The following is a 56,142-nucleotide window of genomic DNA, read 5'->3' as shown; positions in this document are numbered from 1 at the left end:
GCAACCAGGATGTGACGCAAGAAAGCCGCCGTGCCAAGGTGCGGCTGGACCTGCGCCAGCGCAAAGCCGAAGAGCAGTATGAAGACTGGGTTCGACAACTGCGCGACAAAGCCTATGTATCCATTCGACTGAAAGACGAATAAAACAGCCATCATGCCTGACCGACCTCGACCTACCCTGCCTGTTCTGGCCATCACGACCGGCGAGCCTGCCGGCGTGGGGCCGGAACTGGCCGCCCGACTTGTCTCCCGCCACAACCCCGCCCGCATTGTCCTGCTCGGCGACCGCACGCTGCTCACGGAACGTGCCAGGCTGATTGGCCTCACACTTGATCTGCCGGAATACGATCCCGACCAGCCCCTGCCCGTCTCGGTATTGCATATCCCACTGAACACAACCAGCCTGCCGGGTAGGCTCGAACCAGCCAATGCCGGCTATGTACTGGGCTTGCTTGATCGCGCTATCGACGGCTGCCTGCAGGGGGAATTTGACGCCTTGGTCACGGCACCGCTGCACAAGGGCGTGATCAACGATGCATTCCCGGATCGGTATTTTTCCGGTCATACCGAATACCTGGCAGAGCGCTGCCACACCGAACATGTCGTCATGATGCTGGCCGGTGGCGGCTTGCGCGTAGCACTTGCGACCACGCATTTACCGCTCAAGGATGTAGCCGAAGCACTCACGCCGGAAACTCTCGGCCGAACGCTGCGCATCCTGCATGCCGATCTGCGTGACAAATTCGGCCTGCCCGAGCCGCGCATCCTCGTGGCCGGACTGAACCCGCACGCAGGCGAAGCCGGCCACATGGGTCGTGAGGAAATCGACGTGATCATTCCGGTACTTGACCAACTGCGCAAGGAAGGCATGCATCTGATTGGGCCGCTGCCCGCCGATACGCTTTTCACGCCACATCAACTTGCGCGCGGGGATGCACAACTTGCCATGTACCACGACCAGGGCCTGCCGGTACTCAAGTTCGCCAGCTTTGGTGCGGGCGTAAACATCACGCTGGGATTGCCCATCATCCGCACTTCGGTGGATCACGGCACGGCACTCGATCTGGCAGGTACCGGCCATGCCGAGCCGGGCAGCATGTTCACGGCAACAGAATTGGCCATTGAATTGGCAGCAAGGAAACACTCATGAAATCACATATTCCACGCAAACGTTTTGGCCAGAATTTTCTGCATGATCAAGGCGTGATCGCGGATATCCTGAATGCAGTCAGTCCGCAAAATGGCGATACTTTTGTCGAAATCGGCCCGGGCCTGGCTGCACTGACCCGTCCCTTGCTGGAACGCATCGAGCATCTGCATGCGGTTGAAATCGATCGCGATATCGTGGCGTATCTGAACGAGCATTTTTCGGCCGAGCGCCTGACCATTCATAACACGGATGCCCTGGCTTTTGATTTCGGCGCCCTGGCTGAAAAAATTGCCCCGCAAAACCGCATCCGCCTGATCGGCAACCTGCCCTACAACATTTCGACCCCCCTGCTGTTTCATCTGGCGAAATTCAGCCCGGTGATCGATGACATGCATTTCATGCTGCAAAAAGAGGTCGTCGATCGCATGGTGGCAGAGCCGGGTACGCCCGATTACGGACGGCTCAGCATCATGTTGCAATACCGCTTCGTGATGGATCGCGTGCTGGATGTGCCTCCCACGGCATTCAACCCACCGCCGAAGGTCGATTCTGCAGTGGTGCGCATGATCCCATGGCCGCAGCTGCCGTATCTGGCGCAGGATGAATTGCTGCTGGAAGAGGTCGTACAGACCGCATTTGCCCAGCGCCGCAAAACGCTGCGCAACAATCTGAAAGGCATTGCCAGCGACGCCGAACTGGAAGCGCTCGGCATTGATCCAGGTTGCCGCGCCGAAAATGTCAGTGTCGCGCAATATGTCAGTCTTGCGAACTATCTGTACCAGCGCACCAATCACTGAACCATATTGGTGCACAACCAGCACCAGCAGGCATTCCTGGTGCATGCCTCGTGATGCCTGTGCCAGTTCGGGTAATATCAGGCATTGGCCGAACTGGTCACGCATCACGACTACGGGTAAATCCCGCTTGTCGAGCCTGGCGGGTTTACGCAAAATGCCCGCGTTCTGTCCGGGAGTAGGTAGCAAATGATCCGTTTTCAAAAGGTCAACAAATGGTTCGGCCGTGATCACCATGTCCTGAAAAACATCACCCTCGAAATCAAGCAAGGTGAAGTGGTTGTGGTGTGTGGCCCTTCCGGCTCGGGCAAATCCACCCTGATCCGCACCATCAATCAGCTGGAACCCATCAACGATGGTGAAATCATCGTGGACGGCATCGCCGTCACCGACCCCAGGACCAATATCAACAAGGTTCGGGAGGAAGTCGGTTTTGTCTTCCAGCATTTCAACCTCTACCCGCACCTGACCGTGCTGGAAAACATCACGCTCGCGCCGATCCAGGTACGCAAGATGGAAAAGGCTGCAGCCGATGAACTGGCTTGCGAGCTATTGCAACGCGTGGGTCTGCTCAACAAAAAAGATGCCTATCCCTCGCAATTGTCGGGTGGGCAGCAACAGCGCGTCGCGATCGCCCGCGGCTTGGCCATGCGCCCCAAGGTGATGCTGTTCGATGAGCCCACCTCGGCGCTTGATCCGGAAATGATTGGTGAAGTACTTAAGGTCATGCAGGACCTGGCCGAATCGGGCATGACCATGGTCGTGGTCACCCACGAAATGGGATTTGCGCGTGAAGTATCGGATCGCGTTATCTTCCTTGATCATGGCGAAATTCTCGAAGATGCCAAACCTGAAGACTTCTTCACCAATCCGCAACACGAGCGCGCTCGCCAGTTCCTGCGCCAGATCCTGGCACCAATGCACCAATAAGGTGCAATAAAACAGCGATTGGATCAGTCGGCCTGCAGAAAACAGGCCGCTTCTTTAGTCAGCCTGTATGGCTCGTACCGCAAGAAACAAATTCGGGATAAATTCTTTCCCGAAATCAACCCCATGCTTTCAGCATAAAAATAACACCGCCAGAACACTTGGGGATTTCCCTAACAAGCATCCAATATCAGTCTTACTGGCCTGATAATTGCTCTTTGTTGTTGGTTTTCTCACATCCATCCCCGGAGACTAGTCATGAAGAAGAATTTGATCATCGCTGTTGCCATCGCCAGCCTGTTCTCTGGCGCGCAAGCTGCGGAATTGACCGGCACCCTGAAAAAAATCAAGGACAGCGGCACCATTACGCTTGCCCACCGCGACTCGTCCATTCCTTTTTCCTACCTGAGCGGTGATGCCACCCCGATTGGTTTTTCGATGGATATTGCCAATGCCATCGTTGACGAAGTGAAGAAAGAACTCAAGCTGCCGAATATCAAGGTCAACTACACCTTGGTCACTTCGCAAACCCGCATCCCGCTGATTCAAAATGGTACGGCTGATCTGGAATGCGGCTCCACCACCAACAATCTGGAACGTCAGAAGCAGGTTGCCTTCACCAATGGCTTCTTCAAGGTTGCAACCCGCCTGCTGGCCAAGAAAAACTCCGGCATCAAGGATTTCGCTGATCTGGCTGGCAAGAATGTCGTGACCACCGCTGGCACCACTTCAGAGCGCCTGCTCAAGAAGCTCAATGAAGACAAACAGTTGGGCATGAAGATCATCAGCGACAAGGATCATGGCGAATCGTTCCTGATGCTCGAATCGAACCGTGCCGTGGCGTTCATGATGGATGATGTGCTGCTGGCAGGTGAAATGGCAAAAGCCAAGAACCCGGCTGACTGGACCATCGTCGGTACGCCGCAATCGTATGAAATCTATGGCTGCATGGTGCGCAAGGATGATCCGGCCTTCAAGGCCGTGGCAGATCGTGCGCTGGCCAATTTCTACAAGAGTGGTCGTGTCAACACTTCCTACAACAAGTGGTTCCAACAGCCGATTCCGCCCAAGGGCCTGAACATGAGCTTTGCGATGAGTGATGGCCTGAAGGAATTGATCACCAAGCCGACCGATAAGTCTGCCGAAGAAATGTAATCAGCCACACCAGACCGGGCAGGGGCTTCCCTGCCCGCTTAGCGGAGTCAATCTATGAACTACAACTGGGATTGGGGCGTTTTCTTCAAGTCCACCGGCATAGGCACGGAGGTCTACCTGGACTGGTTTATCGCCGGCCTGGGCTGGACCGTTGCCCTGTCACTATCCGGCTGGCTCATCGCCCTGATACTGGGATCGCTGCTCGGGGTCATGCGCACCTTGCCGCAGCGCAGCCTGGCCAGCATCAGCGCAACGTACGTCAACCTGTTTCGCAACGTGCCACTGCTGGTACAACTGTTTATCTGGTACTTCATCGTGCCGGACTATCTGCCGGAAAGTATCGAGATCTGGTTCAAGCAGGACCTGACGCCGGAAGTCTCGGCCTTTGTCAGCGTAGTGATCTGCCTGGGATTGTTTACCGCCGCACGCGTATGCGAGCAGGTGCGCACCGGCATTGAAGCCTTGCCCCGCGGCCAGGTCAATGCGGCCAAGGCACTTGGACTGACGCAATGGCAGGCCTATCGCCATGTCCTGCTGCCACAGGCGTTTCGCATCATCATCCCGCCACTCACATCCGAATTCCTGAACATCTTCAAGAATTCATCCGTCGCTTCGCTGATCGGCCTCATGGACTTGCTGGCCCAGACCAAACAGACCGCCGAGTTCACCGCCAACCTGTTTGAAGCCTTCACGCTGGCGACCATCATCTATTTCATTCTGAACATGAGCCTGATGCTGCTGATGCGCTGGCTGGAAAAGCGTGTACGTGTGCCGGGCCTGATCGCACTGGGAGGCAAATAATGGATTTTTCTAGCATTGTTACCGCGCTTCCCAGTTTGCTGCAGGGCATGTGGGTGACGCTGCAACTGCTGACATTCGCCGTGGTGGGAGGGGTCGTCCTGGGTACGCTGTTGGCCCTGGCACGTCTGTCGAGCAACCGCACGCTGTCTTTCCTGGCCGGTTTTTACGTCAATTATTTTCGCTCGATTCCCTTGCTGCTGGTCATCACCTGGTTCTACTTCATCGTGCCGTTCATGATTGGCTGGATGACCGGCAAGATGCAGCCCATCGGGGCGTTTACCTCGTCGATCATCGCTTTCATGATGTTCGAGGCGGCCTATTACTGCGAGATTGTACGTGCCGGCATCCAGTCGATCCCGAAGGGTCAGGTCAATGCCGCCTATGCGCTGGGCCTGGATTACCGCCAGACCATGCGCCTGGTGATCCTGCCGCAGGCATTTCGCAAGATGGCGCCGCTGTTGTTGCAACAGAGCATCATCCTGTTTCAGGATACGTCGCTGGTCTATGCGGTCGGCCTGATGGATTTCCTGAACACTGCCCGCTCGCGCGGCGATATTACCGGCCAGCTGCATGAATTCCTGATCTTTGCCGGCGTTGTGTATTTTGTATTCAGTTTCATTGCATCGCGGTTGGTCAATCGTCTGCAGTTGAAATTCGCCGTTGCCAAGTCGCATTGAGGATGAACCGAAATGATTGAAATCAAGAATGTTTCCAAATGGTATGGCAGCTTCCAGGTACTGACTGACTGCTCGACATCGGTCAAGAAGGGGGAGGTTGTCGTGGTCTGCGGCCCATCCGGCTCGGGCAAATCTACCCTGATCAAATGTGTCAACGCGCTGGAGCCTTTCCAGAAAGGCGAAATCATTGTCAACAACATCGCGGTGGGCAATCCGAAAACCAACCTGCCCAAACTGCGCAGCCGCGTGGGCATGGTGTTCCAGCACTTTGAGCTGTTTCCGCATCTTTCCATCGTCGACAACCTGTGCCTCGCCCAGGTTGAGGTTCTGGGGCGCGGTCGCGAGGAAGCCGTGGAAAAAGGCTTGGCACTACTTGATCGGGTGGGACTGAAAGCACATGCCGACAAGCATCCGGGCCAGCTCTCGGGCGGTCAGCAACAGCGTGTAGCCATAGCCCGGGCACTCGCCATGGATCCGATCTGCATGCTGTTTGACGAACCCACTTCGGCACTCGATCCGGAAATGATCAATGAGGTGCTCGATGTCATGGTCGAACTTGCCCGCGAAGGCATGACCATGATGGTGGTCACGCACGAAATGGGCTTTGCCCACCAGGTAGCCAACCGCGTGATTTTCATGGACCACGGCCAGATCATCGAAGACGCCAGCAAGGAAGAATTCTTCGGCGCCCCGCGCTCGGAACGCGCACAGCAGTTCCTGTCCAAGATCCTGCATCACTGCAATTGATTTGTACCGATCACTATACGTACCAACGGCCTCCTTGCGAGGCCGTTTTCATGCAGTCGGATCAATGGCTGCTCTTGGGCGTCACACCCAGTCGCAACATCAATTCAGCAACGGCGGCAGGCACCGGTTCACTGTAGTAGAAGCCCTGCATTCCGCGCACACCCATGCGCTGCAGGCACTGGGCAACTTCGCGGGTTTCGATGCCTTCTGCCACGATCTTGAGCTTCAGCAATTGTGCCAGCTGAACGATGGCATGCATGACCGCACGGCCATCCTCGGCATGCAGACGCTGCGCAAAGGCGCTGTCTATCTTGATGAACTGGATTGGCATCTCATGCAGCTGTGACAACGATGAGTAGCCGGTGCCGAAATCATCGATGGCAATCCGGAAACCCGCCTCGACCAACTGGCGCAGGTGCTTCATCTGGCGGGCATGATCGGTCAGTGCAACCGATTCGGTAATCTCAAGAATGATGTCATGCGGGCGCAGACCGAATCCGGACAAGCGCCCCAGCATGTCGGCCACAAAACTGGTGGAATAGAGTTGGCTGCGTGAAATATTCACCGTAATCGGTTGTGTGAGCCCGGCCTGGCGCCAGCAGGCCAGTTGGCCCAAACCGCGCTCCAGCACACGGCCGGACAACTCCTGAATCAGGCCATTTTTCTCCGCCAGCGGGATGAACAGCTCAGGGCTGATCCAGCCGCCCTTGCCATCCGGCCAGCGCGCGAGTGTCTCCAGCGCCAGCACGGCACCGGTTCCGGCATCGACGATGGGCTGGTAAAAAACCTGCAGGCTGTCATCCTGAATCGCTCCGGACAAGCGCGACTGCATGGCCATGTTCTCGCGCCCGAACACCTTGAAATGCACGATATCCGAGTAAAAACACACACTGTTGCGCCCGGCATTCTTGGCGTGGTACATGGTGTGGTCAGCCGCAGACAGCAACTCCTCTGCCGATGCGGCATTGTCGGGGTAGACGGCAAAACCGACACTGATGGTCGGATGTGCCTCCTGCCCCTCCAGCATCACCCCCTGCTGGGCAGCCTGGCGCAGGGATTCTGCCAACTCGCGCAGATTATCGGGCTCGGTCAGGCCCGGCACCAATGCCACGAACTCATCGCCCCCCCAGCGGGCGAGCATGCCCTTGCCCTGCAGCACGCGGGAAAGCCTGCTGGCCACATTGACCAGCAAATCATCCCCAGCCTTATGACCCAAGGCATCGTTCACTTGCTTGAAGTGATCGAGGTCGATAAATCCCAGCGCGACCTTACCCGCACATCGGCTGGCCTGGTCGATAACCTGGCGCAAGGAACTGTCCAGATGCGCCCGATTGGGCAAGCGTGTCAGAGTATCGTAATGCGCGAGCTGGCTGATGCGCTGCTCGCTCAAATAAGAAGCTGTGATATCGCGCAACACACCCCGCATACCTTGCACATTTCCGGTGGGGTCGTAGTGGGCAATCAGCTTGGCTTCCACCCATATCGGCTCTTGCTGATGGCGCAACAGTCTGAAACGTTGGTTACTGGCGGTTTCGGCATCAAGCAAACCTGCCAGAACCGCGCCAAGCCGCTCACGATCCGTGGCGTCCACCAATTCCAGCAGCGATTGCCCCAGGTCGCTCCGCTCCGCCCCATCAGGCAAACCACGCAAGCGTGCCCAAGCTGGTGTTGTGGCCAGCAAATCCGCACCAGGAGACAAATCGATGACGGCCTCTTCCAGCAGATTGAGCGTATCCAGCATGGTTTTGCGCTGCATCGCTTCCTGCATCATTTCCGATGCATCCTGCACCATGGCAACCGCATGCACCTGATCATCGGTCTGTACCGGGCTGAGCCGGACCTGCAAATACACCGGCGCCGTGGCGCCCTGGCATACCGTATTGACCTGCACGGTTCGCAGGTCTTGCAGCACCTGCGGCAACACGGCGGCGATTTCATTTGCCAGCGCCGCAGGCAGTGCCTTGCCAAAATGCATGCCCTCGATCTGCTCTGCAGCAGGCAGCGCCGGATGTTCAGACCAGACCTTGACGATCAAGCCTGCATCATTCAGCTCAAACACCATATCCTGTGTGGCACTGATCAATGCCAGTACCCGCTGCCGGCTGGCCTCGATTTCCTGTTCGGCGCGCTGCTTCAAGACAGCCTGAGCGAAAACATTGGCCAGCATGGACAGAAAATGCAGTTCGACCGAACCGCGCCTTACTTCTTTGCCGGCATCCAGCAGGGCAATGAATCCGAATGGCAAACCACGATTGAGCAAGGGCAGGCAAATGACGCGCGTAACCCCATAAGGGATCAGCATTTTTCTGGCAGGTGCCGACAAGGCCAACAAGGGCTGGTTCAGCACCATGCCGGCCTCCAGAATATCTGCTAGCGCCTGCAGATCTTCATATCGGATCAGCCGGAATGCACTTTCCGGGATAGTTGCACGGGATTGCGGATGCAGCCAGTGGCAGGCTAGCCTGGCCGTTTCCCGGCCAGGGGCATCAAGGTACAAGGCCCCGACCGAGCAATTGCAGGCATCAACGACCAGGGAGAGCGCTTCGCACAGCACATCGGAAGCGCCCGGCTCCATCAGGGTTGCCACGACCGCCTCGAACGCTTCGAAATAATGCTGGTGCAAGCCAAGAGGCTCGGCAGCCTGCTGCGTAGCACTTTCCAACAGGATCGGACGGGTCAGCATGGCGGCTATTTGGGTGCTGGTGGTTCGATCACTTCGCTATAGCCACATTCCTTTTGCGGGCATACCTTTTCCGTGCCACGACGCTTGGTGATCTTGATGGTCAGGACCGGCCAGCCACACTTCGGACACGTCTCAGAGATCGGGGGATTCCACGTGGCGTAGGTGCACTTCGGATAGGTATTGCACGAATAGAAAAGCTTGCCATAACGGCTCTTGCGCTCGATCAGGCTACCCTTGTGGCATTGCGGGCACTCGACTCCGGTATCTCGGGGCTTCTCCAGAGGTTCAATATGCTTGCACTTCGGATAGTTCGAGCAACCGATGAACTTGCCATAACGCCCGGATTTGATATGCAGGGCTGAACCGCACTCCGGGCAGGTTCTATCCGGCACGACTTCCGGTTCGACCGGCGCCGATTCAGCATCCTCGCCCAGATTGCGCGTGTAAGTGCATTCCGGATAACCCGTGCAGCTGATGAAGCGCCCGCGCTTGCCGAGCTTGATCGCCAGCTTCTTGCCGCATTTCGGACAATCCTCGTCGATTTCTTCCTGCGTCACTTCCTTGCGCGACAGCGTCAGCTTTTCTTCGCAGAGTTTGTGGAAACGTCCCCAGAATTCGTCGAGTACAGGAATCCATTCGCGCTCACCGGTCGACACTTCATCGAGCTTGTCTTCGAGTTTGGCGGTGAAGTTGTAATCGACGTACTGGGTGAAATGCTCCGTCAGGAATTTGTTGACTACTTCGCCAGTGTCGGTCGGCGTGAAACGCTTCTTGTCGAGGATGACGTATTCGCGATCTTTCAGCGTCGAGATGATCGAGGCATAAGTCGAAGGCCGGCCAATGCCGAACTCTTCGAGCGACTTGACCAGACTGGCTTCGGTATAGCGCGGCGGCGGCTGGGTGAAATGCTGTTCGCCGTAGAGCTTGTCTACCGGCAATTCATCGCCGACTTCCAGCACCGGCAGGCGGGCCTCATCGTTCTCATCGCCTTCGACGTCGTCGGCATCTTCCTGATACACCGCGATAAAACCGGGGAAGACCAGGGTCTGGCCCGTGGCACGGAATACTCCCTCGCCTACCTGGATATCCACGGCGACCGTATCGAATTTGGCCGGCGTCATCTGGCATGCCAGCGTGCGCTTCCAGATCATCTGGTAGAGCTTGAACTGATCCGGCGTCAGGAAGGCCTTGACCTTCTCCGGCGCATGGAAAATCGAGGTCGGACGGATGGCCTCGTGGGCTTCCTGAGCATTTTTCGATTTGTTGCGGTAGGTCACCGGCGAATTGGGCAGGTATTCCTTGTCGAAATTCTGACCGATGTAATCACGCAACTCGGCAATTGCTTCGTTGGCCAACGCTACCGAATCGGTACGCATATACGTGATCAAACCCACCGTGCCACTGCCGATATCGATACCTTCGTACAGTTGCTGTGCCGTACGCATCGCGCGGTCAGTCGTCATGCCGAGCTTGCGCACTGCTTCCTGCTGCAGGGTGGAGGTGGTAAAGGGGGCTGCCGCACTGCGCGACTTCTTTTTCTTCTCGACATTACGGACAGCAGCCGACTGTCCTTCCAGTGCTTTCAGTACATCGGCCTGGCTTGTTTCATTGGGCAAATCGAACTGCTCGAGCTTTTTACCCTGCCATTCATTGAGCTTGGCAGAAAACTTCTGGCGCCCCTTGTGGCTGTCCAGATGCAGTGTCCAGTACTCCTGCGCAGTAAAGGCGCGGATTTCGATTTCACGCTCACAGATCAGGCGCAAGGCCGGACTCTGCACGCGGCCCGCAGACAAACCCTGGCGCACCTTGCGCCACAAGAGCGGAGAAAGATTGAAACCAACCAGATAATCGAGCGCGCTGCGCGCCTGCTGGGCATTGACCAGATTGCTGTCGATATCGCGCGGGTTGGCCACAGCGTTGAGCACCGCCCCTTCGGTAATCTCGTGGAATACCACGCGCTTGAACGTACGGTCACCGCCGGTCAGTTTCTTGCCCTTCAGGATTTCCATGATATGCCAGGAAATCGCCTCGCCTTCACGGTCCGGGTCAGTCGCCAGATAAACATTCTGGGCACCCTTGACCGCATCGCAGATGGCATCGACATGCTTCTTGTTGCGATCGATGATCATGTACTTCATCTTGAAGTCATGGTCGACATCAACTGAACCATCCTTGCGTACCAGTCCGCGCACATGCCCGTAGGAAGCCAGGATCTGGAAATCCTTGCCCAGATATTTTTGCAGGGTTTTTGCCTTTGAAGGCGATTCAACAATCAGCAGGTTGGCTGGCATGGTCTGGTGTTACTTTGTTCCAAGAAGGTTGATAGATATCCGTCACCGCGCTTTATAGCGTAAAAAACCTGCTTGCGACAGAGGATCAGCATATACGCTGGTAACGACCACCCGGCAAGACAGCGATTTTTCCTGCCAATTCCAGCGATAGCAAAGTTGCCATCAGTGTGTCAGTGGCCATGCTGGCCCGCACGGCCAGCGTATCGGTATCGACCGGATCCCAGCCCATCTGCACTAGCAGGGCTGCATCCGGTGCGGTTGCCACATCCGTATCGGATACAGCAGACGAGGCAGGCACAAACAGCGAAGGCGAAGCGAGCTCGTCATGAATATCCTGCGCCGATTCAACCAGCTTGGCCCCATCCTTGATCAGCCGATGACAACCCTTGCTCTGCGGTGAATGGATAGACCCCGGAATGGCAAAGACCTCGCGCCCCAGCTCTGCCGCCTGCTTGGCGGTGATCAGCGAACCGCTGCCCAGCGTCGCCTCGACCACCAGGCAGCCAACGCCCAAGGCAGCGATCAGGCGATTACGCCGTGGAAAGTGTTCGGATTTGGGCGGGCTGCCCAACACGAACTCCGACACCAGCGCACCCTGCTGCGCGATCTGATGCGCCAATGCACGATTCGCGGCCGGATACACGCGATCAAGCCCTGTTCCTACCACGGCAACGGTTGAGCCGGTCCCGGTCAAACCACCCCGGTGTGCCGCAGCATCGATACCTGCCGCCAATCCGCTGACAATGGTATAGCCGGTGCGCGACAGGTCAGCCGCAAAGGCTTCGGCATTTCCCAGCCCCTGTGGCGTTGCCTGTCGACTGCCAACCAGAGCGATGGCGGAATGTGAAAGCCAGGCTGGATCACCTTTGACAAAAATGCATGTGGGGGCATCAGGCAAATCCAGCAAAGAACGCGGGTAATTGGCATCCGCCAGGGTAAGCAGATGATTGCCATCATCGGCCAGCCATTGCTGATGCAGCTGCAATTCCGGCCAAGTCTGGCGGGAAGCCGCATCATGCAGCAGTACAATTTGCGACGGCTCGAGAAAATCCTTCAAACTGATCGCCGATGCACCCAGCACTGCCTCGGGCGAACCATACTGACGCAACAGCTTCAGGCGCGTGCGGCATCCCAGCGGAACCAGCACGAACCGCAGCCAGTGCTCGGCATCAGCAACCAGCGGCAAGCCGCATTACTCCGTTGCGGCGCGACCGATTACCGAGTCGCCCACATTGACAGGCAAGGTACTGTCGAGCAAGAGCCCGTATGCGAGCTGGGGGAATATGCGATAAACAAACAGATTGGCATTCTTCACAGGTGGTGTTTTGCGTGCAGGCTCACCCTTTTCCGCAACAACGGGCACACCCTGCTTGTAGACAAACAGGACATTGCCTACCTCGAGGCCATCGTCTGCACCACGATTGATGACCACCGTGGTATAGCTGGCAGCATCTGCCACGGCACCATAGGTGGATATCACCTTGCCTTCCAGCGCACGCGCCGGCAGCCGGGGCATGTAGTTAATGAACATCTGCTCATTGGCACGTACCAGACGATTGCCGATCGCGATTTCTTCCTTGGCACGCAAGACCTTCAGTGTGGATACCTCTCCCACCCCATCCACGCGCACATCACCCAGATAATTGACCTCATGGCCAATCACTTTCTTGGTATCCGGATCAACCAAGGTTTTGCCATCGCGGAAAACCTGCCACACCTCACCCGGCTTTGCCTCCAGGTTGACGGCGTAAACCGTATCTCCAGCACTGAAGATGACACGGTTGTCATAGGCAGCGGCGATACGCGGTGCTTTGCGGAAGGTTTCGGGATCAAGCACCTGCGGCCGCTTCAGGAAAGGCTCGATGGCGGACGGCGATATGCTGGCAATCGCCTCGCCTTCAAGGCTTGATTCACGCACCCGCGGGGAAAGTCTTTGTTCGTCGCCAAGCTTGCCGGACCGCAGCAGCTTGAGCCGGGGCAAATCCCCGCTGCGATCAAGCACGATCACATCCCCGGGATAGATCCAGTGCGGGTCCTTGATTTCCGCCTTGTTGAGCTGCCAGATCTCGGGCCAGCGCCAGGGTTGTTTCAGAAAACGTCCGGAAATATCCCATAGCGTATCGCCCTTGACCACGACATAACGATCCGGCACGTTGTCCTGCAATTGAAGTACATCCGCCCAAGCGGCGCTCATACAACTTCCAGCAAAAATCAGCGATATAATTGACTTGCGCATGGTTGTACCCAATTCTGGTTCCTTAAGCGATCAGCTAAAAAAGCCACCCTTTTTTGTAATTCATTTAACGGGGCTGTGGCAAGAAATTCAATCGATTCTGCATACAAACCCCTGCACTGGCAAGAAAACACATGGCACTTCTAAACATTTTGCACTATCCGGACGAACGCCTGCACAAAATAGCCAAACCCGTACGGGAATTCGGGCCGGATTTACAACAACTTATCGATGACATGGCCGAAACCATGTATGCCGCCCCTGGAATCGGCCTGGCCGCCACCCAGGTGGATCAGCATATCCGGCTGTTGATCGTCGATCTTTCCGAAGAAAAGAATGCCCTGCAGGTATTCATCAACCCGGAAATCCTCAACAGGGAAGGTGAAGAAACCTGCGAGGAAGGCTGTCTGTCGGTACCCGGCATTTACGAGAAAGTGACACGCGCAGAGCAAATCACCTTGCGCGCGCTTGACCGGCAAGGCAAGCCGTTCGAATTGCATGCCGACGGCTTGCTCTCGGTCTGCCTGCAGCATGAAATCGACCATCTGGATGGTAAGGTATTCGTGGAAAAGCTCTCTCGCCTGAAACTGAACCGGATCGTCCAGAAACTGAAAAAAGAACAAAAAAAGAATATGTAAGCGCTTGTCCCAAGCCTGCTCTTTCGAACACACGGGTATTTAATTCTCGATGAAACTTATCTTTGCTGGCACTCCCGATTTCGCCGCCGAAGCGCTCAAGCAACTGATCGCGGCCGGACACGAAATCGTACTGGTGCTGACCCAGCCTGACCGCCCCTCCGGTCGCGGCATGAAGCTCACTCCGTCACCGGTCAAAATTGTGGCCCAAGCGCACGACATCCCCGTGTGGCAACCGGAAAAGCTGCGCACACCGGAACAACAGGCGCCCGTCGCGGCTGCGCAGGCCGACGTCATGGTGGTGGCGGCCTACGGCATCATCCTGCCACAAGCCGTGCTCGACATGCCGCGCCTGGGCTGCCTCAACATTCACGCATCCCTTTTGCCACGCTGGCGCGGCGCTGCCCCCATCCAGCGGGCGATCCTGGCGGGCGACACACAAACCGGCATCACCATCATGCAGATGGATGCCGGTCTTGATACGGGCGACATGCTGTCAGTCCACCCTGTTCCGATCACCCCGCACCTCAACGCTGCAGAACTGCATGATCAACTGGCAGAAGTCGGCGGGAAAGCCATCGCCGCCGCGCTGGAAAAACTGCCCGCCCTGCAAAGCCAGCGCAAACCGCAGCCACAAGACGGCATCACCTATGCAGAAAAATTGCGCAAGGAAGAAGCCACGATCGACTGGCATCAACCTGCCGCAGTTATCGATCGCATGGTGCGCGCGTTCAACCCGTTCCCATCCGCCCAAACCCAATTGGGAGACATGCCAATCAAGATCTGGCAGGCCAGTCCGGCAACGGGCCAGGGTGTACCCGGCGAAATCCTGGCAGCAGACCGTAATGGCATTCTGGTGGCCTGCGGCGAAGGTGCACTGTTAGTCAGCGAACTGCAAAAATCTGGCAGCAAACGCATGGATGCCAATGCATTTCTTGCCGGCAATCCATTGCCTGCGGGAACCATATTGGGCATACCGCAAGAAAAAGAGCGCGAATAAGGTTGACACCCTCTGCCGAATCAGGTTTAATGCGCACCTCTCGACGGCCAGTTAGCTCAGTTGGTAGAGCAGCGGATTGAAAATCCGCGTGTCCGTGGTTCGATTCCGCGACTGGCCACCAATAGATTCAAGCACTTAGCCCAGCCTTCCAGGTTGGGCTTTTTGCTTTTCTGACACTTTTCTGGCAAAGCACCGACGATGACCATGCTTTCCCGCCTGATTGCCTTGTTCCTTGCTCTAAGCTGCAGTGGCTGCGCCATTGTCGCGGTTGCCGATGCCGCCGTTTCGGTTGCCGCAACCACCGTCAAGATCGGCGCCAGTGTCGTCGGCACCACAGTTGAAATCGCCGCCGATGGCGTGAAAGCTGTTGTCTCGGATGACGAAGACGAAGAGGATTGATATCCACTTCTCGCCCAGCCAATTCGTGAATACCCCTGTACTGTCACATTGCCTACTACAATAGGGTTATCCCTTAGAACTGTGGTTCATGATCTTGCTGCGAAGCGGTGAACAGACTCTAAGTCGCAGGGAACAAACCCCAACTCGGTGGTTTTCATGAAAACAAACCGGTTATTGTCCAAGCGCTGGCTGCTGCACATCATCCCGTGGCTGATTCTTGCAATCGGACTGGGACTGACGTGGGTTTTGGCCTTGCGCATGCAGCGTGACGAGCTGGCGCATAACCGTGCCGAGTTTGAGATCCGTAGCAGCGAAGTGGTAAACGGCATCGAGCGGCGTCTGGTGACCAACGGACAGATCCTGCGCGGGGTGGTCGGGCTGTTCGCCAGCAGCGGCGATGTCACGCGACAGGAATTTCGCCAATACGTGTCCGGACTTCAATTGCCTGCCTATTTCCCCGGTATCCAGGCCATTGGTTTCGTACAACGCATATCCCCTCGGGGGTTAGCCAGCCATATTGCCCGCATGCGCGCTGATGGCATACCGGAATATCTAGTGTGGCCCGAAGGCAGGCGTGATGATTATTCTGCAGTTGTCTATGTCGAGCCATCGGATGTACGCAACCGCCGCGTGCTGGGTTATGACCTGCTGACCGATGCGGTTCGACGGCAAGCTGCGTTTGAGGCACGGGATGCGGGCTACCCGGTAATGACCGACAAGATCGACCTGCTGCAGGGTGCCAATGGCCAAAGTGCGACAGGCGCGTTGATCTTCATGCCAATCTACCGCCAGGGAGCCCCGCTGCAAACCGCGGAACAACGTCGATCAGCATTGCTGGGCTGGTCCTATACCGCACTGCACATCGATAAGCTAATTCAAAACTATCTAAGCATTGAATATACCCAGTTACGCAAACATATCGCGCTTCGCATCTATGAGGGCACGCAGCCTGACGCTGATAAGCTGATTTACACCAGCCATTCTGCGAATCTATCCCAGTCCATTTCTTCGAATTACCAAACCCAGCACGTGGTATTGGTGCATGATCGAACCTGGACCATACAGATCGATGCCCTACCAGGTTATCTGGAAAGCGAACCGGCCGACCATGCCCCAAAAATTTTACTGGTAACCGGCATCCTCTTATCCACCCTGCTCGCATTTGCCACTTTATTATTAACGCGTAGCCATGCTCACGCAGTTGCAGCATTGCAGACTGCCGATCTAGCGCATCGGGAACTATCCAGACAGCAGGCGCTATTGCGGGCCGTGCATGACAGCTCCAGCGTCGCTATTTTCCTGGTCGATATCGAGGGGGCCATTCTTCATGCCAACCAGCGCATGGCTAAAATGTTTCATTGCCCGCTTGGCATGCTGATGAACAAGCGTTTTACCGAGTTCCTGCCCAATGATGCACATGAAGGACTGCGCGAACGCCTGGCTCAATTGCTGTCCGGCAAGGCCAGCGCCTTTCATGCCGAACGTATTTTCTTGCGCAGCGATGGCACCGAGTTCTGGGGAAGGGTTAACGGACGGCTGGTCAAGGATTCCGGTCAGCAGACTATCGGTATCGTGGTGGTCATTGAAGATGTGACCAAGCGCAGACAGGCCGAGGCACGTATCCACCATCTGGCGCACCATGATTATCTGACTGGGCTACCCAACCGGGCACTGTTTATCGAGCACGCCAGCCTGGCATTGGAATTGGCCAAACGCCACCAGCGCAGGCTCGCCATCCTGTTTATCGATCTGGACCGCTTCAAGCCAATCAACGACCAGTATGGCCATGCCGCTGGCGATGCTGTGCTCAAGACCATCGCCGAAAGGCTGCGCGGCATGCTGCGGGCATCGGACACCATCTGCCGCCAAGGCGGCGATGAATTCGTGATCCTGCTGCCCGAATTTGACGAACCTGCCCATATCGAGAGACTTGCCCGGGGTCTGCGAGAGGCCATCCAGCAGCCGTGCGACGTGGATGACAGGCAGCTCAGCGTTTCCGCTGCAATCGGCATTGCCTGCTATCCCGAACATGGCAGCAGTGTGGATGAACTCGTCCGCCAAGCCGACAGTGCCATGTACGAGGCCAAAACCGATCCTGCACAACCGATCCGCTTTGCCACAGACATACCCGTCCAACCCGGTGCAACCTGATCGCAACACTGATCAGTCACCTTCCAGCAAAGAGTATGTGAATTTTTCACACCCTCGATCGATGCAGTACGCTACCGAAGGAAAAAACGAAATTAGTCCTGCAAACGGCATGATCCGTCCAGCCCGTTGCCCAAGGTATTCCAAATCCGAATGACCAGCCAAGCAAGCGACTCAACCCTATGATATGTAAGGAAAATACTTCAACCCACACAAATGGAAAGATTCGCATTGCCGTATGGTCGTCTCGTCGGGGTTTCCCCGGATATTGACAGGTCAAACACCTTGTGCAATTGACCATAAAGCGACCATAGTTATTATGCATGGCAACAAAAAAACGGCCGTGGTATACCAGTAGCTCGACTTTAATGGGAGCCTATCATGGCTGAGAAATGGCTGTATCACAGCAAGGACTACTGTGCCAAACACGGTAGCTATTCGATTGAAATTGACGGCAACTGGATCGAGTATTGCCAGGTAACACAGGAAAAACAGCTTGATCAACCGTTCGAGCTGGTAGCGCGGGTAAGCGAACAGACCTTCGCCTTTGCCGCACAGGGCAAGCGTATCCGCTTCAACCCGATCGACTAAGTTCTGCCAGTACTTCCTCAACCAGCCGCTCGATCCACACCGGATCGACCGGCTGGTTTTCTTTTCCCACCTCGATTCCCAGTACGATCAATCGCTGCGGCAGGCTGCCCAGCACTTTGGCCAACTGCAAGGCCGCCGCGACATCCATGCCGTGGGACGACACGCCCAGCCCGGATTGCGGCAGTTCCGCCAGCGCAAAACGCTGCAAACTGCCCGGCGTGAACCCACCTTGCAGTGCATCCAGCAAAATCGCCCGCGAACAACCTGCAAGCAGATTCGGCAATTCGGCCGGAAAGCGGCACGTCAACAGCTCGACGCTTGCCTGCATTGGCAGCCGCTGGCGCAGAACATCCAGCGCCAGCCATCCCAGTTGGTCGGCGCCAAACGGCGAGCCGATGCCGATCACGCGTGTTTCAGCCACGATGCACGGTCAGCTTCAGGAAATGGGTGGAGCACGACAGGCACGGATCGTAGTTGCGGATCACCTGCTCGCACAGATGGCGCAATTCGTCGTCCGTGTGGTGCAGGCCGTAACGTTCCATGGCGGAATGCAGGTTCTGTTCGATGCGGAACTGGTTCTGCGATGTCGGCGGAATCATCGTGGCAAAGCTGACCCGGCCCTCCTCGCTGATCTCGAAGCGGTGATAGATCATGCCGCGCGGCGCTTCGGTACAGTGGTGGCCAATGCCGGGCCGGGGTGAAACGTCGACGAAAGGCTTGGCCGGCAACTGGTATTCGCGCAGGATGCGCAGACTGTCTTCCACCGCCAGATAGCATTCCAGCGCACGTGCCACCACGTTCATGAACATGTTGTGCGACGGGAATCGGATACTGAGCTCCTGCGCGAGATTGCGCACGGCGTGCGGCAACTGGCTGAAATTGAGGTTCATGCGCGCGAGCGGCCCCAGGAAATACGAGCGGCCATCCATCAGCGAGTAGTACGCCGTCGAATGCGGCACCTGGTATTCGTTGAAATGCCGGGGGTAATCCTCGAACGCCACATCCAGACCGTGATCCGAAATCAATCGGCCTTCGCTGATCGCGTATTCGTCCGGATGGCTGACCGCCACGCTCACGAATTCCTGTTCATCCACCGGGTAGGGCAAGCCGGCAGCCCAGATCACGAACTGGCGCGCATCCTCGCGCGCGGCCAGCAGTTTATCGACCATGTCGGCCACTTCGTGACGCGGTGGCGCACGATGAAAACCACCCACCTTCATGCCGATCGGATGCACCGAGCGACCGCCAAGCAGGATCATCAGATCGTTGCCCAGCCCCTGCAAGCGCATACCGCGCCGCACTTCCTCCGGATACTTGGCCGCCATGCTGATCGCATCGGGGAACCCAAGAAAATCCGGCGCAGCGAACAGGTTCACGTGCAGCGTATGGCTTTGCAACCATTCGCCGTAATAGATTACGCGACGCATGGCATGAATCCACGGATCGGGCTGCACGCCGAAAATCTTTTCCATCGCCCGGATCGAGGTCATCTGGTAGGCGATCGGGCATACGCCGCACACACGCGCGGCAATCGTCGGCACCTCGGAATAATCCTGCCCTTCCAGGAATTTCTCGAACAGGCGTGGTGGCTCGTAGATGCGCAGATAGAGGTTTTCAACCTTGCCGTTACGCGCAGTAAATTCAAGCGAGCCCTCGCCCTCCACGCGGGTCAGCACCGGCACATGGATATCGATATCGCGTTTGGGATCAATGGCGGGATTCATGGCTGTTTGTCCCCTTCGCCGGCGAACAGGCGCGTGGCTTCGCTGAAGGCGGGCGCGGCATTGTTGATCGAGGCAAAACGGCGCGCCACCTGTTCCGGATGCAGGCCGAGCCCGATCAGGCGCTGGCCGAAACTCGCCACATTGATCGATTCGGCCGGGCCGTAACAGGTGTAGCACGGCGCACCGAACGACGGGCACAGTGCGCCGCAGCCGGTACGCGTCACCGGCCCCATGCACGGCTCGCCCCGTGAAACCAGGATGCAGACATTGCCACGCCGCTTGCATTCCTGGCAGACCTTTTCGCGCAATTCGACCGGCGGCACGCCATTGAGGAAGAAGCGCACGGCCGCATACATCTGCTTCGAGCTGACCGGGCAGCCCCACAGCTCGAAATCCACATTCACGTAGTTGGCAATGGCACCGGAGGTGGAAAGCGACTGGATGAATTCCGGCTTGGCATAGACCGAACGCATCCATTCACCGCTATCGGCATTGTTGCGCAGAGCCTGGATACCGCCCGAAGTGGCGCAGGCGCCGATCGTGATCAGGTAGTGGCTGTTGGTGCGGATTTTCAGCAGGCGATCGACATCGTGCGGCGTGGTGATCGAGCCTTCGATGAAGGCGATATCCACTTGCTGGTCTTCCGGCGCAATGCTGCCCACTTCGGCCATATGCACCAGATCGACCAGCTTCATCAGTTCGATCAGATCCTCGCCCATGTTGACGAAGGCAAGCTGACAGCCCGAGCAGGAAGCGAATTTATGGATGGCGACTTTCGGTTTATCAGTCATATCAGAAACCCTCCACCCCCATCAAACCCGCAACCTGCGGATACGGGAACACCGGGCCATCCTTGCACACGAATTTGCCGCCCATCTGGCAGTGGCCGCAATGCCCGACAGCGCATTGCATGTTGCGCTCCAGCGAGACAAACACACGTTCACCCGGCACCCCCATCGCGACCAGCGTTTTGGCGGTATCGTGCATCATCTGGTCTGGGCCGCACATCATCACATAGCAGTTGTTCTTGTCGTATTCGGCCTGATCAAGCAATACGCCGACACGGCCCAACTCCCACAGCGGCCAGCGCGTCTTGTCGCGCGAGGAAGTCAGCAGCACCTGGGTATCGGGCAGCTCGCGCCAGGCTGCGTATTGCGGCTCCCACAGCGCTTCATGGCGATAGCGCACCGATTGCATGATCACCAGCCGCCCGTAATCCCGGCGATTGGCCACCACATGGCGGATCGACGATACCACCGGCGCGCACCCCAGCCCGGCGGTCACGAACACGATATCGCGGCCGCGCGCATCTTCCAGCGGCCAGCCGCGTCCGAACGGGCCACGCACGCCAACGCGGCTTCCCTCGGGCAACTCCATCATTGCCCGTGTCACCCGGCCGACAGCGCGAATGGTATGCAGCAGATTAAGGCCATCGCCCGACATCACCGAGATCGCCACCTCGCCCACGCCAAACAGGTAAAGCATGTTGAACTGGCCATGCATGAAGCGGTAATTGCGCGCGATTTCCGGATCGGTGAAGCGCAAGCGCCAGGTGAAGATATCCGGCGTTTCCTGCACACGCTCGATGATTTCCGCTTCCCAAGGCAGATAGCAATTGGCTGAACGCATCATTGTTCGTTCTCCAGCACGGCGCGCGCCTGCGCCACGAAATCGATGCCAGCCGGGCACCAGGTAGTGCAGCGCCCGCACCCCACGCAACCGCTGCGCCCGTATTGCTCCTGCCAGCCCGCCAACTTGTGCGTCATCCACTGGCGATAGCGCAACTTGATATCCGCGCGCACCGGCCCACCGACGATATAGCTGTGATCTTCGTTGAAGCACGAATCCCAATCGCGCCTGTGCACGCTGCTCTGGCCATCAAGCGCGGGGGCTTCCACTTCGCGGTGGCAAAAACAGGTCGGGCACGCCGCCGTGCAGTTACCGCATGCCAGGCATTGCTCGGCCACCTTGTCCCAGGCGGGGTGATCCAATTTCTGCATCAGTTCCTGCAGACTGGTTGCAGATGGCAGCGCGCGTTGCTGGGCGCGGCAGGTATCCAGTTGCGTGGCCGCCGCATCCTGCTCGGCCTGGCTTGCCGGCAAGGTGGGGAACTTGAACAGGATTTCATCGCCGGAAGGACTGCCGGAGCGGATCAGATAGCCGTCATCGAGCTCATCGAGCAACAGGTCATAGCCATGCCTCGCTTCGGGACCATCGCTGGTAGACGCACAGAAACAGGTGGATGCCGCATGGCTGCAGTTCACCGCGACCAGAAACAGGCTCTCGCGCCGGATGCGGTAGTACGGATCAAGGTAATCATTGCGCAGGAAATGCGCGTCGTTGAGGATCAGCGCCGCCAGATCGCAAGCCCGAACGCCCAGAATGGCCGTACGCGGCACGATATTCATCAGCGGGCGAAAATGCACGCCCGCGCTATCACGATCGACGCGCCACAGCCGCTCGCGCGGGGCAAACACAAACGGCTTGATGCCGCTGGCGGCATTGGCCCAGCTGAAATGGCGCTTCGTGCCGAGCTCGACCAGGCGATAGCGGCCGGGCGACTGTTCATCCTCCACACCTTGCGGCAGATCGGCCACGCCGTCGATTTCGCGATAGGCCAGCGCGCCCTGCTCCAGCTTCGGCCCGATCACGCGAAATCCCGACTTGCGCAGCAAACCTATCAGTTCATCGAGCCGATTGCGCGGGAAATAGCGCGGTGTTTCCGCCATGACCTATCCTTCCATGCACCGATATCGTTTTTAGGTAGCCCTAAATTCACCATCATTGCCGCAGGTCGAAATTCATTCCGACATCAATGACCGCACGCTGTCGGGTTAAAACCCGACCTGCGGCAGAAAACATCGACTTACCCTCTCCCCCAGCCCCTCTCCCGCAAGCGGGCGAGGGGGGCATTGGTCCAATCATTTGCCCCCCTCGCCCGCTTGCGGGAGAGGGGGGGAGAGGGTGAACAACATTAGACCTGCAGCAGCCTGTTTCTTAGACGAATTTATGGGCAGGGTTAATAACCTCATTGTTGGACAGGAAACTGGCCTGCGCCAGAATGTCGTCCGTCCATCGGCAGATTTGTACCAAACGTGCCATGCTGAAAGCTCAGGGAGGGGTGATTGCATGTGTCTGGGAGTACCAATGCGCATCGTCACGCGCGGGCACAATGATCGTGCCACGGCAGAAACACTGGGGGTGCAGCGTGAGATCTCGCTCGCCCTGCTCGCGCCGCCATGGCCCGAGCCCGGCGACTATGTGATGGTGCATGTCGGCTATGCGATCAGCCGCGTGGATCAGGCAGCGGCAGAAGCTGCCTGGGAAGAATGGGCCAGATTGCAGGCAAGCCATCATGCATGAGATGAGTTTATGCCGCGCCTTGCTCGCAACGGCGGAACAACAACTAGCCGAACATCCAGACCTGCCGGTTACGCTGCTGCGGGTGAAGGTCGGCGCGCTGTCGGGCTGCGAGCCGGACCTGCTGCAGCATCTGTTTGCGCATGCCGCTGCCGGCAGTCGTTTTTCCCAGGCACAACTCGTGATCGAATTCCAGCCGGCCTGCATCATATGCCGGGCATGCGGCCGCAGTAGTGAAGTGCCGCCCAACCGCTTTGCCTGCCCATACTGCGGCAGTCTGGCGGTACAACTGACGGCAGGGGAAGGTGTGTATCTGAGCGGCATTTCGCTGGGAGAGCCCTATGTGTCTTGAATGCGGCTGTGGCCTCAACCCGCTGCAGCGCTGGCCCAAGCCCGGACAAAGGAAGGGGGAGGCCATTGAACTCGACGTGCAGCAATCGCTGCTCGCCGCCAACGATGCCACCGCCAGCGCCAACCGTACCCGCCTGCGCCAGCACGGCATTTTTTCAGTGAACCTGATGTCGAGCCCCGGTGCCGGCAAGACCGCCCTGCTGCAGACGCTGATTCCGCTGCTCGCCCCGCTGCGCTGCGCCGTGATCGTGGGCGATCTGCAGACCGACAACGATGCCCGGCGCATCCGCCAGACCGGCGCACCGACGATCCAGATCACCACCGGACAGGCTTGCCACCTCGATGCGGCGATGGTGGCCGGCGCACTCGACCAGCTCGAACTGAGCGCTATCGACCTTCTGTTCATCGAAAACGTGGGCAATCTGGTCTGCCCTGCCAGCTTTGACCTGGGAGAAGACAAGCGTATCGCGTTGCTTTCGGTGTGCGAGGGGGAGGACAAGCCGGCCAAATATCCGACCTTGTTCTTCAAGGCAGATCTGATGCTGATCACCAAAGCCGACTTGCTGCCGCATCTGCCGCAATTCAGCCCGACAGAAGCCGAATCGGCCTTGCGCCAACTCGCCAACAACTCGCCCTGCCTGACGATAAGCAGCTTCCAGCCCGATAGTCTCTCCCCGCTGATCGACTGGTTGCGCAACACGCGGGGGCAACAACCATGCTGAGCGCGCACGACTGGCTCAAGCATCTGCACACCCTGCCCGACCCGGCCGAGCCGCTACGCATTCTCAACGTCTGCGGCGGACATGAGCGCACGATTGCCGAAGCCGGTTTGCGCAGCGTGCTGCCGGCCTGGATCAGCCTGCTACCCGGCCCCGGTTGCCCGGTCTGTGTCTGCCCGGAAGAAAGTATCTGGCAGGCCATGCAGATTGCGCTCAACTACCCGGTGACGCTGGTGGCGTTTGGCGACATGCTGCGCGTGCCGGTGAACGTGGCACGCACCGAGCCGGATTCCCTGCTGGCGGCGCGTGCACTGGGGGCGGATATCCGGCCGGTGGCCTCACCGCTGGAGGTACTGACACTGGCGCAGCAACTTGCACCTCGACCGTTGGTGTTTTTCGTTGCCGGATTCGAAACCACACTGGCGCCGGTAGCGGGCATGATGGCGGGCGAGGTGCCGGATAACCTCTATCTGCTGCTTGTCGGACGGCGAACCTGGCCCGCAGTGGCACACCTACTGGCTGCAGAATCGATCGGCTTCGACGCGCTGATTGCACCCGGGCATGTCGCTGCAGTCATGGGAGCGGATGAGTGGAATTTCGTGCCGCAACAGCACGGCCTGCCTGCAACAGTGGCAGGCTTCAGCGCAGAAAGCCTGCTGGCTGGCATTTATCAGCTGGCGCAGCAGAAACAGGAAAAAACCGCCCGACTCGACAACGCCTACCCGGAAGTGGTCACCTCGCAAGGCAACCGCCACGCGCAGGCGTTGATGAACCGAGCCTTCGGGATTACCGCCGCCAACTGGCGCGGCATTGGAGAAATTGCCGATTCGGGTTACATGCTGGCAGCACCACATGCACCACGCGATGCACAGGCCCGCTTCCCGGTCGAACCGATTGTACGCAAGCATGCCGGCCAGATGCCGCCAGGCTGCGACTGCGCACCCGTGCTGCTCGCACAGAAAACGCCACAGCAATGCCGGCTGTATGGCACCGGCTGCACCCCGCATCACCCGATCGGCCCGTGCATGGTGTCAGACGAAGGTGCCTGCCGCATCTGGTGGGCGGCAGGCATGCGCGCAATATCAAAGCGAGCAGGTGAGATCAAGGCTTAGCCGGCGGCAGCTTCGCCAGTTTTTCTGCCGCTTGTGTGCGATACGCTTGCAACGCCTTGACCAGATCCTCGGTCCATACGCCATCCGTGATGGCCATGTGCTGTTCCTGCTGATGCACACTGACGGTAAGCGGCGGAACGGCCCCGGAAAAAACCAGATCGGTGGTGATACGGTTATTGAGAGTCAGCGCCCAGAAACCCATATTGATCCAGGCCCAGAATTGCTTGATGCGGACATCGACAATCAAGGGATTGTTGCCGGCATCCGCCTCACTGGCAGCAACCCGATAACCGGCTTCGCCAAAGGCAGCAGTGAGCTGATCCTGCACCACCTTGCCGACCGTTTGCCCCGGTTCCAGCAGCACATCGCCAAACGCCATGCCAAACCCGCCGCGTTTGCGTCCGAAAGCACGGGATTTGACCTCCTCGGTTGCCTTGGCCGCGCCCTCGAAGCCCAAAGAAGGAATGCTGGGATCTTTCGGTGCCTCTTCAAACTTGCGCTCATCCACAATCGAGCGAATCCACACCGCCTGTTCCTTGCTGATCTTGCTCGCTGCTGCGGGCGCCGCAATGGACGGGGCGTCCAGCTTGATTTCACTGCGCGTGGTTGCACATCCGGCCAGCATCACGGCCAAGCCTGCCAACAACACGCGCCAGAACGTCTTGCTCATGATCTTCTCCTTGCCAAATATCCGCGTCTTGATTGCGTGGATATTTCGTTCTAGCGCGGTATGAACGGAATTGCTGCAGCCAGCATTGCCGTCAGTCAGAAAATCAAAGCAAGTGGGTCAGAGAGAGGAATATAACTTCAGCGCCGGCCTGCAACTTCGCAGCGCGCATCACGATAGGCTGTTTTTTCACGCACCCAACCAGTACCGGGCGAAGTCTGCTTGCAAACCACTTTGCCATCGTGCTTGCTATGCCAGCGATACCATGATGCAGGCTTAGCCTGCACCACGGCAGCGGTGAGCACCAGAAAACACACGATTAAGCCGTGTTTCATGATGAAAAGGCCAGATCAGCTCTTATTGCCGCCCAATGCCTGTTCGATTTTTTTGTCGGTATTGTATTGGCCCAGCGCATAGACAGCCCAGATGGCCGCCGGCAGCCAGCCGATCAGGGTGATTTGCAGAATCAAGCAGATAATTCCTGCCAAAGGACGGCCGATGGTAAAGAAAACCATGAAGGGCAGGAAAATAGCCAACAACAGGCGCATGGGTCGCTCCTTACGTAATGGTAAACAATGGATACGATATTCGAATAAACTTGCCCAGTGCATCGATCTCATGCCACCCGGCAAGCTCATTACGCCTGAATTATGGCCCGGGAGTAGCCACAGGTACACATTGCACACCCAGCCCATCGAAATAGCGCTTGGCCCGCTCACTCTCGGCCGAAGTCGGCTTGTACCGACGCCAATCATCCTCGACCTTATTCTTGTATCGCACCACGCCTTCAACTGGATCAAGCTGATAGAACGCGAACACATCGCGGAATCCGCCAATGAACAACGCAGGCGCAAACAAGGCTATGCTCGCCGCCATGGTGCCGCCATTCACCCGCAAGGGCAGGATGCCATACAGTGCATCACATGAAGGGGTGGTCGCCATGAATTCATATTGGCCGGTGGCTTTTGATTCGAGCACCATGTCTTTGGGAAGTTCGACCACCTCGAATTCACGCAGCGAAAACCGGGTGCCCGGCGCAGCCCCTTCAAAACGCGTGGCGGTGGTACAGCCCTGGATCACGACCAAGACACAGGCCAGCGCGAGCGGGCGGATAAAAACTCTGAAAGAAGTCATCGGACACCTCGAACCGGAAACAGGATGGCGCTGTTTTCATGGTAGGTGATGCATCATTGAATTCCGAATGCCATAGTGGATTATCAAATATTTCAGCCCAATACACCTGCTCAATCGCCCATGCCAGCGTTTCCCGACACGTCGCGACATCTGACCCTAACCGTTACCGGCATCGTGCAAGGCGTCGGTTTCCGGCCATTTATTTTCCGCCTGGCGCATGAACTGGGGCTTTCGGGCTCGGTGCAGAATTGCAGCGGCCGTGTGGAAATCTGCATCGAAGGCGAAGCGGCCAGGCTGCTGGATTTCCAGCAGCGCGTGATCCACGAAGCGCCACCGCTGGCCAAGCCGGTTCTGCACAGCATCACCACCGGGGAAGCACAGGGCCTGAGCGGGTTTGTGATTCTGCCCAGTGTGGAAAGCACGGCGGATATTCACTTGCCGCTCGATACCGCGCCCTGCCCGGTCTGCTTGGCCGAGATGCGCGACCCGGCCAATCGGCGCTACCGTTACCCGTTCACCAACTGCACGCAATGCGGGCCACGCTTTACCCTGATCGAATCGCTGCCGTATGACCGTGCGCGCACCAGCATGGCGGGTTTTCCGCTCTGCCCGGCTTGCAGTGCCGAATATGAAGACCCGCTCGACCGGCGTTTTCACGCCGAGCCGATTGCCTGCCCAGCTTGCGGACCACAACTGGCCTGGCGCTCGGGCAACGACATCGCGCAGAAAGAACCAGCCCTGCAAGCCGCGCTGGCGGCCTTGCGCGCCGGCAAGATCATCGCCGTGCGCGGCGTGGGCGGCTATCACCTGATGTGCGATGCTGGCAATGAAACCGCTGTGGCCGCCCTGCGAACCCGAAAACTGCGCCCGGCCCGGCCTTTCGCCGTGCTGTTTGCGGAAAACAGCCCGCAACTGCGCACCATGCTGGCCATCACGTCTGAGGAAATGACGCTGCTGCAAAGCCCGCAGCGGCCCATCGTGCTGGTTGCCCAACAGCCGGCCAGTATGCTGGCACCGAGTATCGCACCGGGCCTGGCGCACATCGGCGTGATGCTGCCCTATAGCCCGCTGCATGGGCTGCTGGTGGAAGACTTCGGCGGCCCGCTGGTGGCAACTTCCGGCAATCTTGCCGGCGAGCCGATCGCCATCGACCCAGCGGATGCCGAAGCACGGCTGGGCCGGATTGCCGACGGATTTCTGCACCATGACCGCCCGATCGTGCGCCCGGTCGAGGATAGCGTCTGGCAGGTCTATGCCGACCACGGCCCGGTGCCGTTGCGGCTGGGGCGCGGATCGGCGCCGCTTGAATTCACGTTGCCGCACTCTTTGCCTGAGCCCGTGCTGGCGCTGGGCGGCGAACAGAAAGTGACCATCGCACTGGGCTGGGGAAATCGCGCCGTGATCTCGCCGCATCTGGGCGATCTGGAACATCCGGAAAGCCTGGCCCTGCTGCAACGCGTGGCCGACGATTTTTGTCGGCTCTATCAGGTTCAACCAAGGCAAATTGCCATCGACGCACATCCCGGTTTCCAGAGCCGGCAGTGGGCGATGGCGCAAGGCTTGCCGATCAGCGAAATTTGGCATCACCACGCGCATGCCGGCGCACTCGCCGCCGAGCATCCTGCCATGGATGACTGGCTGATGCTGACCTGGGATGGCGTCGGCCTTGGCCCGGATGGCCTGCTCTGGGGGGGCGAGGCACTGCGCGGCAAGCCCGGCCACTGGCAAAGCGTTGCCCGGCTGCGCCCGTTCCGCCTGCCCGGTGGCGAAGCAGCCAGCCGCGAACTCTGGCGCAGCGCGGCCGGTTTGCTGTGGGAAAGTGAAATGGAAACGCCACAATGGCATCCGCAACAGTCCTTGCTGCACACGGCATGGTGCAAGGGCTTGAACAGCCCGTTGACCACAGCGGCCGGGCGCCTGTTCGATGGTGCGGCGGCATTGCTGGGCCTGTGCCAGACGGCCAGCTTCGAGGGTGAAGGCCCGATGCGGCTGCAGGCGCTGGCCGAAAGCGCGGAGGATGGCCCGTATTGGCCGGTGAATTGGCAAGAACAGGATGGCATATGGACCCTCGACTGGCAGCCATGGCTGGCACTGTTGCAGGATGCCGCCACGCCTGCACCACAACGCGCCTGGGCGCTGCACGATGCGCTTGCCCGCGCGGTGGTGGCACTGCCCGGCCTGCTCGATCTGCCACGCACCACGCCGGTGGGATTGACTGGCGGCGTATTCCAGAACCGCCTGCTGGTGGCCCGGATCACCCAATATGCTGGCCACTACGCCATCCACCTGCCCCGATGCGCCCCGCCCAATGATGCCGGACTGGCACTGGGCCAACTCGTTGAAGCCGGAGCACGCCATGCTGCATGACACCCATATCCGCCTCGCCCACGGCAACGGCGGCCGCCTGATGCGCGAACTGCTCGAAACCGTGGTCTACCCGGCGCTCGGCACGCAGGAAAGCGCTACCGATGCCGCGCCGGTAGCGGTTCACCCCGGCTGGTTGCCGTATCTGGCCAGCGACAGCTTTACCGTACAGCCGCTGTTTTTTCCCGGCGGCGACATCGGCAGCCTGGCCATTCACGGCACGCTCAACGATCTGGCTGTCTCCGGCGCGGAACCAGCCGCGATCACGCTGAATCTGGTGATCGAGGAAGGCTTCCTGCTTGCAGATCTGAAACGGATTCTGATTTCCGCCGGCCAGGCCGCGCGCGCTGCGGGCGTGCCGATCGTCGGCGGGGATACCAAGGTCGTACCGAAAGGACAAGGCAGCGGCGTGGTCATCGCCACCACCGGGCTGGGCTGGCGCGATCCCGCGCTGCAACTCGATATCCACGCGGTGCAGGCCGGCGATACGGTACTGGTGAGCGGGCCGGTCGGCGATCATGGCACGGCCGTGATGCTGGCACGCGAGGAATTCGGATTATCCAGCGATCTGGTCTCCGATGCGGCCTGCGTGCTAGACCTCGCCCGGCTGGCGTGGGCACTGCCCGGTGTGCGCTTTTTGCGCGACCCGACCCGTGGCGGGCTGGCTTCGGTGCTGCATGAGATCGCGCGCGCCTGTAGTCTGGGCGCGAACCTGATCGAAGCGGAGATTCCCTTGCGTGATCCGGTGCGCGGTGCCTGCAGCCTGCTCGGATTCAACCCGCTGCAACTGGCGTGCGAGGGCCGGATCGTGGCGATTGCCGCGCCGGATTGCGCTGCTGAATTGCTGCGGTGCTGGCAGGCACACCCGCAAGGGCATGAGGCGGCCTGCATCGGCACGCTCACGGCGGAGCCGGAAGTCTGTCTGGTCACACCGCTGGGGGGGCGGCGCTGGCTGGAAGAACTGGCAGAAGATCCGCTGCCGCGCATTTGCTGATGGATCAAATTCGGGGTAGAAAAATCAGGCGACAACCCAAAATATTGCCGTAGGACGGACTTCAGTCCGTCAGGGTTCTTTGATATTCCATTGTGACGGGTTGAAACCCGTCCTACGACCTGGAATGCCGCTCACCCAAACATCGATTTGCCCTCTCCCCCAGCCCCTCTCCCGCAAGCGGGCGAGGGGAGTATTGGCCGCATCACCGATTTTGCTCCATCGCCTGTGTGCGGGAGAGGGGCTGGGCGAGGGGGCAAATTGTTTTTACATAAAAACAAAGGACAGAAAACCATGCGCAAATTGTTGTATCTGCTGTATCTGGCTATGCCGCTGGCTTGGGCCGATACGCCACCCGCGAGCGTGGCGCAGGTCGATCTGCAGCGCTATGCCGGCAAGTGGTATGAAATCGCGGCTTTTCCGATGTTCTTCCAGCGGCAGTGCATCGGCGATACCACGGCGCAATATCGTGCGCAGCCGGATGGCTCGATTGCGATCACCAACCGTTGCCGTACCGAATCCGGCTTTGACGAGGCCAAAGGCAGGGCCAAGGTGGTTGAAGGCAGCGGCAATGGCCAATTGAAGGTTTCGTTCTTCTGGCCATTCCAGTCGGATTACTGGATTTTCGAGCTGGATGAAGATTACCGCTGGGCCGTGGTCGGCAACCCGAACCGCAAATACCTGTGGATACTCTCGCGCACGCCGGTACTGGATCGGCCTTTGCTGGAACAGGCCCTGCAGGCAGCCAGCACCCAGGGGTTCGATCTGGGGCAGCTTCAGTACACCGCACATGGCGAGGCGGTGAAGCTTCGCAATTAGAACCTGTTTACGATCTTACTGCGAGGCCGTCATCAGGTTCTTAAGCCTCCACGGCGACCTGCACCCGCCCCTGCTCGACCCGGACCGGAAAGGTTGCGATGGGCTCATAGGCCGGCGGCGAGAGTGCCTCGCCGGTCTCCAGCGAAAAGCGCGCACGATGGCGCGGGCATTCGATCACGGTGTCGCAACAGACCCCGCCGGACAGCATGCCGTTATCGTGCGAGCAGCGATCTTCGATGGCGTAATAGCGGCCATCCACATTGAATACCGCGATATTCAGGCTGCCCAGCACCAGCGTCTGGCAACTGCTAGGCGCGAACTGATCCACGGCGATCACATCGATCCACTCAACCATGCTTGTCTCCTTGAATCACGCCAGCGGGAATCCGTTTTTTCATGCAAGGCCCAATTCCAGCCGCCCGGCCTCGCTGATCATCTGCATCGACCAGGGCGGATCCCACACCAGCTCGATTTCAACATCCGAAACGCCCTCGATATCGGTCACCATGAACCCGACCTGATCCTGCAGCGACTGCGCCACCGGGCAGGCCGGCGCGGTCAGCGTCATGCGGATGAAGACCTTGCCGCTCGCTTCGTCGATCTCCAGCGCATAGATCAGACCGAGGTCATAGATATTGACCGGGATTTCCGGGTCGTACACGGTACGCAGCACGTCGATCACCCGCGCCCGCAGCATTTCAAGGCGGCCATTGGATACGAATGGTGTGGCGGGATCGTTCATGGTTTTACTCCGTCGAGACCGGCTGGCTTTCCTCGTGCAAGGCGGCATGCAGCGTATGCCAGGCCAGCGTGGCGCACTTGATGCGCGTCGGAAATTCGCGCACGCCGGCCAGCACCTGCAGTTTGCCCAGCGTTGTCGAGGCAGGCGTTTCGCCGGTGAGCAGCGCATGAAAAACGGCAAACAGCGCTTCGGCCTCGGCTTCGGTCTTGCCCTTGAGCGCATCGGTCATCAGCGAGGCCGATGCCGTGGAAATGGCGCAGCCCTCGCCCTCAAAGCAAGCGGCTTCGATCACGCCATCGACCACTTTCAGATGCAGGGTGAGGCGATCGCCGCAGAGCGGATTGAATCCTTCCGCGTGCCGGTTCGCCCCGGCCAGCGGCCCGAAATTGTGCGGGTGCCGGTAGTGGTCGAGGATGACTTCCTGATAGAGATCGCGCAGATCAGTCATGAGCCGAAGACCTCCTGTGCCCGGCGGATCGCGCGCAGCAGCGCATCGACTTCGTCGAACGTGTTGTAGAGCGAAAACGAGGCGCGCACGGTAGCAGGCAGGCCGAAATGCGCCATCACCGGCATCGCGCAGTGGTGGCCGGTACGCACCGCCACGCCCTCACTATCGAGCACGGTGCCGACATCGTGCGGATGCACGCCGGCCAGCGTGAACGAAAGAACGCTGGCCTTGTGCCGTGCAGTGCCGACCAGCTGCAGGCCGGCGATGCTGGCCACCTGCCCGGTCGCATAGGCCAGCAATGCCTGTTCGTGCGCGGCAATGGCCGAGATATCCAGCGACTGTAGATAATCCAGTGCGGCGCCCAATCCGATGGCACCGGCGATGTTCGGCGTGCCGGCTTCGAACTTGTACGGCAGCTCGTTGTAGGAAGTCCTGGCGAAAGTCACTTCGCGGATCATGTCGCCGCCGCCCTGCCACGGCGGCATCGCCTCCAGCAAGGCCGCCTTGCCGTACAGCACGCCGATGCCGGTCGGGCCATAGAGCTTGTGGCCGGAAAACACGTAGAAATCGCAATCGAGTGCCTGCACATCCACCGGCAGGTGCGCCACGGCCTGCGCACCATCCACCAGCACCACCGCACCGGCCGCGTGGGCCTGCGCGATCAGTTGTTTCACCGGGTTGATCGTGCCGAGCGCGTTGGAGAGCTGCGTGATTGCCACGATCCGCGTCGCCGGGCCAAGCTGCCTTGCAAATTCGTCCTCGCGCAGCTCGCCGCGTGCATCAAAAGGCGCCACGCGCAGCACGGCACCACTGCGTTCGCACAGCAACTGCCACGGCACGATGTTGGAGTGGTGCTCCATCTCGGTAATCAGGATCTCGTCGCCGGGCTTGAGGCGCTGGCCAAAACTGCTGGCCACCAGATTGATCGCCTCGGTGGCACCACGCACGAACACGATCTCCTCGCGCCGCGCGGCGTGGATGAAACGCTGCACGGCATCGCGCGCGGCTTCAAAGGCATCGGTGGCGCGCTGGCTCAGGGTATGCACGCCCCGATGCACATTGGCGTTCAGCTCGCGGTAGTAGTGTGCCTCGCTGTCGATCACGCACTGCGGCTTCTGGCTGGTCGCGGCGTTATCCAGATAGACCAGCGGCTTGCCATGCACGGTCTGGCGCAGGATAGGGAAATCCTGGCGCAGCCGGTCCACGTCGAATGCTTGCCTCAATGCATTCATGGCATGTCCCTCCCCTGCCCTGGCAAGCGTTGGCGCAACAGCCAATCCAGCCGTTCGCGCAGAGGCAGGAATGCCACACGATCGACCATCTCGGCGGCGAAGGCATGGATCAGCACGGCCTGTGCCGCTGCCGCATCCAGCCCGCGCGAGCGCAGGTAGAACACCTGCGCCGGGTCGATCTGGCCCACGGTTGCGCCGTGGCTGCATTTCACGTCGTCGGCAAAGATTTCCAGTTGCGGCTTGGTATCGATTTCGGCGTTGTCCGACAGCAGCAGGTTGCGATTGGCCTGGTAGGCATCGCTATGCTGCGCATCCGGATGCACGATCACGCGGCCGTTGAACACCGCGCGCGAGGCACCGGCCAGCACACCCTTGTACAACTCGCGGCTGGTGCCATGAGGCCGGGCGTGATCGATGCGGGTATGGTGGTCGACATGCTGGCGGCCATCGGTCACGTACAGGCCATCGAGCACGCACCCGGTGCGCTCGGCATTGAGCCCGACCCGAATATCGGTGCGAGCCAGCGCGCCGCCCAGCGCGAACACGCGCGAGATGAAACGGCTGTCCTGCTGCAGATCGGTGTTGAGCGCCGCAACATGGAACGCCTTGAGGCTTTCCTGCTGCAGCTTGTGGTGCTCGATTTCCGCCCCGCGCTCCGCGACAAGATCGGTAAGGGTATTGGTAAAGCCGGCACCTTCGTTCAGGGTCACATGCTGTTCGATCACGCTGACCCGGCTATCCAGGCCGGCGATCACCACATTGCGTGTATGCACCGCCAGCCCCGACCCAGTACCGATGAACAGCAGATGCACCGGCTGATCCAGTACAACGCCTGCGCCCAACCGGATCACTGCGCCATCGGCCATGAAGGCGGCATTCAGCGCCGAAAAACCCGATGTTTCCGGCGATCTTCCCAGCATCGCCTGCACGGTATCCGGGGCTTGCGTCAGCACATTGGCCAAGCTGGCCAGCATCACGCCAGCCGGCAGCGGGCCGATCTGCGATGCCGCCGGCTGATAGCGGCCATTCACGAACACCAGCCGATGCGTGTCCGGCAGATTCCATGCCTCGATCAATTCGGGCTGGATCGCCACCTCATCAGGCTCAAACTGGAAATCGGCATTCTCGATGGCGGCAACCGAGGTGTATTTCCAGTCTTCGTGGCGCAGCGTCGGAAAGCCGGCTTCGACGAATGACGCGAGCGCGGCTTCGCGCAGGCGCAACACCCACGGTAACTGGCTACCGGGCAGCGTATTGCGCAAGCGTGCGAAGGCCTCGCGGTAAACGTCGGCAGCCGGGTTCATGGCGCTGCCTCCTTGCCTGCCATGGCCTCGACCCAGCCATAGCCGCGGCGCTCAAGCTCCAGCGCCAGCTCACTGCCACCGGACAAGGCAATGCGGCCGTGCGCCAGTACGTGCACATGATCCGGCACGACGTAATCGAGCAGGCGCTGGTAATGCGTGACCAGGATGATGGCGCGGTCCGGGCTGCGCAGGGCATTGATCCCATCCGCCACCAATTTGAGCGCATCGATGTCCAGCCCGGAATCGGTCTCGTCGAGGATGGCAAGCCGGGGTTCCAGCACGGCCATCTGCAGAATTTCGTTGCGTTTTTTCTCGCCACCGGAAAAGCCTTCGTTGACCGCACGGTAGAGCAGGCTTTGATCCATGCCCATCCGTTGCAGCTTGCCCTTCACCAGATCGAGGAAATCCACCGCGTCCAGCTCGGCTTCGCCGCGATGCTTGCGCAGGGCATTGAGCGCGGCCTTGAGCAGGTAGATATTGGCCACGCCGGGAATTTCCACCGGATACTGGAAGGCCAGGAAGATGCCCTCTCTCGCACGCGCCTCGGGCGACAATTCAAGCAGGTCCTGACCCCGATAGCGCACATCGCCAGCCGTGACCACATAGCCTTCGCGCCCGGCCAGCACATGCGCGAGCGTGCTCTTGCCCGAGCCGTTCGGCCCCATGATCGCGTGCACTTCACCGGCGCGCACGGCCAGGTCGATGCCGCGCAAGATCGGCTTGTCGTCGACCGCGACGTGCAGATTGCGAATTTCCAGCATGTTCAGATCCTCCTGCCAACTAGCGCCGCCCGATGCCGCGAAGCAAATCCCATTGGGACTGCAAGATACGCAGTCGCCTGATGGGCCAGATTCCTAGCCGACACTACCCTCCAGACTTACCCCCAGCAGCTTCTGCGCTTCCACCGCAAACTCCATCGGCAATTCCTTGAACACTTCCTTGCAGAAACCGTTGACGATCATCGATACCGCATCCTCCGGCGATATCCCGCGGCTCTGGCAGTAAAACAGCTGGTCCTCGCCGATGCGCGAGGTGGAGGCTTCGTGCTCGACACGCGCGGTCGGATTTTTCACCTCGATGTACGGAAAGGTATGCGCCGCGCACTTGTCGCCAAGCAGCAGCGAATCGCACTGCGTGTAATTGCGCGCGCCGGTCGCGCTTTTTGCCACCTTCACCAGCCCGCGATACGCATTCTGTCCGTGGCCGGCCGAGATGCCCTTGGAAAGGATGGTGCTGCGGGTATTGCGGCCCAGATGGATCATCTTGGTGCCGGTATCGGCCTGCTGGTAATGGTTGGTGAGCGCCACCGAATGGAACTCGCCCACCGCGTTGTCGCCGCGCAGGATCACGCTCGGGTATTTCCAGGTGATCGCCGAGCCGGTCTCGACCTGCGTCCAGGAAATCTTCGAATTCGCCTCGCGGCAATCGCCGCGCTTGGTCACGAAGTTGTAGATGCCGCCGCGGCCTTCCTTGTCGCCCGGATACCAGTTCTGCACCGTGGCGTACTTGATCTGCGCGCCTTCGAGCGCGATCAGCTCGACCACCGCCGCATGCAGCTGGTTTTCGTCGCGCATCGGCGCGGTGCAGCCTTCAAGGTAGCTCACGTAGGCGCCGCGATCGGCAATGATCAGCGTGCGTTCGAACTGGCCGGTATTGCGCGCGTTGATGCGGAAATAGGTCGAGAGCTCCATCGGGCAGCGCACGCCGGGCGGGATGTAGCAGAACGAACCATCGCTGAACACGGCCGAGTTGAGGCTGGCGAAGAAATTGTCGGTATGGGGCACCACCGAACCCAGATACTGCCGCACCAGATCCGGGTGATTGCGCACGGCTTCCGAGAATGCGCAGAAAATGATGCCAAGGCTGGCCAGCTTTTCCTTGAAAGTCGTCGCTACGGAAACACTATCGAATACGGCATCGACCGCCACGCCGGCCAGCAACTCGCGCTCGGCCAGCGGCACGCCGAGTTTCTCATAGGTGCGCAGCAGTTCCGGGTCGACCTCGGCCAGGCTTTGCGGTCCATCCTTGCGCGACTTGGGCGCCGCGTAATAGGCGATGTCCTGGTAATCGATGGGCGGATGGTGCACGGTGGACCATTGCGGCTCCTGCATGGTCAGCCAGTGGCAGTAGGCTTGCAGCCGCCATTCGAGCATGAATTCCGGCTCATCCTTCCTGGCCGAAATCAGGCGGATCACGTCCTCGGACAGGCCGCGCGGCACGATATCCGTCTCCACGGCGGTATAGAAACCGTGCTTGTATTCCTGGCTGATGAGCTCATCGAGCTTGGTCGTTGCATTTGTCATCGCTGCCTCCGGTTGCATCCCGGGCCGGTGGTTAACCGGTCTAAGCGTTACAAATCTGGTTGGCGGTGGTGCCTTGCTTTTTGATTCATCGAAAGTGCCATGTCTGCCAGGCTGATCGCGTCCAGAGCCTGACGAATGACAGCATTGGCCTGCTGCCAGCCTGGCCGCAACAGGCACTGGCTTTCCCGCTCGCACAGGCCCGATGCCACGCTGCATTCGGTCATGCCCAGCGGTCCTTCCATCGCCTCGATGATTTGTGCCATGGATATTTCAGCCGGAGCACGTGCCAGCGCATAGCCGCCACGAGCGCCACGCGTGGATTGCACCAAACCTTGGCGGGCCAAAATTTTCAGAATCTTTCTGGTTGTCGCAACCGTCGCCCCGCAGGCAGCAGCCAGCCCGGATGCGCTGCTGACGTCGCCCGGCCGCAGCGCCAGCTGCGCCATAAGCACGGTCGCGTAATCGGTGAGCTTGTTGAGTGCGGGCATGGTGATGACCTCCCTCTCCATGCTCAATTAGAACCGTACAAGTCCCATATTGTTCCCGGGCAAGCCGGGCTGCCAGGTCAGGCGGTTGCGACCAAAATCGTTGTTGAACTAACTAAGTGGGGAGGGTTGCAGCACGGGCATCACGAACAATATGCCTAGCCCGGTAGTCGAGCGGGCTGCAATCAAGTTCACGTCGGAACACCGCATACATGTATTGCAGGGAGGTAAAACCGCTGCAGCGGGCGACTTCAGCGACCGGCATATCGCCACTTTCCAGCAGTTGCCGTGCCATCTGCAGTTTGAATGCAAGAATTTCGTCATGGACGGTACAACCGAACTGCTGCCGGAAGTGGCTGTCGAGCGTGGTACGCGATACGCCAACATATTCCGCGACCTGCGCCACCTTCAGGCCCTGGGCGGCAAACTGGCGAATATAGTGGCGTGCACGCATCACATAAGGATCACAGGTCGGCTGGTGGCGCGATGAAGCCTGCGGGTTGATGCCTTCGGGCGCAACAAGAACCGGCTGCTTCGGCAACGGAGCACCCATCAGTTTGCGGTGCAGGATGCTGGCAGCCTGCCAGCCCATTTCGCGCGTCCCCTGCTTGACCGAGCTGATCGGGATACGGGTAAGCATGCGCAAGAGCGGATCATCATCAATCCCCATGATGGCCACTTCTTCCGGTACGGCGATGCCATCCATGATGCATGCCTGCAGAATCTGGCGCGCGCGCGAATCAGTCACCGCGATAATGCCGATGGGCTTGGGCAGCGTGCGCAGCCAGGCCACCAGATGATCCAGCATCGGCTCCCAATCCAGGGCAAACGTCGGCAACCCCTGAAAAATCTCAGTTTCCATGCCATCGGCCTGCATCCGCTTGCGAAACACCGCTTCGCGCTCGCGCGCCCACTTGTTATTGGTTGCAGGCGGCATGCTGTACAACGCAAAGCGCGGCAAGCCCATGTCGATCAGATGCTCGTACGCCAGACCGACCAGCTTGTTGTTGTCGGTTGCCACATACGGTACACCGCGCGGATAGGCCGAGGCATGCTGGTACGAACTACCGACACCGACCACTGGCAATAGCCCGCCGGCCAGCAGATCAACCAGTGACGGATCATCAAAATCCGCGATCACGCCATCGCCACTCCAGTTGCAGATACTGTCCGGGCGTGAACGAAAATCCTCATCGAGCAGCAAATCCCAGGTCAGTCGGGTTGAGCGCACGTAATCGCACACGCCGGCGATGATGTCACGCCCGTAGGCACCCTTGGCCTTGAGCATCAGGGCAACTCTGAATGTATCGCGCTTGGGATGAACCATGGCGCACTCCTGTGGTGGCCGACAAGCAGATTCCTTGCTGCGCAGTATACGAACGGAATCCAACTGCAATCACAGACTTTCCAAAAGTATGTCGATCACTTGAAAAAATCATAACGCCAGTTTGCACTTGAGCTGGTGTAGCTTATGTAACAGACAGCACACGCACTACAAAAACTTCGCACAGCCAGTGTCCTGTCACTTGACATACAACGCACCCGGAGAAGAGTTCCCATGAATGTCGTGAAGCTGGCCGCACTGGCCATTACCGCAGTTTTCCTGCAAACCGCCCAGGCTGAAACCGTGAAGATGCTGTCTGTCGAACCCAACATCCAGGCAGGCAAGGATTACTACAGCAATATCAAAAAAGCCTTTGAAGCGCAGAATCCGGGTATTACCGTCCAGATCGACTACCTCGATGATGCCTCGTTCAAATCCAAATTGCCGACCATGCTGCAATCCAGCGCCCGCCCGGATCTGTTTTTCACCTGGACCGGCGGCGTGTTTTTCGAGCAGGCCAAGGCCGGGGTGCTGAAGGACATCACCAGCGAGATGAATGCCGGCTGGAAAGAAAACTTCTCGCCGGCCGGGGTCAATGCCATGACTTACAAGGGCAAGGTGCATGGCGCGCCGATGTATGCCGCCAGCGTGGTGCTCTGGTACAACAAGAAACTGCTGAACCAGGCCAAGGTTGATCCAGCCGGCATCCAGACCTGGGATGATCTTCTGGCTGCAGTGAACAAGATCAAGGCCGCCGGTATCACTCCTATCGTGGTGGGCGGCAAGGACAAATGGCCCCTGCAGTTCTTCTATGGCTTTTTGGCCACGCGCATTGCCGGCAAGGATGGATTGGCACAGGCCGATGCCGGCAACAACGGCGGCTTTGAACATCCGGACTTTGTGAAAACCGGCAGCGAATTCAAGCGTCTGGTCGATCTCAAGCCCTTCCAGCCCGGATTCATGGATACCAACAACAACAAGGCTGCCGGGTTGTTTGGCGATGGCAAGGGCGCATTCCATCTGATGGGCAACTGGCTGTACGGCTCGCAGCAGAAGAATTCGACTTCGGGCAAGGGAATTGCCGATGAAGACCTCGGCTTTATCCGCTTCCCGGTGGTCAAGGGCGGCAAGGGCAAGGCAAACGATACCTTTGGTGGTATCAATGGCTGGCTGGTTACCAAGGATGCACCGGCCGCTACCACCAAGTGGCTGAAGTTCCTGCTCAACAAGGAAAACCAGATCGAAGGTGGCAAACAGGCACTGTGGCTGCCGATTGCCAAAGGGGCCAGCAGCGGCGTGGCCAACCCGTTCATGCGTCAGATCGTGGGGCAGTTTGAGCAGGCCGAATACCACCAGCTCTATCTGGACCAGGCGCTTGGCGCCAGCGTGGGCGCCACACTGAACGACGTGTCGGCAGAACTGGCCACGGGTGAAATATCGCCCAAGGAAGCGGCGCAACGCGTGGAAGAAGCACGCAGCATGCGCTGACCTTGTTGCCGGCAGCCTGGCTGCCGGCTTCTCCCTGTTTCCCATGAACGGTATTGATCATGACTGATGCCAAGGTAATCCCTGTCCGGCAACAGACCTTGCCTGCGCGCATTGCCCGCATGTACCACGAAGGCAAGCTCACGGCGATTCTCTTGTTTCTGCCCCCGGCCCTGCTGCTGTTCACCCTGTTTGTGGTCACGCCCATCCTGAATGCGGCGCACCTGAGCCTGTTTCGCTGGAGCGGCTTTGGTGAAGTAACTGATTACGTGGGCCTGAAAAACTATACCCAGCTGCTGTCGCATTCGATCTTTCACCAGTCCTTGTGGAATTCGGTCAAGATCATTCTGGCTTCGATCCTGGTGCAAATTCCGCTGGCACTGGGTCTGGCCTTGCTTATCTACCGCAAAACGCCGACCAACACCCTGTTCCGGCTGGTATTTCTGGCGCCCTACATTCTGGCGGAAATTGCTTCGGGCCTGATCTGGAGTTTTATCTTCGACGGCGATTACGGCGTATCGGCCCAGATTGCTTCCGCGCTTTCCATGCCGCCCTTTTATATTCTGGCCGACAAGCAGTTTGCCTTTCTGGCCATCATCACCGTGATCGTCTGGAAATACTTCGGCTTTCACATGATGGTGTTCATTGCCGCGCTGCAATCGGTCCCGGGCGAGTTGCTGGAAGCCGCCGCGCTGGATTGCCGCAAGCCCTGGCAGATCGTGGCGTTTGTCAAACTGCCCCTGATCGCACATGCACTCAAGCTCAGTGTGTTCTTTGCCATCATCGGCTCGCTGCAGGTTTTCGACATCATTATTCCGCTCACCAACGGCGGCCCCTCCAACTCCACCCATTCCATCGTCAGCTATCTCTATACCTTCGGTCTGACCCGGCTGAATGTGGGATTCGGCAGTGCGGTGGGCGTGGTGTTGTTCCTGTTCTGCGTGTTTACCGCGCTGACCTACAAACGCATTGTCATTCGTGAGAGGAAATCCGCATGAAACACAAAGCCGGGTTCGCCGATCTGGGCCGCGCTGCCACCCTGGCAATTGCTGCTGCCTTCGTGATCATTCCACTGATCGCCACGTTTCTTGGCGGCTTCAAGGAACTGGGCGAGCTGCGCAGTTCGCCGTTCGGCCTGCCAGCTGCCTGGAACACCGCCATCTATGGGGAGATTCTGCACAATCCCCAATTCTGGTCCTACCTGAAAAGCTCGCTGCTGGTCTCCCTGTGTGCCGTGGTGCTGACCTTGCTGTGTGCCTCCATGGCCGCGTATGTGTTTGCCCACATCCGCTTCTTCGGTTCCAGGCTGCTGCTGTCCTACCTGTTGCTGGGCATGATGTTTCCATTTGCCACGGCAATCCTGCCGCTGTTCATCAAGATCCGCGATCTGGGTCTGCTGGATAGCTATCTGGGCGTGATCCTGCCGCAAACCGCTTTTTCAATGGCATTTGCCATTGTGTTGTTCAAAAGCTTTTTCGAACAACTGCCGCACGAGCTGTTTGAAGCCGCCTATGTGGAAGGGTGTGGCTACCTGCGCTTTTTCTTCCAGTTCACCCTGCCGCTGTCCACGCCGATTCTGGCGACTGTGGGCACGTTTGTGTTCGTGCAGAGCTGGAACAACTACCTGCTGCCGCTGGTGGTCCTCAACAACCGGGAAATGTTCACCTGGCCACTGGGCATGATGCAGTTCCGCGGCGAATACATCGTGGAGTGGAACAAGATCCTGGCATTCGTCTCGCTCACCATCTTCCCGGCAATCGTGTTCTTCATTGCTGCCCAGAAATACATTGTCGCCGGCCTCACCCGTGGCTCGGTAAAAGGCTGACCATCATGCATACAGACCCGCACATGATCCACAACCCCATCCTGAAGGGCTTCAACCCCGATCCCTCCATCGTGCGCGTGGGTGATGATTACTACATTGCCACCTCCACCTTCGAATGGTATCCGGGCGTACAAATCCACCACTCGCGTGACCTGGTGCACTGGCAACTTGTCACGCGTCCGCTCAATCGCGCCAGCCAGCTCGACATGCGTGGCAATGCCGACTCCTGCGGCGTGTGGGCCCCCTGCCTGACTTACGCCGATGGCCTGTTCTGGCTGGTTTACAGCGATGTCAAACGCAAGGATGGCAACTTCAAGGATGTGCACAACTATCTGGTTACGGCACCCGCCATCGAGGGCCCGTGGTCGGATCCGGTCTACCTGAATTCAAGCGGATTTGATCCCTCGCTGTTTCATGACGAGGACGGGCGCAAATGGCTGGTGAATCTGGTGTGGGATCACCGTGCCCGCCCCAGCAAGTTCGGCGGCATCCTGCTGCAGGAATACGATGCGCAGGCACGGCAACTGAGCGGGCCGATCACCAACATCTTCCGTGGCAGCCCGCTCGGGCTGACCGAAGGGCCGCACCTGTACCGGCGCAATGGCTATTACTATCTGATGACCGCAGAAGGCGGTACCGGCTACCGTCATGCGGTATCGCTGGCACGATCACACTCGTTGGCCGGCCCGTACGAATTGCATCCGCAATGGCATGTGGTGACTTCGCGCTTCTTTGCCGATGCCCCGCTGCAACGTGCCGGCCACGGCGATATCGTGGAAACACAGCACGGCGAGACCTATCTGGTGTATCTGACTGGCCGCCCGATTGCCGGCCTGCAGCGCTGTCCGCTCGGCCGGGAAACCGCCATCCAGAAAGCCTGCTGGGATGAAGATGGCTGGTTGCGCCTATCTGGAGAAACTCTGGCCCCGCAAGAACAGGTGCCGGCCCCGCCGCTCCCGGCCAGCCCATTTCCATCCGAGCCGATTCGCCACGAATTCAACGATGCCAGCCTGCCGCTTGCATTCCAGTGGCTGCGCAGCCCCTGCCCGGAGCGACTGTTCAACCTGCAAGCCAGGCCGGGTTATTTGCGCCTGTTCGGACGCGAATCAGTGGGCAGCTGGTTTGAGCAGGCTCTGCTCGCCCGCCGCCAGACTTCGCTGAAATACCGTGCCGAAACCGTGGTCGAAGCGTGCCCCGCCAACCATCAGCAAATGGCAGGACTGATCAGCTACTACAACCGCTTTGCCTTTCACTATCTGGCGCTGACCTGGGATGCCGACATCGGCAACTGCCTGCAAATTTTCTCCTGCGCCGGAGACTGGCCAGATGGGCGGCTCACGCTGGGGCTGGAACACGCCGTTTCCGTGCCTGCTGGCCAGCCCGTATTTCTGCGTGCAGAAGTGAACGGCTGCGCCCTGCGCTTTTTCTACGCGCTGCAGAAAGATATGTGGCAGCGCATCGGCCCGGTGCTGGATGCATCCCTCCTGGCCGATGAAGCCGGACAAGGCGAACACGGCAACTTCACCGGGGCCTTTGTCGGAATGAGCGCCAATGATGTGAGCGGTGCCGCCATGCCGGCGGATTTTGATTATTTCGATTATGAGGATCTGGCCTGAACAGCCGGTTTCTGCACGCGACAAGGATACAGACATGGCAACCGTTCAACTGAAAAACGTCAACAAATGCTTTGGTGCCACCGAAGTGATTCCGGATGTTTCCCTTCAGATTCCGCATGGTTCCTTCACCGTATTTGTTGGCCCGTCCGGCTGTGGCAAATCCACCTTGCTGCGCCTGATTGCCGGCCTGGAGGATGTCACCCGCGGCGATATCCATATCGATGACAAGGAGGTCACCTTTGTGCGCCCGGTGGACCGGGGGATCGCCATGGTGTTCCAGTCTTATGCGTTGTACCCGCACATGAGTGTGGAAGAGAACATCGGTTTCGGACTGAAAATGGCCAAGGTGCCCAAGCAGGAGATCAAACAGCGCGTGCATGCGGCAGCCGCCACCCTGCAACTTGATCATCTACTGGCGCGCAAACCCGGTGAGCTATCCGGTGGCCAGCGCCAGCGTGTAGCCATTGGTCGCGCCATTGTGCGCGAACCCAAGGTTTTCCTGTTCGATGAGCCGCTTTCCAATCTCGATGCCGCGCTGCGTACCCAGATGCGGGTCGAACTGGCCCAGCTGCACAAGCGTCTGGGCGCCACCATGGTGTATGTGACGCACGATCAGGTGGAAGCCATGACACTGGCCGATCAGATCGTGGTATTGAATAAGGGTAATATCGAGCAAATTGGCACGCCGATGCAGCTCTACCAGAATCCGCGCACCCTGTTTGTGGCAGGCTTTATCGGCTCTCCCAAGATGAACCTGATCAGCGGTCAGCTGGCAGAGGCCTGGCAGGCGCACACCATCGGCATCCGCCCTGAGCATCTGGAAATCATGGAGGAAGGCGGTACATGGCAAGGTACGGTGCTGCTGTCGGAACGGCTGGGCAGCGATACCTATCTGCATCTGGACGTGCCAGGCGCCGGTACGCTGATCGCACGCGCGCCCGGAAACTCCGGTCACGTCGCGGGTCAGCGCGTCGGATTGTCGCCACAGCCAGACTGTCTGCACCGCTTCGATTCACAAGGGCTGGCAACCCGTGCCGGCCATGCCTGACAGAACAGAAGCCAATCAGAAAACTAACGCCCGGCAGTACGTGTATAAACGATACCCTTTTCCTGAATGATCAGATTCAGCTGCTCGGGCGTGATGAAGAAACGCGAATCGGGATAGCGGGTATCCGCCATTTCGTACCAGGTTTTGCCCTCATGGCGAAAAGTCTTGGTCAGCACGACCTGATGCCCGGCCAGTGCCGGTGTCTGCTCTACCCCTCGCGGCTGCGAACCAGCGGCCACGGTTGCCACATTCACCATGACCGGCTGGCCACGCTTCAGGCTCGCTTGAAACTTGGTGCCGGGAACGATCTCGACCTTGCCAAGCGATTCGGCAAGCAGGATGACCTCGCCACCATTGAGCCCCTGTTTCAGGGCATTTTGCGGATCGTCCCGCACTGCCTGGTGGCGCCACTCGCCTTGCTGGATCAGGCGCTTGGCTTCCTTTGCCACATCGTCATAAGGCAAGCCGGATGCCGTGGCCATCGCTGCTACGGCGCAATCATTGCCATGTTGCTGGCCGACAGTACTCAGACGTGGACCTGATCGGTCTGCGGCGCGGATCAGCGCCTTGTCGTCAGCATTTTTCCAGACCGCCTGCCAGCCCTCCTGCACCTTTTCTGCCGTCAACTCGTCCTGACCTTCAAAGCCGATATCCTTGAGGGCACGCTCAAGGCGCTCTTGCTTGTCCGCGGGCCAGCGCAACTTCTTGGCCAGAATCAGGATGCCGAGCGGAACACGAATATCGTCCTGCGGAATCGAATTGAAAAAATCGCGCTCGCCAGCAACGGCTTCGCGGATGATTTCCAGATCACGGTATTCCTTTTTGTACTGTTGCATGCGCTTGGCAACATCATCGCGCCATAACTGACAACCTATGACTTTTTCGGTGTGGGATGCGGCCACCGATTCGCATTCGGCATTCAGGGCCTTTCGGTCCTTTTCGATTTCTGCACGTTGTGCTGCAAGCCGGTTTGCCATATCTGCCAGAAATGGCGCGCTGGACGCCAGACACGGCCAAACCAGCGATGCGCCAAGAAACAGTCGGGCAAGGCGCTTCGCCATCAAGGCAGTGCCTCGTTGATGGTGAACGTCAGATAGCCTTCCTTGTTCAGCGTAAGCGCCAGATCCTCGCGCAACTTGGCCATCGCGGCAGATTCCTCGGGCGTCAGCTGTGTTTTCGCTGCCAGCTGGTCGATTTCCTGCTGCATAACCATCTTTTGCTCGCGTACTGCTTCGCGCTGCTGCAGCAGCGCCTGCATTTCGGGCGTCATTTTTTCTGGCGGAACAGGCTTCTCCTGCAAGATCACGGGGGTCGGCTCAGGAGGCAATGGCGGCGCTGCGGGCAATTCACCTGCCAGCGGGCCACGGGTATCAAATCCGGACGAAGCAGCTGCCCGCAAGTCTTCCAGGTCTGTGCCCGTCACCGGAACGATTGAGCCATTGGGCTGGCCAAAAAACGGGGCGCCGCGGGCACGCAGATCGACAGCTGGGCCGGGACCGCCCGGCAATCCCTGCAGTGAGGCGGCGAGCTCCTGGAGTTGCCGCTGTCTGGCCGCTTCGGCTTCTTGCAAAGCCTTCTGGCGGCGCTGCTCCTCTTGAGTCTGCTGGGCCTGGATCGCCTGCTGCTGGGCCTGATCGCCTTCTGTGCGGGTTTTCTGTATCCGCTGCAACGTGGCCGGGTTGGGCGTCATCATCTGGTCGAGACTTTGCTGCAGCCCTTGCAGGATCATCATATTGCTACTGGGCTTGGTACTGCGACCGGAAGAGGAATAGCCAGATCTGCCGGACCCTGACGACGAGGACGAAGAGGCAACATCGCCCGGGCACGGCATTCCCGGATAAGGCACGCACACCGGGCCAGAGACTTCCGGCACGCCGGCCTGCACAGCCAGCGGCAAGCAACCGCCTCCGAGCAAGACTGCCAGAAACAGCGAACGCAACCCATGCCGCTCCGCCTGCGCAGCGGGAAAGCGACGAGATGCTTTATCCATAACCTTGCTCATGGCAATTTCCTGCAGATTATTTGGCTGGTTTGAGCTGCAGATTGACGCGATCCGTACCGCTCACCGTCACGGCATCGCATACCTCATCACAAAGCAGGCAACAGTTGGATGGCACACCCGCCATGTTCACGCAGTGATAGCTCGTCTTGTAACGCGACCACAAATACTCAAGCGTGATGCTGCGTGCATCCGGCGCCAATCGCCCGGTAACCGGGTGCATCTGGGCAGGGATCGTGCAACTGTTTGCGCCGGCATAAGAACCACCCTCGACCGAGCCATCCAGAACACCATTGCGCTGGTTGAGCGTAAAGGAAAGGCCGGCATCCGAACGGATCAGGATCTTGTCGCCGGAAATCGTGGTGGTATAGCCGCGGCCACCGGCATCGGTCCAGCGTCCCTGCATGCCGCGAATCTTTCCATCCTCCTCCCGCGCCATGCGGACTTCATAAATCTTGTCCTGTGCGGTTTGGGCCCTGGGGTCTGCCGGTGCTGCGGCAATAAACAGCGCGAGATTCTTCTCGGCACTATCAAACTTGCCCTGCTCGGCCTGCAACTGCCCGAGGTTGAAATAGCCTTCCGCCCACCACGGTGCCAGGCGCAAGGCCGCAGTGATTTCATGTTCAACCAGACTGACATCCTGCCCCTTCTTGAGGAGGTAGGCACTGCGTACCAGATGTTCGCGCGCTTTTTCCGGCAGCCCAGGCACCGGCGTCAAGGATGCGGCATAACGCACGATCTTTACGCGCAGCTCGCCTTCGGAAGCACTGCCGGCCTCGGCCGACTTGGCCAGGGCTGCGGCATACAATGCCAGCGCCTCGCCGGGGCGACCCTCCTGTGCGGTACGGTCAGCCAGCATCATTTCGTTGCGGACCGCGCGATCGACCCAGGCGGCGATCACGGTCGCAACCTCGGTGCGGCCTTGCACCTGCACCGCATCCACAGGGGTTGCCCCGCGCTTTGCCGCACTGATGCCACGCCGTACAGCGAGCGCCATGCGGTCATTGCCAGCCGCAGGGGCAGACGTTTCGGCCCGTGCCAGATCCAGCGCAGTCGAGCCATTTTTGTCCTTCAGGCCAGCGTCGACGCCACGCTCCAGAAAGAATTGGGCCGCTGGCGCATTGCCATTTTTTGCCGCCAGATGCAGGCCGGACTGGCCATCGGCATTGATTGCCAGCGGATCGGCGCCGAGCGCAACCAGCATCCTGGCCAAGCCGGCATCATTTGCCAGCAGAACGGCGGTATCCCCAACGCGATTGCGCGCCTTGGACGACGCGCCATGCTTGAGCATGAATTCAGCCAGCGGCTTGTTTCCCCTTGCCAATGCCAGCAAGAGCGCCGTGTTGCCGGCGGCATCCGTCAACTCCAGCCCGGCACCAGCCTCGACCAGCAAACGGGCAGCATTATCCCGTCCGTGGATGATCGCCAGCATCAGCGGCGTCAGCCCGGACGCCGTAGCCAGATTGATCTGGGCTTTGCCATCCAATAACTTCCTGATGGCCGGCACCTGCCCGGCACAGGCAGCCGCCTGCAATGGCGTCAATATTTTCTGGCCCGGACAAGTGGGCAAGGCCACGCTCAGGCTAGCCGGAACATTGACCTCAGTCGTGCCCGGCTTCAACAAGCCATCCAGCGCCGCCGTATCCCCGGTCAGCGCAGCCTGCGTCATACGCTCCGGCACACTGGCACAACCCGCCAGAATCCATGCCGACAAGAACATCACCATCACCGGCAGAGACCTTCTGCTTCCCTGTCCGGATGCAACATGCTTACACATATACCGTCCAATCCACCCAAAATAAGCTGATTCCTTACATCGTATAGGATTTTCCCTAATACCACTACGCCGTTAAGGTTATCAGCCTGGGCATTCAACGGGCCTGATCGATTACCGACAACATTTCGCCAGTCCGAATGGAAAACCGGAATTGCCGCCCATCCACGGTTTTCAGGTGGAACTCGCCGGCGGCATCGTCAAAGCGCTGCTCTGCGAGCCAGAAAAAATGACTGACGGTGCGGCGAAGCCGTGATGTATCCGCCACCAGCTCCCTGATCGGGTAACGCTTGATTTCCACTCCGCTCGCATAGAAAGCCAGTGCCAGCTGATCCAGGGAAGAAGCCCAAGGGCCGAGGCGAACCAGATGAACCCCATCGCTGGCAGGAAAAACCGTAAAGGCATACCAATCGATCACCCACAAGGGGGTCGTATCGCCGGCCGGATACAGTCCGGACTGTTTGTAGCGCTGGCGAAGCACTGCATCGCGCTCGATCAATCCCGCATCATCCGGCCCATCCGGATCAAGCAGGCTGCGGTCTTGCCTGGCCAGCATCACCAGGACATAGTTGCCACTTGCCACTTCCTGCATGTAATCGCGTGCCGGACGCACCTGATCAGCCCGGGCAGTCGACATCAATACCGATAGCACGAACAACAGCAAACCTATTACCGATCTCATCATCACCCCTTTTATTGCCGCGTATCATGCCCCCAATCTAGCGGCCAACGCTTATCGACATTTTAAACTTTCCCCTCTTGAAAACCCCTGCCTGCACCCCTATCATTGGCACTCGTTAGCCGAGAGTGCTAACAGTAATTTCAAGCAATTGAACTGTTGCTGTTTTGTGCTGGCTCAGCATTTTTCACAGGAGAATTAACACCATGAAAATCCGTCCGTTGCACGACCGCGTTGTAATCAAGCGCGTTGAAGCCGAAGAAAAAACCGCCTCTGGTATCGTTTTGCCGGGCGCTGCAGCAGAAAAACCCGACATGGGCGAAGTCGTAGCCGTGGGCACCGGCAAGCTGCTGGATGATGGTTCCGTGCGCGCACTGCAACTGAAGGTAGGCGACAAGGTGATCTTCGGCAAGTACAGCGGCCAGACCGTCAAGGTCAATGGCGACGAGCTGCTGGTGATGCGCGAAGAAGACGTGATGGGCGTCGTCGAGGCCTGATTCCGGCCTGGTGTGATTCCTCAAGGCAGGGGTTTACTCGCCCTGCAATCTAAAGTTTTGGAGAATTGAAAATGGCTGCAAAAGAAGTCAAGTTTGGTGATTCCGCCCGCGCCAAGATGGTGGCTGGCGTTAACGTTCTGGCCGATGCCGTTAAAGTGACCCTGGGCCCGAAAGGCCGCAACGTTGTGCTGGAGCGCTCCTTCGGCGCCCCGACCATCACCAAGGATGGCGTTTCCGTTGCCAAGGAAATCGAACTGAAGGACAAGTTCGAAAACATGGGCGCCCAACTGGTGAAGGAAGTGGCTTCCAAGACTTCCGATATCGCCGGTGACGGTACCACCACCGCTACCGTGCTGGCCCAAGCCATCGTGCAAGAAGGCATGAAGTACGTAGCTGCCGGCTTCAACCCGACCGATCTGAAGCGTGGTATCGACAAGGCCGTAGTGGCACTGGTTGGCGAACTGAAGAACATCGCCAAGCCGACCACCACCAGCAAGGAAATTGCCCAGGTAGGCTCCATTTCCGCCAACTCCGACACCGATATCGGCCAGATCATTGCCGATGCCATGGACAAGGTCGGCAAGGAAGGCGTGATCACCGTTGAAGACGGTTCCGGCCTGAACAACGAACTGGATGTCGTGGAAGGCATGCAATTCGACCGCGGCTACCTGAGCCCGTACTTCATCAACAATCCGGACAAGCAGATCGCTGCCCTGGAAAGCCCGTTCGTACTGCTGTACGACAAGAAGATCTCCAACATCCGCGACCTGCTGCCGGTACTGGAGCAAGTTGCCAAGACCGGCAAGCCGCTGCTGATCGTTGCTGAAGACGTCGATGGCGAAGCGCTGGCTACCCTGGTAGTGAACACCATCCGCGGCATCCTGAAGGTTGTGGCTGTGAAGGCTCCGGGCTTTGGCGATCGTCGCAAGGCCATGCTGGAAGATATCGCCATCCTGACCGGCGGCACCGTGATCGCCGAAGAAGTTGGCCTGACCCTGGAAAAAGCTACGCTGGATATGCTCGGCCAAGCCAAGCGCATCGAAGTGGGCAAGGAAAACACCACCATCATCGACGGTGCTGGCCAAGAAGAAGCGATCAAGGTTCGCGTAGCCATGATCCGCAAGCAGATCGAAGAATCGACCAGCGATTACGACCGTGAAAAACTGCAAGAGCGCGTGGCCAAGCTGGCCGGCGGCGTTGCCGTGATCAAGGTTGGCGCTGCCACCGAAGTCGAAATGAAGGAAAAGAAAGCCCGCGTGGAAGATGCGCTGCACGCTACCCGCGCCGCTGTGGAAGAAGGCATCGTGGCCGGTGGTGGCGTTGCGCTGCTGCGTGCCCGCGCTAGCCTGGGCAAGATCGAAACCATCAACCACGATCAAGAGCAAGGCGTGAAGATCGTACTGAAGGCCATCGAAGCCCCGCTGCGCCAGATCGTGGCCAACGCAGGTGACGAGCCTTCCGTGGTGATCAACAAGGTGCTGGAAGGCAAGGCCAACTACGGTTACAACGCCGCTACCGGCGAATACGGTGACCTGGTTGAACTGGGCGTGCTGGATCCGGCCAAGGTAACCCGCTCCGCACTGCAAAACGCTGCTTCCGTGGCCGGCCTGCTGCTGACCACCGACTGCATGGTCGCCGAACTGCCGAAGGCCGAAGCACCGGCTCCGGACATGGGCGGCATGGGTGGCATGGGCGGCATGATGTAAATCCGGTTTGCCTTCCGGCCGATTTCTTTGTCGGCTTCGGATTCAGCGCCTCGCCGTGCTATTTGCACTGTCTCGTTGCCGAATCCTTGCCTTCGCGAACTCGACCGGAAGGCTGCCCGGATTTCATCAGCAACAACAAAAAACCACGCTTCAGCGTGGTTTTTTGTTTCCAGAGAAAACACCCCGCAGCCTGGATTCGCCGCAGTTCCTTACGCTCAGTGCGCCCTACGATTTGCACCGTACGTGGTGCACGGCAAACAAAAAGCGCTGACAGGCAAGCTGCAGCGCTTTTTGTTTTGTCCTGCCAGCAAGCGGAATCAGGCCGTTTGCAGATCTTCCGGCTTATTGCCCGTGAGCATGTAATCCATCAACTCGCGCGCACTGCGGATTGCCTCGCCAAATGGCAGGGTTTCCGATCCGCGGAAGAACAAGCCCTTGCCTACCTCGCCATGCATGGCAGCAGACAACTTCATATCAATGCAGAATTGGCCAACCTTGGACAGACCGTCGCGCAGGCCGCATACCGACAGACAGTTCAGTCCTTGCGTGCAGCGTGCCAGATCCGCCTTGGCGTTGGCTTGCAGCTTTTCCAGCCGGTTCAGGTAATTCCGCAGCCAGGGCGTAAGCACCGCGCGCGCCGGCAGGCCAGCGACGCTCATGAACTCGACGATATCTTCCCGCTTGGCTTTGGCCAGCACATCCTTGAAGCCGGGATGGGCATCGCTTTCATGCGTCACGGCAAACGCCGTGCCCAATTGCACGGCAGCCGCCCCGCTGCCAAGGTAGTGACGAACCTTCTCGTAACTATTGATACCGCCCGCGACAATCAGCGGCACCTTTCCCGTGAGATCAAGTTCCTCGAACAGATGCCGGGCTTCGGCCAATACGCGATCAAAACTGAATTTCGGGTCATTCAGGTCTTCAATGCGCGCGGCACCCAGATGCCCGCCGGCATGGTTCGGGTGCTCGATCACGATGGCATCAGGCAGATGCCCCTTCTTCATCCAGCGCTTGAGCACCACATTGATGCCACGCACATCGGAGAGAATCGGAATCAGCGCCACATTCGGGTAATCGGCAGTCATTTCCGGCAGATCCAGCGGCAGGCCGGCGCCCATCACGATGGCATCCGCACCCGATTCACAGGCCTGGCGCACCATCTTGGCATGGGAGTCGACCGCTTTCATCACATTGACCGCCACCAGTCCGTTGCCGGAGGCATTTTCCCGGGCAAGGCGGATTTCCCGATCCAAGGCCACGCAATTCAGGGCATCGAGCTCATCTTGCGCGCGCGTCTGTTTGCTGGCTTCGACCAGATCGGCATGGTGATGGCGCAGGTCGACACTGGCAATCGTGCCCACTCCACCTTCCTTCGCCACGGCACCGGCCAGACGGTGGGCGGAGACCCCCACACCCATGCCACCCTGCACAATCGGCAGCAAGGTTTTGCCGCGTATGGTCAAAGGTTCGAATTCATGCTGAATCATGGTCTTCATGGGGATCGCTAACGCCGGATGGTCTGGAAATCGAAGTGCGCGGAGATTACCGCAGTCCGCAAATCTTGTCTGCAAGATATGACAAAGGGAGGCAAACAACCTACTTGCCTCCCTTGTAAAACATGCCGAATCAGATCAGGTGCGGATATGACCGTCGCCCAACACAACCCATTTCTGGCTGGTCAAGCCTTCCAGGCCAACCGGACCGCGCGCATGAATCTTGTCGGTGGAAATGCCGATCTCTGCACCCAGGCCATATTCAAAACCATCGGCAAAGCGCGTCGATGCATTCACCATGACCGAACTCGAATCGACTTCTCGCAGGAAACGGCGCGCCTTGGTGTAGTTTTCGGTGATGATGGCATCGGTGTGCTGCGAACCATAGGTGTTGATATGGTTGATCGCTGCATCCAGATCCGCCACGATTTTGATCGACAAAATCGGCGCGCAGTATTCAGTCGCCCAATCTTCCTCGGTTGCCGCAAGCGCATCGGTCACGATCGCGCGGGTACGCTCGCATCCACGCATTTCCACGCCCTTGCTGCGGTAGATTTCGGCCAGCGGCGGCAAGACTAGGTCGGCGACATTTTCGTTGACCAGCAAGGTTTCCATGGTATTGCACGGCGCATAGCGCTGGGTCTTGGCATTGTCGGCGATGCGGATTGCCTTTTCCGGATCGGCCTCGTCGTCGATATACACGTGGCAGACACCATCCAGATGCTTGATCACCGGCACACGCGCATCCTGCGCGATACGGGCGATCAGGCTCTTGCCGCCGCGCGGCACGATCACGTCGACGTATTCATTCATGGTGATCAGTTCACCCACGGCAGCGCGATCCGTGGTTTCGATCACCTGCACTGCCGTTTCCGGCAAGCCGGCAGCGGCCAACCCTTCGCGCACACAAGCGGCAATCGCCTGGTTCGAGCGGATCGCTTCCTTGCCGCCGCGCAGAATGGTGGCATTGCCAGCTTTCAGGCACAGCCCGGCCGCATCGGCGGTCACATTCGGACGCGCTTCGTAGATGATGCCGATCACGCCCAATGGCACGCGCATCTTGCCAACCTGGATACCGGTCGGGCGGAACTTGAGGTCGGTCATATCGCCGATCGGATCAGGCAGCGCAGCGATCTGGCGCAGACCTTCGGCCATTGTTGCCACGGTCTTGGCGGTCAGCGTCAAACGATCGATAAACGAGGCCTCGAGCCCTTCGGCCTTGGCAGCCGCCACATCTTCGGCATTGGCCAAGAGCAGCTTGTCGGCATCGCGTTCGACGGCTGCAGCAATGGCCTCCAGCGCACGATTCTTGGCGCCGGTATCGGCTTTGGCCATCAGGCGGCTGGCGGCGCGGGCCTGGCTGCCAAGCTGTTGCATGTAGGCTTGAATGTCCATGCGTATCTCTAAGAAATGCGGTAAATAAGAGCGATTCTAACAGCCGCAAGCCAGCAGTGCTTATTTCGGCCGGCGCGGCAACTGGATAACCGTGACGGCAGTGTTATCAACCTTGTCGCGATTGAACCAGTCCGGCGCGGCGCTTTGCACAGCAATCAGCAATGGGCCCTTTTCGGTTTCCAGCCACAATGGTGAACCGCTATCGCCAGACAAAGTATCACATTGATGCTCCAGCGTATTGTCGTCAAATACGCCCGTCACCACGCAATGCCTGTGCGTAGTCAGTACCTGATTGTGATCGTGGGCAAAACCAGCCTGCGTAACCTTGTTGCCATGGCGCTGGACCAACGCCAGCAGATCATCAGCATGGTTGCCGGTATAGATCCGCATCGGCTGCGGCGCGACGCCCTCCTCCAGCCGTACACGCATCCAGGCAATATCCAGCGCGGATACCTGCGGCTGGATGTAGACATCCTCACCGACATAATCGAGCCCGGTGCGGAATTTGGGATGGAATATTTCACCCAGCACACGATAGCGCGCCTGCCACTTGCCATTGTGATAGCCCGCCCAGAACCACTTCCCATGATCAAGCTTGCGTGGCGTCATCAAGAAGCAATGTGCAGCCGTTATCGCCAGCGTCGGTGTTACCAGCGTTGCAGTACAACGGCTCTCACCAGCCGTCTCCAGCTTGCCAATGGCCGCGTAGGGCCTGGGATAGGGTGCAGGCACAAAAGTACGATCATCCTTGCCGAAAAACAGCGCCAAACGCTCGGCATCCGTTTCCGCCATGGCGGGCAAAACTTGGGTGGACTGAAGAACGATCCAAAGGAGAATCAAATAGCGACGCATCAAATTTCCAGAAATTAAAAACAAATGGGGGCGCCAAAGCGCCCCCATTCGTTTACCACATTTGCTTATTACTTGGCAGCAGAAGCTACAGCAGAAGCCTTCTTCTCGGCTTGTGCCTTGGAAGCTACAGCGGAAGCCTTCTTCTCAGCTTGTGCCTTGGAAGCAACGGCGGAAGCCTTCTTCTCAGCTTGTGCCTTGGAAGCTACAGCGGAAGCCTTCTTTTCAGCTTGTGCCTTGGAAGCAACGGCGGAAGCCTTCTTCTCAGCTTGTGCCTTGGAAGCTACAGCGGAAGCCTTCTTTTCAGCTTGTGCCTTGGAAGCAACGGCGGAAGCCTTCTTCTCAGCTTGTGCCTTGGAAGCTACAGCGGAAGCCTTCTTTTCAGCTTGAGCCTTGGAAGCTACAGCGGAAGCCTTCTTCTCAGCTTGTGCCTTGGAAGCAACGGCGGAAGCCTTCTTCTCAGCTTG

The 56,142-nt window shown here is 58.9% G+C and carries 57 protein-coding genes and 1 tRNA gene (1 of these 58 only partly in view); 28 read left to right on the top strand and 30 right to left on the bottom strand.

Translation table 11 applies throughout. The features are described 5' to 3' along the window. From AC0KVQ_RS00290 to AC0KVQ_RS00255, 8 genes are all read left to right on the top strand, one after another. Positions 1-143: the 3' portion of a peptidylprolyl isomerase gene (locus AC0KVQ_RS00290; RefSeq protein WP_473419104.1), read on the top strand. It extends 1,141 nt beyond the left edge of the window; 143 of the gene's 1,284 nt are visible here — the last part of the coding sequence; its start codon lies off the left edge, out of view; its stop codon occupies positions 141-143. Between the two features lie 10 nt (positions 144-153). After that, positions 154-1,149, top strand: coding sequence for a 4-hydroxythreonine-4-phosphate dehydrogenase PdxA (pdxA, locus tag AC0KVQ_RS00285; protein ID WP_473419103.1), 996 nt, complete (start codon positions 154-156; stop codon positions 1,147-1,149). Then, a complete protein-coding gene (rsmA, locus tag AC0KVQ_RS00280; RefSeq protein ID WP_473419102.1) occupies positions 1,146-1,946 on the top strand; it encodes a 16S rRNA (adenine(1518)-N(6)/adenine(1519)-N(6))-dimethyltransferase RsmA in 801 nt (266 codons plus the stop codon). Before pdxA ends, rsmA begins: the two co-directional genes overlap by 4 nt. Positions 1,947-2,132: 186 nt before the next feature. Continuing rightward, entirely contained in the window at positions 2,133-2,873 is a 741-nt protein-coding gene (locus AC0KVQ_RS00275) for an amino acid ABC transporter ATP-binding protein (RefSeq protein ID WP_473419101.1), read from the top strand. A gap of 255 nt (positions 2,874-3,128) precedes the next feature. After that, positions 3,129-4,025, top strand: coding sequence for a glutamate/aspartate ABC transporter substrate-binding protein (locus AC0KVQ_RS00270; RefSeq protein WP_473419100.1), 897 nt, complete (start codon positions 3,129-3,131; stop codon positions 4,023-4,025). Between the two features lie 54 nt (positions 4,026-4,079). Next, a complete protein-coding gene (locus AC0KVQ_RS00265) occupies positions 4,080-4,826 on the top strand; it encodes an amino acid ABC transporter permease (RefSeq protein WP_473419099.1) in 747 nt (248 codons plus the stop codon). Continuing rightward, positions 4,826-5,503 (top strand): amino acid ABC transporter permease, encoded by a 678-nt coding sequence (locus tag AC0KVQ_RS00260; RefSeq protein WP_473419098.1) that lies wholly within the window; start codon positions 4,826-4,828, stop codon positions 5,501-5,503. The genes AC0KVQ_RS00265 and AC0KVQ_RS00260 overlap by 1 nt, the downstream gene beginning before the upstream one ends. A gap of 12 nt (positions 5,504-5,515) precedes the next feature. Beyond that, positions 5,516-6,250, top strand: a complete 735-nt coding sequence (locus tag AC0KVQ_RS00255) for an amino acid ABC transporter ATP-binding protein (protein WP_473419097.1) — start codon at positions 5,516-5,518, stop codon at positions 6,248-6,250. Between the two features lie 61 nt (positions 6,251-6,311). On the opposite strand, the gene AC0KVQ_RS00250 is transcribed toward AC0KVQ_RS00255, so the two are convergent. The 4 genes from AC0KVQ_RS00250 to AC0KVQ_RS00235 form a co-directional block, all read right to left on the bottom strand. Beyond that, positions 6,312-8,933 (bottom strand): sensor domain-containing phosphodiesterase, encoded by a 2,622-nt coding sequence (locus tag AC0KVQ_RS00250; protein ID WP_473419096.1) that lies wholly within the window; start codon positions 8,931-8,933, stop codon positions 6,312-6,314. 5 nt (positions 8,934-8,938) lie between these two features. Next, a complete protein-coding gene (gene topA / locus AC0KVQ_RS00245) occupies positions 8,939-11,224 on the bottom strand; it encodes a type I DNA topoisomerase (RefSeq protein WP_473419095.1) in 2,286 nt (761 codons plus the stop codon). Positions 11,225-11,309: 85 nt separating this feature from the next. Beyond that, positions 11,310-12,410, bottom strand: a complete 1,101-nt coding sequence (dprA, locus tag AC0KVQ_RS00240; RefSeq protein WP_473419094.1) for a DNA-processing protein DprA — start codon at positions 12,408-12,410, stop codon at positions 11,310-11,312. 6 nt (positions 12,411-12,416) lie between these two features. Further along, a complete protein-coding gene (locus AC0KVQ_RS00235) occupies positions 12,417-13,418 on the bottom strand; it encodes a LysM peptidoglycan-binding domain-containing protein (protein WP_473419093.1) in 1,002 nt (333 codons plus the stop codon). Between the two features lie 173 nt (positions 13,419-13,591). Between AC0KVQ_RS00235 and def the strand changes: the two genes are divergently transcribed. The 6 genes from def to AC0KVQ_RS00205 all read left to right on the top strand — a co-directional run bounded on the left by def (position 13,592) and on the right by AC0KVQ_RS00205 (position 18,230). Next, positions 13,592-14,095 (top strand): peptide deformylase, encoded by a 504-nt coding sequence (gene def, locus AC0KVQ_RS00230; protein ID WP_473419092.1) that lies wholly within the window; start codon positions 13,592-13,594, stop codon positions 14,093-14,095. Between the two features lie 49 nt (positions 14,096-14,144). Further along, entirely contained in the window at positions 14,145-15,092 is a 948-nt protein-coding gene (gene fmt, locus AC0KVQ_RS00225; RefSeq protein WP_473419091.1) for a methionyl-tRNA formyltransferase, read from the top strand. A gap of 45 nt (positions 15,093-15,137) precedes the next feature. After that, positions 15,138-15,213: transfer RNA gene (locus tag AC0KVQ_RS00220), tRNA-Phe, on the top strand. Between the two features lie 77 nt (positions 15,214-15,290). Beyond that, positions 15,291-15,491, top strand: a complete 201-nt coding sequence (locus AC0KVQ_RS00215) for a hypothetical protein (protein WP_473419090.1) — start codon at positions 15,291-15,293, stop codon at positions 15,489-15,491. Positions 15,492-15,647: 156 nt separating this feature from the next. Beyond that, on the top strand, positions 15,648-17,642 hold the full coding sequence (locus AC0KVQ_RS00210; RefSeq protein WP_473419089.1) for a CHASE domain-containing protein: 1,995 nt from the start codon (positions 15,648-15,650) through the stop codon (positions 17,640-17,642). 378 nt (positions 17,643-18,020) lie between these two features. Next, on the top strand, positions 18,021-18,230 hold the full coding sequence (locus AC0KVQ_RS00205) for a hypothetical protein (RefSeq protein WP_473419088.1): 210 nt from the start codon (positions 18,021-18,023) through the stop codon (positions 18,228-18,230). Here AC0KVQ_RS00205 and AC0KVQ_RS00200 read toward each other — a convergent pair. The 5 genes from AC0KVQ_RS00200 to AC0KVQ_RS00180 are packed head-to-tail and all read right to left on the bottom strand — an operon-like array spanning position 18,214 to position 22,683. Then, positions 18,214-18,651, bottom strand: a complete 438-nt coding sequence (locus AC0KVQ_RS00200) for a hydrogenase maturation protease (RefSeq protein WP_473419087.1) — start codon at positions 18,649-18,651, stop codon at positions 18,214-18,216. The two genes, AC0KVQ_RS00205 and AC0KVQ_RS00200, sit on opposite strands and share 17 nt — an antisense overlap. Next, the gene (locus AC0KVQ_RS00195; RefSeq protein WP_473419086.1) at positions 18,644-19,954 is read right to left on the bottom strand and encodes a Ni/Fe hydrogenase subunit alpha; all 1,311 of its coding nucleotides are present in this window, start codon (positions 19,952-19,954) and stop codon (positions 18,644-18,646) included. The genes AC0KVQ_RS00200 and AC0KVQ_RS00195 overlap by 8 nt, the downstream gene beginning before the upstream one ends. Beyond that, complete coding sequence (locus AC0KVQ_RS00190; RefSeq protein WP_473419085.1) at positions 19,951-20,745, bottom strand: NADH-quinone oxidoreductase subunit B family protein; 795 nt, start codon at positions 20,743-20,745, stop codon at positions 19,951-19,953. Before AC0KVQ_RS00190 ends, AC0KVQ_RS00195 begins: the two co-directional genes overlap by 4 nt. 1 nt (position 20,746) lies before the next feature. Then, positions 20,747-21,586 (bottom strand): FAD/NAD(P)-binding protein, encoded by an 840-nt coding sequence (locus tag AC0KVQ_RS00185; RefSeq protein ID WP_473419084.1) that lies wholly within the window; start codon positions 21,584-21,586, stop codon positions 20,747-20,749. Further along, positions 21,583-22,683, bottom strand: a complete 1,101-nt coding sequence (locus tag AC0KVQ_RS00180) for a 4Fe-4S dicluster domain-containing protein (protein WP_473419083.1) — start codon at positions 22,681-22,683, stop codon at positions 21,583-21,585. Before AC0KVQ_RS00180 ends, AC0KVQ_RS00185 begins: the two co-directional genes overlap by 4 nt. Before the next feature lie 280 nt (positions 22,684-22,963). On the opposite strand from AC0KVQ_RS00180, the gene AC0KVQ_RS00175 reads away from it, so the two are divergent. Genes AC0KVQ_RS00175 through hypD form a run of 4 tightly spaced genes read left to right on the top strand, consistent with a single transcriptional unit; the run spans position 22,964 to position 25,496 of the window. Next, positions 22,964-23,317 carry a HypC/HybG/HupF family hydrogenase formation chaperone gene (locus AC0KVQ_RS00175; protein WP_473419082.1) on the top strand — a complete coding sequence of 118 codons (354 nt, stop codon included), beginning with the start codon at positions 22,964-22,966 and terminating at the stop codon, positions 23,315-23,317. Beyond that, positions 23,310-23,666 carry a hydrogenase maturation nickel metallochaperone HypA/HybF gene (locus AC0KVQ_RS00170; protein WP_473419081.1) on the top strand — a complete coding sequence of 119 codons (357 nt, stop codon included), beginning with the start codon at positions 23,310-23,312 and terminating at the stop codon, positions 23,664-23,666. The genes AC0KVQ_RS00175 and AC0KVQ_RS00170 overlap by 8 nt, the downstream gene beginning before the upstream one ends. Further along, positions 23,656-24,387 carry a hydrogenase nickel incorporation protein HypB gene (gene hypB, locus AC0KVQ_RS00165; protein WP_473419080.1) on the top strand — a complete coding sequence of 244 codons (732 nt, stop codon included), beginning with the start codon at positions 23,656-23,658 and terminating at the stop codon, positions 24,385-24,387. Before AC0KVQ_RS00170 ends, hypB begins: the two co-directional genes overlap by 11 nt. Continuing rightward, positions 24,381-25,496: a hydrogenase formation protein HypD gene (gene hypD / locus AC0KVQ_RS00160; protein ID WP_473419079.1), complete on the top strand. Its 1,116-nt coding sequence runs from the start codon at positions 24,381-24,383 to the stop codon at positions 25,494-25,496. The genes hypB and hypD overlap by 7 nt, the downstream gene beginning before the upstream one ends. On the opposite strand, the gene AC0KVQ_RS00155 is transcribed toward hypD, so the two are convergent. From AC0KVQ_RS00155 to AC0KVQ_RS00140, 4 genes are all read right to left on the bottom strand, one after another. Next, the gene (locus tag AC0KVQ_RS00155) at positions 25,486-26,166 is read right to left on the bottom strand and encodes a YajG family lipoprotein (protein ID WP_473419078.1); all 681 of its coding nucleotides are present in this window, start codon (positions 26,164-26,166) and stop codon (positions 25,486-25,488) included. The two genes, hypD and AC0KVQ_RS00155, sit on opposite strands and share 11 nt — an antisense overlap. A gap of 137 nt (positions 26,167-26,303) precedes the next feature. Further along, positions 26,304-26,498, bottom strand: a complete 195-nt coding sequence (locus AC0KVQ_RS00150) for a hypothetical protein (RefSeq protein WP_473419077.1) — start codon at positions 26,496-26,498, stop codon at positions 26,304-26,306. Positions 26,499-26,513: 15 nt separating this feature from the next. Continuing rightward, positions 26,514-26,711, bottom strand: coding sequence for a YqaE/Pmp3 family membrane protein (locus AC0KVQ_RS00145; RefSeq protein WP_473419076.1), 198 nt, complete (start codon positions 26,709-26,711; stop codon positions 26,514-26,516). 100 nt (positions 26,712-26,811) lie between these two features. Continuing rightward, positions 26,812-27,297: a hypothetical protein gene (locus tag AC0KVQ_RS00140; RefSeq protein WP_473419075.1), complete on the bottom strand. Its 486-nt coding sequence runs from the start codon at positions 27,295-27,297 to the stop codon at positions 26,812-26,814. A gap of 120 nt (positions 27,298-27,417) precedes the next feature. Here AC0KVQ_RS00140 and hypF point away from each other — a divergent pair, with 120 nt between their 5' ends. The 3 genes from hypF (at position 27,418) to AC0KVQ_RS00125 (ending at position 31,471) form a co-directional block, all read left to right on the top strand. Next, on the top strand, positions 27,418-29,664 hold the full coding sequence (hypF, locus tag AC0KVQ_RS00135) for a carbamoyltransferase HypF (RefSeq protein WP_473419074.1): 2,247 nt from the start codon (positions 27,418-27,420) through the stop codon (positions 29,662-29,664). After that, entirely contained in the window at positions 29,654-30,655 is a 1,002-nt protein-coding gene (hypE, locus tag AC0KVQ_RS00130; protein ID WP_473419073.1) for a hydrogenase expression/formation protein HypE, read from the top strand. Before hypF ends, hypE begins: the two co-directional genes overlap by 11 nt. Positions 30,656-30,946: 291 nt before the next feature. Beyond that, entirely contained in the window at positions 30,947-31,471 is a 525-nt protein-coding gene (locus AC0KVQ_RS00125; RefSeq protein ID WP_473419072.1) for a lipocalin family protein, read from the top strand. Between the two features lie 40 nt (positions 31,472-31,511). On the opposite strand, the gene AC0KVQ_RS00120 is transcribed toward AC0KVQ_RS00125, so the two are convergent. From AC0KVQ_RS00120 to AC0KVQ_RS00080, 9 genes are all read right to left on the bottom strand, one after another. Next, entirely contained in the window at positions 31,512-31,826 is a 315-nt protein-coding gene (locus tag AC0KVQ_RS00120; RefSeq protein WP_473419071.1) for a non-heme iron oxygenase ferredoxin subunit, read from the bottom strand. Positions 31,827-31,865: 39 nt separating this feature from the next. Then, positions 31,866-32,213, bottom strand: a complete 348-nt coding sequence (locus AC0KVQ_RS00115; protein ID WP_473419070.1) for a DUF59 domain-containing protein — start codon at positions 32,211-32,213, stop codon at positions 31,866-31,868. A gap of 4 nt (positions 32,214-32,217) precedes the next feature. Beyond that, positions 32,218-32,661 carry a Fe-S cluster assembly sulfur transfer protein SufU gene (gene sufU / locus AC0KVQ_RS00110; protein WP_473419069.1) on the bottom strand — a complete coding sequence of 148 codons (444 nt, stop codon included), beginning with the start codon at positions 32,659-32,661 and terminating at the stop codon, positions 32,218-32,220. Further along, positions 32,658-33,893, bottom strand: coding sequence for a SufS family cysteine desulfurase (locus AC0KVQ_RS00105; protein ID WP_473419068.1), 1,236 nt, complete (start codon positions 33,891-33,893; stop codon positions 32,658-32,660). The genes sufU and AC0KVQ_RS00105 overlap by 4 nt, the downstream gene beginning before the upstream one ends. After that, the gene (sufD, locus tag AC0KVQ_RS00100) at positions 33,890-35,197 is read right to left on the bottom strand and encodes a Fe-S cluster assembly protein SufD (RefSeq protein ID WP_473419067.1); all 1,308 of its coding nucleotides are present in this window, start codon (positions 35,195-35,197) and stop codon (positions 33,890-33,892) included. Before sufD ends, AC0KVQ_RS00105 begins: the two co-directional genes overlap by 4 nt. Continuing rightward, a complete protein-coding gene (gene sufC, locus AC0KVQ_RS00095) occupies positions 35,194-35,958 on the bottom strand; it encodes a Fe-S cluster assembly ATPase SufC (RefSeq protein WP_473419066.1) in 765 nt (254 codons plus the stop codon). The genes sufD and sufC overlap by 4 nt, the downstream gene beginning before the upstream one ends. Before the next feature lie 93 nt (positions 35,959-36,051). Continuing rightward, entirely contained in the window at positions 36,052-37,500 is a 1,449-nt protein-coding gene (gene sufB, locus AC0KVQ_RS00090) for a Fe-S cluster assembly protein SufB (RefSeq protein ID WP_473419065.1), read from the bottom strand. Positions 37,501-37,547: 47 nt separating this feature from the next. Continuing rightward, positions 37,548-37,988 (bottom strand): SUF system Fe-S cluster assembly regulator, encoded by a 441-nt coding sequence (locus AC0KVQ_RS00085; RefSeq protein ID WP_473419064.1) that lies wholly within the window; start codon positions 37,986-37,988, stop codon positions 37,548-37,550. A gap of 112 nt (positions 37,989-38,100) precedes the next feature. Next, positions 38,101-39,312 (bottom strand): XylR family transcriptional regulator, encoded by a 1,212-nt coding sequence (locus AC0KVQ_RS00080; RefSeq protein ID WP_473419063.1) that lies wholly within the window; start codon positions 39,310-39,312, stop codon positions 38,101-38,103. Positions 39,313-39,543: 231 nt separating this feature from the next. On the opposite strand from AC0KVQ_RS00080, the gene AC0KVQ_RS00075 reads away from it, so the two are divergent. From AC0KVQ_RS00075 to AC0KVQ_RS00055, 5 genes are read left to right on the top strand one after another with little or no spacing between them, the layout of a single operon-like run. After that, positions 39,544-40,797, top strand: a complete 1,254-nt coding sequence (locus AC0KVQ_RS00075; protein WP_473419062.1) for an ABC transporter substrate-binding protein — start codon at positions 39,544-39,546, stop codon at positions 40,795-40,797. 59 nt (positions 40,798-40,856) lie between these two features. Next, on the top strand, positions 40,857-41,792 hold the full coding sequence (locus AC0KVQ_RS00070) for a carbohydrate ABC transporter permease (RefSeq protein ID WP_473419061.1): 936 nt from the start codon (positions 40,857-40,859) through the stop codon (positions 41,790-41,792). Then, positions 41,789-42,619, top strand: a complete 831-nt coding sequence (locus AC0KVQ_RS00065) for a carbohydrate ABC transporter permease (protein ID WP_473419060.1) — start codon at positions 41,789-41,791, stop codon at positions 42,617-42,619. The genes AC0KVQ_RS00070 and AC0KVQ_RS00065 overlap by 4 nt, the downstream gene beginning before the upstream one ends. 5 nt (positions 42,620-42,624) lie before the next feature. Continuing rightward, positions 42,625-44,235: a glycoside hydrolase family 43 protein gene (locus AC0KVQ_RS00060; RefSeq protein ID WP_473419059.1), complete on the top strand. Its 1,611-nt coding sequence runs from the start codon at positions 42,625-42,627 to the stop codon at positions 44,233-44,235. A gap of 34 nt (positions 44,236-44,269) precedes the next feature. Next, positions 44,270-45,283 (top strand): ABC transporter ATP-binding protein, encoded by a 1,014-nt coding sequence (locus AC0KVQ_RS00055; RefSeq protein WP_473419058.1) that lies wholly within the window; start codon positions 44,270-44,272, stop codon positions 45,281-45,283. Between the two features lie 23 nt (positions 45,284-45,306). On the opposite strand, the gene AC0KVQ_RS00050 is transcribed toward AC0KVQ_RS00055, so the two are convergent. From AC0KVQ_RS00050 to AC0KVQ_RS00035, 4 genes are all read right to left on the bottom strand, one after another. Next, on the bottom strand, positions 45,307-46,344 hold the full coding sequence (locus AC0KVQ_RS00050) for a hypothetical protein (protein WP_473419057.1): 1,038 nt from the start codon (positions 46,342-46,344) through the stop codon (positions 45,307-45,309). Beyond that, the gene (locus tag AC0KVQ_RS00045; protein ID WP_473419056.1) at positions 46,344-47,285 is read right to left on the bottom strand and encodes a hypothetical protein; all 942 of its coding nucleotides are present in this window, start codon (positions 47,283-47,285) and stop codon (positions 46,344-46,346) included. The genes AC0KVQ_RS00050 and AC0KVQ_RS00045 overlap by 1 nt, the downstream gene beginning before the upstream one ends. A gap of 16 nt (positions 47,286-47,301) precedes the next feature. Beyond that, positions 47,302-49,002, bottom strand: coding sequence for an ankyrin repeat domain-containing protein (locus AC0KVQ_RS00040; RefSeq protein ID WP_473419055.1), 1,701 nt, complete (start codon positions 49,000-49,002; stop codon positions 47,302-47,304). A gap of 151 nt (positions 49,003-49,153) precedes the next feature. Beyond that, positions 49,154-49,741 (bottom strand): hypothetical protein, encoded by a 588-nt coding sequence (locus AC0KVQ_RS00035; RefSeq protein WP_473419054.1) that lies wholly within the window; start codon positions 49,739-49,741, stop codon positions 49,154-49,156. A 200-nt stretch (positions 49,742-49,941) separates the two neighbouring features. On the opposite strand from AC0KVQ_RS00035, the gene AC0KVQ_RS00030 reads away from it, so the two are divergent. Then, positions 49,942-50,232: a co-chaperone GroES gene (locus tag AC0KVQ_RS00030; protein ID WP_473419053.1), complete on the top strand. Its 291-nt coding sequence runs from the start codon at positions 49,942-49,944 to the stop codon at positions 50,230-50,232. A gap of 71 nt (positions 50,233-50,303) precedes the next feature. Beyond that, on the top strand, positions 50,304-51,938 hold the full coding sequence (gene groL / locus AC0KVQ_RS00025) for a chaperonin GroEL (RefSeq protein ID WP_473419052.1): 1,635 nt from the start codon (positions 50,304-50,306) through the stop codon (positions 51,936-51,938). Between the two features lie 317 nt (positions 51,939-52,255). On the opposite strand, the gene AC0KVQ_RS00020 is transcribed toward groL, so the two are convergent. The 4 genes from AC0KVQ_RS00020 to AC0KVQ_RS00005 form a co-directional block, all read right to left on the bottom strand. After that, the gene (locus AC0KVQ_RS00020; RefSeq protein ID WP_473419310.1) at positions 52,256-53,422 is read right to left on the bottom strand and encodes an NAD(P)H-dependent flavin oxidoreductase; all 1,167 of its coding nucleotides are present in this window, start codon (positions 53,420-53,422) and stop codon (positions 52,256-52,258) included. A gap of 147 nt (positions 53,423-53,569) precedes the next feature. Next, the gene (locus AC0KVQ_RS00015) at positions 53,570-54,826 is read right to left on the bottom strand and encodes a glutamate-5-semialdehyde dehydrogenase (RefSeq protein WP_473419051.1); all 1,257 of its coding nucleotides are present in this window, start codon (positions 54,824-54,826) and stop codon (positions 53,570-53,572) included. A gap of 60 nt (positions 54,827-54,886) precedes the next feature. Next, on the bottom strand, positions 54,887-55,678 hold the full coding sequence (locus AC0KVQ_RS00010; protein WP_473419050.1) for a trypsin-like serine peptidase: 792 nt from the start codon (positions 55,676-55,678) through the stop codon (positions 54,887-54,889). Positions 55,679-55,746: 68 nt separating this feature from the next. Continuing rightward, positions 55,747-56,142 (bottom strand): hypothetical protein (locus AC0KVQ_RS00005; protein ID WP_473419049.1); only part of this gene is annotated, 396 nt, incomplete at its 5' end.

The organism is Formivibrio sp. oc-25, assembly GCF_055810895.1.
This window is presented reverse-complemented; position numbering and strand designations above follow the sequence as displayed.

Coding starts and splice junctions, on each gene's coding strand:
- AC0KVQ_RS00035 (WP_473419054.1), bottom strand. CDS start 49,741: ATGATGAGATCGGTAATAGGTTTGCTGTTGTTCGTGCTATCGGTATTG.
- AC0KVQ_RS00235 (WP_473419093.1), bottom strand. CDS start 13,418: ATGAGCGCCGCTTGGGCGGATGTACTTCAATTGCAGGACAACGTGCCG.
- AC0KVQ_RS00080 (WP_473419063.1), bottom strand. CDS start 39,312: ATGGTTCATCCCAAGCGCGATACATTCAGAGTTGCCCTGATGCTCAAG.
- AC0KVQ_RS00050 (WP_473419057.1), bottom strand. CDS start 46,344: ATGGCGAAGCGCCTTGCCCGACTGTTTCTTGGCGCATCGCTGGTTTGG.
- AC0KVQ_RS00075 (WP_473419062.1), top strand. CDS start 39,544: ATGAATGTCGTGAAGCTGGCCGCACTGGCCATTACCGCAGTTTTCCTG.
- AC0KVQ_RS00185 (WP_473419084.1), bottom strand. CDS start 21,586: ATGATGCGTTCAGCCAATTGCTATCTGCCTTGGGAAGCGGAAATCATC.
- AC0KVQ_RS00115 (WP_473419070.1), bottom strand. CDS start 32,213: ATGAACGATCCCGCCACACCATTCGTATCCAATGGCCGCCTTGAAATG.
- groL (WP_473419052.1), top strand. CDS start 50,304: ATGGCTGCAAAAGAAGTCAAGTTTGGTGATTCCGCCCGCGCCAAGATG.
- AC0KVQ_RS00250 (WP_473419096.1), bottom strand. CDS start 8,933: ATGCTGACCCGTCCGATCCTGTTGGAAAGTGCTACGCAGCAGGCTGCC.
- AC0KVQ_RS00180 (WP_473419083.1), bottom strand. CDS start 22,683: ATGGCGGAAACACCGCGCTATTTCCCGCGCAATCGGCTCGATGAACTG.
- AC0KVQ_RS00175 (WP_473419082.1), top strand. CDS start 22,964: ATGGGCAGGGTTAATAACCTCATTGTTGGACAGGAAACTGGCCTGCGC.
- AC0KVQ_RS00260 (WP_473419098.1), top strand. CDS start 4,826: ATGGATTTTTCTAGCATTGTTACCGCGCTTCCCAGTTTGCTGCAGGGC.
- sufD (WP_473419067.1), bottom strand. CDS start 35,197: ATGAACCCGGCTGCCGACGTTTACCGCGAGGCCTTCGCACGCTTGCGC.
- AC0KVQ_RS00265 (WP_473419099.1), top strand. CDS start 4,080: ATGAACTACAACTGGGATTGGGGCGTTTTCTTCAAGTCCACCGGCATA.
- AC0KVQ_RS00040 (WP_473419055.1), bottom strand. CDS start 49,002: ATGTTCTTGTCGGCATGGATTCTGGCGGGTTGTGCCAGTGTGCCGGAG.
- AC0KVQ_RS00155 (WP_473419078.1), bottom strand. CDS start 26,166: ATGAGCAAGACGTTCTGGCGCGTGTTGTTGGCAGGCTTGGCCGTGATG.
- rsmA (WP_473419102.1), top strand. CDS start 1,146: ATGAAATCACATATTCCACGCAAACGTTTTGGCCAGAATTTTCTGCAT.
- AC0KVQ_RS00210 (WP_473419089.1), top strand. CDS start 15,648: ATGAAAACAAACCGGTTATTGTCCAAGCGCTGGCTGCTGCACATCATC.
- AC0KVQ_RS00275 (WP_473419101.1), top strand. CDS start 2,133: ATGATCCGTTTTCAAAAGGTCAACAAATGGTTCGGCCGTGATCACCAT.
- AC0KVQ_RS00055 (WP_473419058.1), top strand. CDS start 44,270: ATGGCAACCGTTCAACTGAAAAACGTCAACAAATGCTTTGGTGCCACC.
- AC0KVQ_RS00015 (WP_473419051.1), bottom strand. CDS start 54,826: ATGGACATTCAAGCCTACATGCAACAGCTTGGCAGCCAGGCCCGCGCC.
- AC0KVQ_RS00140 (WP_473419075.1), bottom strand. CDS start 27,297: ATGACTTCTTTCAGAGTTTTTATCCGCCCGCTCGCGCTGGCCTGTGTC.
- hypE (WP_473419073.1), top strand. CDS start 29,654: ATGCTGCATGACACCCATATCCGCCTCGCCCACGGCAACGGCGGCCGC.
- AC0KVQ_RS00170 (WP_473419081.1), top strand. CDS start 23,310: ATGCATGAGATGAGTTTATGCCGCGCCTTGCTCGCAACGGCGGAACAA.
- AC0KVQ_RS00105 (WP_473419068.1), bottom strand. CDS start 33,893: ATGAATGCATTGAGGCAAGCATTCGACGTGGACCGGCTGCGCCAGGAT.
- AC0KVQ_RS00190 (WP_473419085.1), bottom strand. CDS start 20,745: ATGACTGATAAACCGAAAGTCGCCATCCATAAATTCGCTTCCTGCTCG.
- AC0KVQ_RS00270 (WP_473419100.1), top strand. CDS start 3,129: ATGAAGAAGAATTTGATCATCGCTGTTGCCATCGCCAGCCTGTTCTCT.
- AC0KVQ_RS00070 (WP_473419061.1), top strand. CDS start 40,857: ATGACTGATGCCAAGGTAATCCCTGTCCGGCAACAGACCTTGCCTGCG.
- hypD (WP_473419079.1), top strand. CDS start 24,381: ATGCTGAGCGCGCACGACTGGCTCAAGCATCTGCACACCCTGCCCGAC.
- AC0KVQ_RS00060 (WP_473419059.1), top strand. CDS start 42,625: ATGCATACAGACCCGCACATGATCCACAACCCCATCCTGAAGGGCTTC.
- AC0KVQ_RS00215 (WP_473419090.1), top strand. CDS start 15,291: ATGACCATGCTTTCCCGCCTGATTGCCTTGTTCCTTGCTCTAAGCTGC.
- sufC (WP_473419066.1), bottom strand. CDS start 35,958: ATGCTGGAAATTCGCAATCTGCACGTCGCGGTCGACGACAAGCCGATC.
- topA (WP_473419095.1), bottom strand. CDS start 11,224: ATGCCAGCCAACCTGCTGATTGTTGAATCGCCTTCAAAGGCAAAAACC.
- AC0KVQ_RS00045 (WP_473419056.1), bottom strand. CDS start 47,285: ATGAGCAAGGTTATGGATAAAGCATCTCGTCGCTTTCCCGCTGCGCAG.
- hypF (WP_473419074.1), top strand. CDS start 27,418: ATGCCAGCGTTTCCCGACACGTCGCGACATCTGACCCTAACCGTTACC.
- fmt (WP_473419091.1), top strand. CDS start 14,145: ATGAAACTTATCTTTGCTGGCACTCCCGATTTCGCCGCCGAAGCGCTC.
- sufU (WP_473419069.1), bottom strand. CDS start 32,661: ATGACTGATCTGCGCGATCTCTATCAGGAAGTCATCCTCGACCACTAC.
- AC0KVQ_RS00010 (WP_473419050.1), bottom strand. CDS start 55,678: ATGCGTCGCTATTTGATTCTCCTTTGGATCGTTCTTCAGTCCACCCAA.
- AC0KVQ_RS00255 (WP_473419097.1), top strand. CDS start 5,516: ATGATTGAAATCAAGAATGTTTCCAAATGGTATGGCAGCTTCCAGGTA.
- AC0KVQ_RS00125 (WP_473419072.1), top strand. CDS start 30,947: ATGCGCAAATTGTTGTATCTGCTGTATCTGGCTATGCCGCTGGCTTGG.
- AC0KVQ_RS00030 (WP_473419053.1), top strand. CDS start 49,942: ATGAAAATCCGTCCGTTGCACGACCGCGTTGTAATCAAGCGCGTTGAA.
- def (WP_473419092.1), top strand. CDS start 13,592: ATGGCACTTCTAAACATTTTGCACTATCCGGACGAACGCCTGCACAAA.
- AC0KVQ_RS00195 (WP_473419086.1), bottom strand. CDS start 19,954: ATGAATCCCGCCATTGATCCCAAACGCGATATCGATATCCATGTGCCG.
- AC0KVQ_RS00145 (WP_473419076.1), bottom strand. CDS start 26,711: ATGCGCCTGTTGTTGGCTATTTTCCTGCCCTTCATGGTTTTCTTTACC.
- pdxA (WP_473419103.1), top strand. CDS start 154: ATGCCTGACCGACCTCGACCTACCCTGCCTGTTCTGGCCATCACGACC.
- hypB (WP_473419080.1), top strand. CDS start 23,656: ATGTGTCTTGAATGCGGCTGTGGCCTCAACCCGCTGCAGCGCTGGCCC.
- AC0KVQ_RS00205 (WP_473419088.1), top strand. CDS start 18,021: ATGGCTGAGAAATGGCTGTATCACAGCAAGGACTACTGTGCCAAACAC.
- AC0KVQ_RS00065 (WP_473419060.1), top strand. CDS start 41,789: ATGAAACACAAAGCCGGGTTCGCCGATCTGGGCCGCGCTGCCACCCTG.
- AC0KVQ_RS00085 (WP_473419064.1), bottom strand. CDS start 37,988: ATGCCCGCACTCAACAAGCTCACCGATTACGCGACCGTGCTTATGGCG.
- AC0KVQ_RS00150 (WP_473419077.1), bottom strand. CDS start 26,498: ATGAAACACGGCTTAATCGTGTGTTTTCTGGTGCTCACCGCTGCCGTG.
- sufB (WP_473419065.1), bottom strand. CDS start 37,500: ATGACAAATGCAACGACCAAGCTCGATGAGCTCATCAGCCAGGAATAC.
- AC0KVQ_RS00120 (WP_473419071.1), bottom strand. CDS start 31,826: ATGGTTGAGTGGATCGATGTGATCGCCGTGGATCAGTTCGCGCCTAGC.